The organism is Burkholderia alba, from assembly GCF_034721475.1.
Lineage (GTDB): Bacteria > Pseudomonadota > Gammaproteobacteria > Burkholderiales > Burkholderiaceae > Burkholderia > Burkholderia alba.
Window position 1 is genome coordinate 205441 of the sequence record NZ_JAWJWL010000002.1, and the last position, 57671, is coordinate 263111.

General features: G+C 69.4%; 38 protein-coding genes, 1 pseudogene and 2 riboswitches (2 of these 41 only partly in view). Of the genes and pseudogenes, 12 read left to right on the forward strand and 27 right to left on the reverse strand.

Annotated elements, in window-relative coordinates; genetic code table 11:
• From RZR99_RS02700 to RZR99_RS02710, 3 genes are all read left to right on the forward strand, one after another.
• On the forward strand, positions 1 to 804 hold the end of the coding sequence (locus RZR99_RS02700; RefSeq protein WP_323118194.1) for a TonB-dependent siderophore receptor. 1419 nt of this gene lie to the left of the window's left edge; the window shows 804 of its 2223 coding nt (coding positions 1420-2223); its start codon lies off the left edge, out of view; the stop codon is at positions 802 to 804.
• 100 nt (positions 805 to 904) lie between these two features.
• Positions 905 to 1747: a formyltransferase family protein gene (locus tag RZR99_RS02705; RefSeq protein ID WP_323118195.1), complete on the forward strand. Its 843-nt coding sequence runs from the start codon at positions 905 to 907 to the stop codon at positions 1745 to 1747.
• Positions 1748 to 1898: 151 nt separating this feature from the next.
• Positions 1899 to 2864 carry a GNAT family N-acetyltransferase gene (locus RZR99_RS02710; RefSeq protein ID WP_323118196.1) on the forward strand — a complete coding sequence of 322 codons (966 nt, stop codon included), beginning with the start codon at positions 1899 to 1901 and terminating at the stop codon, positions 2862 to 2864.
• Between the two features lie 412 nt (positions 2865 to 3276).
• On the opposite strand, the gene RZR99_RS02715 is transcribed toward RZR99_RS02710, so the two are convergent.
• The 4 genes from RZR99_RS02715 to cobA are packed head-to-tail and all read right to left on the reverse strand — an operon-like array spanning position 3277 to position 6408.
• Positions 3277 to 4608 (reverse strand): cobyrinate a,c-diamide synthase, encoded by a 1332-nt coding sequence (locus RZR99_RS02715; protein WP_323118197.1) that lies wholly within the window; start codon positions 4606 to 4608, stop codon positions 3277 to 3279.
• A gap of 4 nt (positions 4609 to 4612) precedes the next feature.
• Positions 4613 to 5215, reverse strand: a complete 603-nt coding sequence (cobO, locus tag RZR99_RS02720) for a cob(I)yrinic acid a,c-diamide adenosyltransferase (protein ID WP_323118198.1) — start codon at positions 5213 to 5215, stop codon at positions 4613 to 4615.
• A gap of 36 nt (positions 5216 to 5251) precedes the next feature.
• On the reverse strand, positions 5252 to 5650 hold the full coding sequence (locus RZR99_RS02725; protein ID WP_323118199.1) for a cobalamin biosynthesis protein: 399 nt from the start codon (positions 5648 to 5650) through the stop codon (positions 5252 to 5254).
• Positions 5647 to 6408, reverse strand: a complete 762-nt coding sequence (cobA, locus tag RZR99_RS02730) for a uroporphyrinogen-III C-methyltransferase (RefSeq protein WP_323118200.1) — start codon at positions 6406 to 6408, stop codon at positions 5647 to 5649. Before cobA ends, RZR99_RS02725 begins: the two co-directional genes overlap by 4 nt.
• A gap of 179 nt (positions 6409 to 6587) precedes the next feature.
• Positions 6588 to 6824: riboswitch (cobalamin riboswitch) on the reverse strand.
• A gap of 118 nt (positions 6825 to 6942) precedes the next feature.
• On the opposite strand from cobA, the gene RZR99_RS02735 reads away from it, so the two are divergent.
• From RZR99_RS02735 to RZR99_RS02765, 7 genes are all read left to right on the forward strand, one after another.
• Complete coding sequence (locus tag RZR99_RS02735; protein WP_323118201.1) at positions 6943 to 7392, forward strand: GFA family protein; 450 nt, start codon at positions 6943 to 6945, stop codon at positions 7390 to 7392.
• A 20-nt stretch (positions 7393 to 7412) separates the two neighbouring features.
• A riboswitch (cobalamin riboswitch) is annotated at positions 7413 to 7677 on the forward strand.
• A 183-nt stretch (positions 7678 to 7860) separates the two neighbouring features.
• On the forward strand, positions 7861 to 8922 hold the full coding sequence (locus tag RZR99_RS02740; protein WP_323118202.1) for a HoxN/HupN/NixA family nickel/cobalt transporter: 1062 nt from the start codon (positions 7861 to 7863) through the stop codon (positions 8920 to 8922).
• Between the two features lie 55 nt (positions 8923 to 8977).
• On the forward strand, positions 8978 to 10051 hold the full coding sequence (gene cobW, locus RZR99_RS02745; RefSeq protein ID WP_323118203.1) for a cobalamin biosynthesis protein CobW: 1074 nt from the start codon (positions 8978 to 8980) through the stop codon (positions 10049 to 10051).
• A 7-nt stretch (positions 10052 to 10058) separates the two neighbouring features.
• Positions 10059 to 13922 carry a cobaltochelatase subunit CobN gene (cobN, locus tag RZR99_RS02750; RefSeq protein WP_323118204.1) on the forward strand — a complete coding sequence of 1288 codons (3864 nt, stop codon included), beginning with the start codon at positions 10059 to 10061 and terminating at the stop codon, positions 13920 to 13922.
• Positions 13919 to 14974 (forward strand): ATP-binding protein, encoded by a 1056-nt coding sequence (locus tag RZR99_RS02755; protein ID WP_323118205.1) that lies wholly within the window; start codon positions 13919 to 13921, stop codon positions 14972 to 14974. Before cobN ends, RZR99_RS02755 begins: the two co-directional genes overlap by 4 nt.
• Positions 14975 to 15075: 101 nt before the next feature.
• Positions 15076 to 15645, forward strand: coding sequence for a vWA domain-containing protein (locus RZR99_RS02760; RefSeq protein WP_323118329.1), 570 nt, complete (start codon positions 15076 to 15078; stop codon positions 15643 to 15645).
• Positions 15646 to 16021: 376 nt separating this feature from the next.
• Positions 16022 to 16903, forward strand: a complete 882-nt coding sequence (locus tag RZR99_RS02765; protein ID WP_323118206.1) for an endo alpha-1,4 polygalactosaminidase — start codon at positions 16022 to 16024, stop codon at positions 16901 to 16903.
• 276 nt (positions 16904 to 17179) lie between these two features.
• Here the strand turns inward: RZR99_RS02765 and RZR99_RS02770 are convergent, their stop codons facing one another.
• From RZR99_RS02770 to RZR99_RS02860, 19 genes and pseudogenes are all read right to left on the reverse strand, one after another.
• On the reverse strand, positions 17180 to 18184 hold the full coding sequence (locus RZR99_RS02770) for a fatty acid desaturase family protein (RefSeq protein WP_323118330.1): 1005 nt from the start codon (positions 18182 to 18184) through the stop codon (positions 17180 to 17182).
• Positions 18185 to 18551: 367 nt separating this feature from the next.
• On the reverse strand, positions 18552 to 19040 hold the full coding sequence (locus RZR99_RS02775; protein WP_323118207.1) for a hypothetical protein: 489 nt from the start codon (positions 19038 to 19040) through the stop codon (positions 18552 to 18554).
• A gap of 66 nt (positions 19041 to 19106) precedes the next feature.
• A complete protein-coding gene (locus RZR99_RS02780) occupies positions 19107 to 19505 on the reverse strand; it encodes a nuclear transport factor 2 family protein (RefSeq protein ID WP_323118208.1) in 399 nt (132 codons plus the stop codon).
• Positions 19506 to 19664: 159 nt separating this feature from the next.
• The gene (locus RZR99_RS02785) at positions 19665 to 19868 is read right to left on the reverse strand and encodes an MbtH family protein (RefSeq protein WP_323118209.1); all 204 of its coding nucleotides are present in this window, start codon (positions 19866 to 19868) and stop codon (positions 19665 to 19667) included.
• 14 nt (positions 19869 to 19882) lie between these two features.
• A complete protein-coding gene (locus RZR99_RS02790; RefSeq protein WP_323118210.1) occupies positions 19883 to 33388 on the reverse strand; it encodes a non-ribosomal peptide synthetase in 13506 nt (4501 codons plus the stop codon).
• A 49-nt stretch (positions 33389 to 33437) separates the two neighbouring features.
• Positions 33438 to 34721, reverse strand: coding sequence for an MFS transporter (locus RZR99_RS02795; protein ID WP_323118211.1), 1284 nt, complete (start codon positions 34719 to 34721; stop codon positions 33438 to 33440).
• A 396-nt stretch (positions 34722 to 35117) separates the two neighbouring features.
• Positions 35118 to 36107, reverse strand: coding sequence for a ferritin-like domain-containing protein (locus tag RZR99_RS02800; RefSeq protein WP_323118212.1), 990 nt, complete (start codon positions 36105 to 36107; stop codon positions 35118 to 35120).
• Positions 36108 to 36179: 72 nt separating this feature from the next.
• The gene (locus RZR99_RS02805; protein WP_323118213.1) at positions 36180 to 36428 is read right to left on the reverse strand and encodes a phosphopantetheine-binding protein; all 249 of its coding nucleotides are present in this window, start codon (positions 36426 to 36428) and stop codon (positions 36180 to 36182) included.
• A gap of 807 nt (positions 36429 to 37235) precedes the next feature.
• Positions 37236 to 37760 (reverse strand): GNAT family N-acetyltransferase, encoded by a 525-nt coding sequence (locus RZR99_RS02810; protein ID WP_323118214.1) that lies wholly within the window; start codon positions 37758 to 37760, stop codon positions 37236 to 37238.
• A gap of 70 nt (positions 37761 to 37830) precedes the next feature.
• On the reverse strand, positions 37831 to 38358 hold the full coding sequence (locus tag RZR99_RS02815; protein WP_323118215.1) for a GNAT family N-acetyltransferase: 528 nt from the start codon (positions 38356 to 38358) through the stop codon (positions 37831 to 37833).
• Positions 38359 to 38464: 106 nt separating this feature from the next.
• Positions 38465 to 38737 carry a YjhX family toxin gene (locus RZR99_RS02820; protein WP_323118216.1) on the reverse strand — a complete coding sequence of 91 codons (273 nt, stop codon included), beginning with the start codon at positions 38735 to 38737 and terminating at the stop codon, positions 38465 to 38467.
• A 589-nt stretch (positions 38738 to 39326) separates the two neighbouring features.
• Positions 39327 to 40304, reverse strand: a complete 978-nt coding sequence (locus RZR99_RS02825; protein ID WP_323118217.1) for a nitrilase family protein — start codon at positions 40302 to 40304, stop codon at positions 39327 to 39329.
• A 379-nt stretch (positions 40305 to 40683) separates the two neighbouring features.
• Positions 40684 to 41886: an MFS transporter gene (locus RZR99_RS02830; protein WP_323118218.1), complete on the reverse strand. Its 1203-nt coding sequence runs from the start codon at positions 41884 to 41886 to the stop codon at positions 40684 to 40686.
• A 233-nt stretch (positions 41887 to 42119) separates the two neighbouring features.
• Positions 42120 to 43403 (reverse strand): amidohydrolase family protein, encoded by a 1284-nt coding sequence (locus tag RZR99_RS02835; protein ID WP_323118219.1) that lies wholly within the window; start codon positions 43401 to 43403, stop codon positions 42120 to 42122.
• Between the two features lie 47 nt (positions 43404 to 43450).
• Positions 43451 to 44533 (reverse strand): annotated as a pseudogene (locus RZR99_RS02840) (SIS domain-containing protein); the annotation flags it as partial.
• Between the two features lie 112 nt (positions 44534 to 44645).
• Positions 44646 to 45359, reverse strand: a complete 714-nt coding sequence (locus RZR99_RS02845; RefSeq protein ID WP_323118220.1) for an HAD family hydrolase — start codon at positions 45357 to 45359, stop codon at positions 44646 to 44648.
• Positions 45356 to 47731: a carbamoyltransferase HypF gene (gene hypF / locus RZR99_RS02850; protein WP_323118221.1), complete on the reverse strand. Its 2376-nt coding sequence runs from the start codon at positions 47729 to 47731 to the stop codon at positions 45356 to 45358. The genes RZR99_RS02845 and hypF overlap by 4 nt, the downstream gene beginning before the upstream one ends.
• Positions 47703 to 48698 (reverse strand): hydrogenase expression/formation protein HypE, encoded by a 996-nt coding sequence (hypE, locus tag RZR99_RS02855; protein ID WP_323118222.1) that lies wholly within the window; start codon positions 48696 to 48698, stop codon positions 47703 to 47705. The genes hypF and hypE overlap by 29 nt, the downstream gene beginning before the upstream one ends.
• Positions 48699 to 48775: 77 nt before the next feature.
• On the reverse strand, positions 48776 to 49369 hold the full coding sequence (locus RZR99_RS02860; protein WP_323118223.1) for a cysteine hydrolase family protein: 594 nt from the start codon (positions 49367 to 49369) through the stop codon (positions 48776 to 48778).
• Positions 49370 to 49727: 358 nt separating this feature from the next.
• On the opposite strand from RZR99_RS02860, the gene RZR99_RS02865 reads away from it, so the two are divergent.
• Both RZR99_RS02865 and RZR99_RS02870 read left to right on the forward strand, forming a co-directional pair.
• Complete coding sequence (locus tag RZR99_RS02865; RefSeq protein WP_323118224.1) at positions 49728 to 50597, forward strand: LysR family transcriptional regulator; 870 nt, start codon at positions 49728 to 49730, stop codon at positions 50595 to 50597.
• 844 nt (positions 50598 to 51441) lie between these two features.
• Positions 51442 to 53418, forward strand: coding sequence for a family 20 glycosylhydrolase (locus RZR99_RS02870; protein ID WP_323118225.1), 1977 nt, complete (start codon positions 51442 to 51444; stop codon positions 53416 to 53418).
• Between the two features lie 88 nt (positions 53419 to 53506).
• On the opposite strand, the gene RZR99_RS02875 is transcribed toward RZR99_RS02870, so the two are convergent.
• The 4 genes from RZR99_RS02875 to RZR99_RS02890 all read right to left on the reverse strand — a co-directional run.
• Positions 53507 to 54862, reverse strand: a complete 1356-nt coding sequence (locus RZR99_RS02875) for a chitinase (protein ID WP_323118226.1) — start codon at positions 54860 to 54862, stop codon at positions 53507 to 53509.
• A gap of 243 nt (positions 54863 to 55105) precedes the next feature.
• Positions 55106 to 56842 (reverse strand): precorrin-3B C(17)-methyltransferase, encoded by a 1737-nt coding sequence (gene cobJ, locus RZR99_RS02880; RefSeq protein WP_323118331.1) that lies wholly within the window; start codon positions 56840 to 56842, stop codon positions 55106 to 55108.
• Complete coding sequence (locus tag RZR99_RS02885) at positions 56839 to 57582, reverse strand: precorrin-2 C(20)-methyltransferase (RefSeq protein ID WP_323118227.1); 744 nt, start codon at positions 57580 to 57582, stop codon at positions 56839 to 56841. The genes cobJ and RZR99_RS02885 overlap by 4 nt, the downstream gene beginning before the upstream one ends.
• Positions 57579 to 57671 carry the 3' portion of a precorrin-8X methylmutase gene (locus RZR99_RS02890; protein ID WP_323118228.1) on the reverse strand. It continues 534 nt past the right edge of the window, so the window shows 93 of its 627 coding nt (coding positions 535-627); its start codon lies off the right edge, out of view — the gene reads right to left on this strand; it ends in the stop codon at positions 57579 to 57581. Before RZR99_RS02890 ends, RZR99_RS02885 begins: the two co-directional genes overlap by 4 nt.

The window sequence follows — 57671 nt, forward strand, 5'->3', positions numbered from 1 at the left end:
GGCGGCCGGCAGGACTGGGTCAACATCCGCCAGGACGACCGCGAGGCCGGCACGCAGAACGCGCAGAACAACCACGCGTTCACGGGCCGGGTCGGGCTGACCTATCTGGGCGACTACGGCCTGTCGCCGTACGTCAGCTATTCGACGTCGTTCAACCCGGTGATGGGCGTGCGGATCTACGGCGGCGGTCTCGCGCAGCCGACCAAGGGCCGCCAGATCGAGGCGGGCCTGCGCTGGCAGCCGCCCGGCAAGAACCTGATGCTGAACGCCGCGATCTACCAGATCAACCAGACCAACGTCGTCACCACCAACCTCGACCTCGATCCGACGGGCACCACCTCGATCCAGACGGGCGAGGTGCGCTCGCGCGGCATCGAGCTGAGCGCGGTCGGCAACGTCACGCGCGAGCTGTCGGTGATCGCCGCGTACGTGTACCAGGACGTGAAGAACGTCAAGGCCAACGACAACTCGCTGAACAACTGGCCGGTCGACGTGCCGCGGCCGCGCCAGATGGCGTCGCTGTGGGCCGACTGGACCTGGCGCACCGGCCCGCTCGCGGGCTTCGGTTTGGGCGGCGGGGTCCGCTACCAGAGCAGCGTGGCGGGCGCGGCGGACAACTTGCTGTCGGTGGCGAGCTACACGCTGTACGACGCGGCGCTGCACTACGAGATGCGCAACTGGCGCTTCGCGCTCAACGGCACGAACCTGTTCAACCGTCGCTACGTGAGCGGCTGCCAGTCGGTCAACACGTGCTTCTACGGCAACGAGCGGACGGTGCTGGCGACCGCGAAGTACAACTGGTGACGCGGCGCCCGGCAGCCTGACGCAATGCGCGCGCCGGCCGCGGCCGGCGCGCGCGTCCCTCCGCACGCGGGATCGACACCTCTTTTCCGGATCCACTTTCATGTCGAAGAAAAAACTCGTCTACATCCTGTCACTGAGAAACGCCGCGGCCGACCGGGCCGGGCAGCCGATCGAATACGAAGGCGGGCTGCGCTACATGAAGTCGCCGCTCGAATTCCTGGCCGAGCGCCTGAACGACAGCGCGCTCGGCGATGCCTACTCGCTCGAGGGCGTGATCTACGACGACGATGCGGATTCCGCCGCCGACCGCGCGCGGCTCGGCGACTACGGCTTTTCGCGCCAGCCCGGCAAGCCGTGGATCTATCCGGCCGGGCTGACCGTGCAGGGCCGGCCGCTCGACAGCCTGCTGCACGCGATTCCGTCGACCTACCGGCGGCTGCCGCGGCACGCGCCCGAGCGCCCGGCGCAGAAAAGCGCGTTCGAGTGGCGCCTGCTCGAACGGCTGCTCGAGCTCGACGCCGACTTCGTCGTGCTCGACGGCCTGCTGATCATCCTCGACGAACTGGTGCGCCCCGGCGCGCGCTTTCACCGGCGCATCGCGAACATCCATCCCGGCATCACGCGCCTCGGCTCGCGCCACGAGCGGCGCGGCGCGTATGCGACGCTCGATGCGCTGTACGGCGCGCGCGGCCAGCGGGTGGTGGACTGGACGACGCTCGAAACCCGGCCGGCGCCCGTCGTCGACATGACGGGCGCGTCGTTCCACTACGTCGACAACGGGATCGATTCCGGTGAGGTGATCCACGACGTGCTGGAGACGCCGATCGATCCGCGCGACACGATTCTCGAGCTGCGCTGGAACAACTTCAACCGCAGCCTGTTTCCCGCGCTGGAAGGCGGGCTGGCCGTGATGGCGAACCTGTTCGCGCAGGCCGCGCCGTGAGCGGACGAGTGCTTCGGGCGCGCGCCGCGCGCCGTTTTCCCGATCGTCGCGCAGGTGCGGGACGATCATGCCGCGCAGCGACGCGGCATCCCGACGATCGCGCGCGGCCGCCGTGCCGCCGCGCCGCCGGGCCCGATGCCGGAGACTGACCATGGACCTCTGCTTTCATCCCGAGACGCGCGCGGCGACGCCCGCCGCCCCATCCGCCGACCGGACGCTGACCGGCTGGCGGCCGGATCATGCGCCGCATGCGCTGCTGACGGCGCTCGGCGAGCTGTTTTGCCACGACAGCCGGCGCGAGACGGCGACGCTGGCCGTGCCGCTCGCGGGCGCCGATGCCGCCGCCGTTCGCGCGTTCACGACCCGCGCGATCGCCGGGGGCGTGATCGACCACGCGGCGCCGCACGGCGATCATCTGCTGCTGACGACGTCGCGCGCGACCTTCTGGCAGCAGCCGGCGCCGTGGCTGAAGGCCGGCGCGTCGGCGACGATGCCGCTGCGCTACGCCGTCACCGGGCCGTGCCGCCATCCGGTGCGCCCGCCCAATGCGGAGGGCACGATCTACGAACGCTTCATGCCGCAAGTCGGCATGACCTTCAGCCTGCGGACCGCGGATCCGGAAGCGGACGCGGCGGTGTTCAGCGACTGGATGAATCTCGACCGGGTCGCGTACTTCTGGGATCAGCGGGGCACGCGCGACGAACACGCGGCCTATCTGGCCGAACGCCGCGCCGATCCGCACATGCATCCGACGATCGGCTACTTCGACGACGTGCCGTTCGGCTATTTCGAGTTCTACTGGGCGAAGGAGGACCGGCTCGCGCCGTTCTACGACGCGCACGATTTCGATCGGGGCCTGCACCTGCTGATCGGCGATTCGCAGTTCCAGAGCGCGGGCAAGCTGAAAGCCTGGTGGAGCGGCGTGCTGCACTACATGTTCATCGACGATCCGCGCACTCAGCGCCTCGTCGGCGAGCCGCGCATCGACCACGTCCGGCACATCGCGTACATGCACCGGCTCGGGTTCTACACGCTGAAGGAGTTCGATTTTCCGCACAAGCGCGCGGCGTTGACGGTGCTCGAGCGCGATACGTTCTTCAACACGTTCAGGTTCTGAATCCGAACCGGTGTCGGGCGTCGCGGGTTCGTCGGCGAGAGAATCGGACGCGGGGCGCGGCACCGGGCCGGCGTCGAACGGTGCAGGGCGAAGCGGGGGCATCGTCGCGGTGCGCGGCCGATGGCGGAACAAGGCGCGGCGTCATAGGCGCGGCGCGCATGCGATGCCGCTCGGCGGGTGCGAATCCGCGAGGGCGATGGCCGGTGTCCGGCGACCGAAGGCGTCCGTGTCGACTCGGCGCGGCACGGCTACCGCATCGCCGTATCGCGCGATGGCTCGAGGCGGCGCCGCGCCGCGTTGCCCTGTTCGTCGCGGAGGTGTCGGGGGCGAGGACGGCGTGACCCATGCGCGGCCGGACCGCGACGATTCATCGCGGCCGCAGCCGCGATTGCCGCCTTCGGCCGTCGGCGCGTCACGGCGCGTCGCCGCTGAACAGCGCGGCCGCGAAACACGGATTCGACGGCCAGTACGCATGCATGTAGGTCGCGACGATCGGGCCGCTGCGGTACAGCGCTTCGCCCGGCGCGCCGTCGCCGTTCGGCCGGGTCGCGACGAGCACGGGCGAGAGCGGCGTCGCGAAGCGCGAGTAGTGGAACGCGTGCCCGGTGGTCAGGCCCCAGCGGCTGTCGATCTGCTGCATGCCGAGCGCCGCGAAGCGGCGCTGCATCGTCGCGGCACCGGGCAGCAGGCCGAGCATCGGCGTGGTGCGGCCGTCGACGTCCGTCAGCGCATCGCACAGGTACAGCATGCCGCCGCACTCGGCGACCACCGGCCGGCCCGCCGCGACGTGCGCGGCGATCGAGCCCGCGCTGCGCGCGCCGGCGGCCAGCCGGGCCGCATGCAGTTCGGGATAGCCGCCCGGCAGGTACAGCGCGTCGCAGCCGTTCGGCACGGGCTCGTCCGCGAGCGGAGAGAAGAACGCGAGCCGGGCGCCGAGCGATTCCAGCAGATCGAGATTGGCCGGGTAGAGGAACGAGAACGCGGCATCGCGCGCGATCGCGATGCGCTTGCCGGCGAGGCGGCGGGCGGGCGGCGTCGACGGGGCGCCGTGCGCCGCGTTCGCCACCTCCGCTGTATCCGCGAATTCGACCGGAGGCGGCAAATCGGCGAGCCCGGTGAGCGCGAGCGCATCGGCGGCGCGCTCGAGCCGCGCGTCCAGATCGGCGACGTCGTCGGGCTGGTGCAGGCCGAGATGCCGCTCGGGCAGCGCGATCGCCGCGTCGGTCGGCAGATGGCCGAGCCAGCGGAGGTCGCCCGGCAGCGCCTCGCGCAGCAATGCCGCGTGACGGGCCGACCCGACGTGATTCGCGAGCACGCCGTGCATCGTGACGCCGGGCCGGAACCGCGCGAGCCCGAACGCGACGGCGGCGAAGGTCTGCGCCATCGCTTTTGCGGAAATCACCGCGACGACTGGCACGCCGAATGCCTGCGCGAGATCCGCGCTGCTGGGCGTGCCGTCGAACAGACCCATCACGCCTTCGATCAGGATCACGTCCGCCTCGCGTGCGGCGCGCGCGAGCAGCGCGCCGCACGCGCGCTCTCCTACCATCCCCAGATCGAGCGAATAGACCGGCGCGCCGCTCGCGCGCGCGAGCAGCATCGGATCGAGGAAATCCGGCCCGGTCTTGAAGACCCGCACCCGCCGGCCGAGGCGCCGGTGATGCCGCGCCAGCCCGGCCGTGACCGAGGTCTTGCCCTGGCCGGACGCCGGGGCGCTGATGAAGAGCGCGGGGCAGGCGGGCATCGGCTCAGAATTCCACGCCGCGCTGCGCCTTCACGTGCTGCTCGCGATACGGATGCTTGACGAGCCGCATCTCGGTCACGAGGTCGGCGGCGTCGATGAGCGCGTCCGGCGCGTGGCGCCCGGTGACGACGACGTGCAGCGCGGGCGGACGGCCGTCGAGCGCGGCGAGCACGTCGTCGAGCGGCAGGTAGTCGTACTTCAGCACGGTATTCAGCTCGTCGAGGATCACCATCTGATAGTCGCCGCTGTCGATCATCCGGCGCGCCTCGTCCCAGCCCTTGCGGGCCGTCGCGATGTCGGCGTCGCGGTCCTGCGTGTTCCACGTATAGCCGTCGCCCATCGTCACGAAGTCGCAGTGCGCCTGGGTGCCGAGGAAATCGCGCTCGGACGTGTGCAGCGCGCCCTTGATGAACTGCACGACGCCCAGGCGCATGCCGTGGCCGAGCACGCGCACCGCCATGCCGAACGCGGCGGTGCTCTTGCCCTTGCCGTTGCCGGTGTTGACGATCAGCAGCCCTTTCTCGACGGTCGCGGCCGCCTGCTTTTTCTCGTGGCCGGCGCGCCGGCGTTCGGTCATGCGCTGATGCGATTCGGGATCGGTTTTCATCGGAAGCAGTCCTGTGGGCAAAGAGAGTCGGAAGAATCAGAGCGGGCCGGCGAGTGCGACCGTCACGCCGTCGTGCAGGGTCTTGCGCAGCAGCAGCGCGCCGCGCGGCGCGGCCAGCAGCGCGCACGGCTCGCATATGCCGTCGAGGCCGAGCCGCGCGCGCACGGCCGGCGACGGCGCGCTGAGGGCGCCGGGCGCGGCCTGCGCGAGCCGCGCGGCGAGCGCGGCGCGGTCGAACCCGGCGACCGGCCAGCCGTGCCGCGCGCAGCACGCGAGCAGGCCGGGTTCGCGCGCCTTCGCGTCGAGCGTCGCCACGGCCGCGATCTGTTCGAACGACGCGCGAGGGCACAACGCGAGCGCCGCGCGGATCGCCGCTTCGATCGAATCGGCCGAGCGGCCCGCGCGGCAGCCGATGCCGACGGCGATGCGCATCATCGCGCGCCGCCGGCCGGCGCCGGCGCGATGGCGGCCGATGCGAGCGCCGCCGCGCCGAGCGCCGCGACCGGGCCGATCACGACGATCGCGGGCGAGCCCAGGCCGGCGTGCGCGACCGCGCCGGCGAATTCGGCGAGCGGCGCGAGGACGTGGCGCTGCGCCGGGCGCGTCGCGGCTTCGATCGCCGCGCACGGCGTGCCGGCGGGCAGGCCCGCGTCGCCGAGCGCGCGCACGATGTCGGCCAGCCGCCGCATGCCCATGTAGACGACGAGGGTCATTCGGGTCGCGACGAGCGCCTGCCAGTCGGGCTCGTCGTCCGCGCCGTGGCCGGTGACGAACACCACGCCCTGCGCGAGGCCGCGATGGGTGACGGGAATGCCGAGCGCCGCCGGCGCGGCGATGCCGGCCGTGATGCCGCACACCACGTCGGCTTCGACGCCGGCGGCCCGCAGCGCCAGCAGTTCCTCGCCGCCGCGTCCGAACACGAAGGGGTCGCCGCCTTTCAGCCGGGCGACGCTGCGGCCCGCGCGCAGATGCGCGAGCATCGCGGCGATGATCGCGGGCTGCGGCGTCGACGCGTGACCGCCGCGTTTGCCGACATGCTCGATGCGCGCATCGGCGCGCGCGAGGCGAAGCACGTCGGGATTGACCAGGTCGTCGACCAGCAGGACGTCGGCGGCCTCGATCGCGCGCACCGCCTTGAGCGTGAGCAGTTCGACGTCGCCGGGCCCGGCGCCGACGAGCCAGGCGCGGCTCATGACGGCCGGCACGGCGAGCGCCGGCCGAATGCGGAGCGGGACAGGGCGGCGGCGCGCATCGCGCGCGGCCGGCTCGAAGATGTCTGGATCATGCGAAAGCGGGCATACGGCGGCCGTCCCGACGGGGCGGCGCTACGCGCCCGAGTCCGTCCCCCGCGGGTCGGGCGTTCGGCGAGCCGGGCTCGCCCCTTGCGTTGGCCGGTATCCGGGCTGGCCGCTTGCCATGCCGACGCCTTCCCGCCCCGGGCCGGAGCAGTGGCATCGTGCGGCATGCGCGAGCGCGCCGCATGGGCGCGTCGCTGGCGGCGTACCGTTGCGGGGACAGCACAGGCCGAGCGGGCGGCGCCCGCTTTCTGTTTCCCGTTTAACTGCCCGCGCGAACGCGCGGGCGGGCACCAAGCGCGCGCATACGATAGCACAGCGCCGCCGTCGCTCATGCCCGCCCGGCGCGTAATCCGCGCTACCATCGGCGGCGCCTGCGCGCGCTCCGCAACGCGAGCGCGGCGCGGCCTTTCACCCCTGACCGGAGCGACCATGACATTTTCGAGACAAATCGGCTGCGCGTGCGGCACGGTGCGGTTGCGGATCGACGGCGAGCCGCTCGCCGCCGCGCTGTGCCACTGCGAATCGTGCCGGCTGTTCTACGGCACGCCGGTGTTCGCCGCGACCGCGTGGGACGCCGCGCACGTGAGCGTCGACGCGGGCGACGATGCGCTCGGCGTCCATGCGCATCCGACCCGGCAGTTGCGGCGCCATTTCTGCCGCGCGTGCGGCGACGCGGTGTTCGGCACCAACCGGCTCGGCATGCGGGTCGTGCCGAACACGCTGTTCATGCGCGCGCACGGCGGCGTGCTGCCCGCCGCGCTGCGGCCCACGATGCATCTGTATTACCGCTACCGCGTCGTCGACATCGACGACGCGCTGCCGAAATTCCTGGAAGGCTGGGACGGGCCGCTGCACGGCGCGCCGGCGGCCGCGCCTTGACGCGGCGGGCGTCCGGAGCCTAAACTCGCACGCGTTTTGGTGCTCGCGTGCGGGGTCTTTCGCACGCAGTTAAACGGGAAACAGGAGGCTTCGCCGCCACGCGGCCGACGCCGGCCTGTGCTGCCCCCGCAACGGTCAAGCGAACGCGGCGCGCAAGCGCTGCACAGCCCGCTTCACCGCATGCCGCTCCGGCGTGCGGCCCCCGCCACTGGACGGACGATCCGTCCGGGAAGGCGAGGCGGCGCTTTCGTCAGCCCGGATACCGGCCAAAACCCAAGGTTCGGCGCCGCGGGGATGCGGCGTATCGTCCACGGCTTCATCGCGTCGTCCGCCGCGGCCCCGTCCATCGTCCCCGTCGCTACCGCGCCCGTGCGCGACCGTGCCATGCGGCGCCGTCGGCGGCGGCCGGCGGCAGCCCGACGTGTCGGCATTCGTCGTTCGCCTTTCGCCTTGTTTGTCGGAGTCGCCATGTTCGAAGCGCTGTTTCGCCTGTTCAACGACAGTCCGGCCGAGCTGCGCCACAAGATCACCGGCATCTACGCGCTGCTGATCGCGTTCAACATCGGCGCGTGGGTGTGGGCGTTCGCCGCGTTCCACGGCCAGCCGGTGCTGCTCGGCACCGCGCTGCTCGCCTATACGTTCGGCCTGCGCCACGCGGTCGACGCCGACCACATCGCCGCGATCGACAACGTCACGCGCAAGCTGATGCAGGAGCGCAAGAACCCGCTCGGCGCGGGGCTGTTCTTCTCGCTCGGGCATTCGACCGTGGTGATCCTGCTGTCGGTGGTGGTCGCGCTCACCGCCGCGTCGCTCGCCGACCGTTTCGACGGACTGAAGGCGTGGGGCGGGGTGATCGGCACCAGCGTGTCGGCGTTCTTCCTGCTGCTGCTCGCGCTCGCGAACCTGCTGATCCTGATCTCCGTGTACCGGACCTTCCGCGCGGTGCGGCGCGGCGAACCGCTGGTCGAGCAGGATCTCGACATGCTGCTCAACAACCGCGGCTTTCTCGCGCGGATCTTCCGCCCGCTGTTCCGGATCGTGTCGCGCAGCTGGCATCTGTATCCGATCGGTTTCCTGTTCGGCCTCGGCTTCGACACCGCGACCGAGATCGCGCTGTTCGGCATCTCCGCCACCCAGGCGCAGGGCGGCATGTCGTTCTGGTCGGTGATGGTGCTGCCCGTGCTGTTCACGGCCGGCATGACGCTGATCGACACCACCGACGGCATCCTGATGATGGGCGCCTACCGCTGGGCGTTCGTGCGGCCGATCCGCAAGATCTACTACAACATGACGATCACGTTCGTGTCGGTGCTGGTCGCGGTCGTGATCGGCGGCATCGAGGCGCTCGCGCTGATCGCCGACAAGCTGGACCTCAAGGGCGGCTTCTGGGACACCGTCGGCATGCTGGCCGACCACTTCGGCCTGCTCGGCTATCTCGTGATCGGACTGTTCCTGCTCAGCTGGATCGTGTCCGCGCTGATCTACCGGATGAAGCGCTACGACGAGATCGACGTGACGATCTCGACCTGACGCGCGGCGCCGCTTCCTTTCCTTCCCATCGATCGACCCGACAGACGGACCCCCCATGCAAATGCGCAAAATCCCCGTGACCATCGTCACCGGCTTCCTCGGCAGCGGCAAGACCACCTTGCTGCGCCACATCCTCACGCACGCCGAAGGGCGCCGGATCGCGGTGATCGTCAACGAGTTCGGCGAACTCGGCATCGACGGCGAGATCCTGAAGGGCTGCGGCATCGGCTGCGACGACGCGCAGGGCGAGACGGGCGGCCGGCTGTACGAGCTGGCGAACGGCTGCCTGTGCTGCACCGTGCAGGAGGAGTTTTATCCGGTGATGGAGGCGCTCGTCGAGCGGCGCGGCGACATCGATCACGTGCTGATCGAAACCTCCGGGCTCGCGCTGCCGAAGCCGCTCGTGCAGGCGTTCAACTGGCCGTCGATCAAGAACAGCTTCACGGTGGACGCGGTGCTGACGGTGGTCGACGGGCCGGCGGCGGCGAGCGGCCAGTTCGCGGAGAATCCGGACGCCGTCGACGCGCAGCGCCGGGCGGACCCGAATCTCGATCACGAATCGCCGCTGCACGAACTGTTCGCCGACCAGCTGTCGGCGGCCGATCTGGTGATCCTGAACAAGACCGACCTGCTCGATCCCGCGCGCACGGCCGCCGTCGAGACGCTGATCCGCGACGAAGTGCCGCCGCAGGTGAAGATCGTCCACGCGCAGCTCGGCCGGCTCGATCTGTCGACGCTGCTGGGCCTCGAGGCGGCATCGGAGGACACGATCCATCTGCGCCACGATCACCACGGCTCGGCCGACGACGCCGACCATCATCACGACGCGTTCGACTCGGTGGTGGTGCAGGCCGAGGTCCATTCGCGCGATGCGGCGATCGACGCGCTGCGCCAGCTGGTCGAGACGCACACGATCTATCGCGTGAAGGGGTTCGCGGCGCTGCCCGGCGCGCCGATGCGGCTCGTGATCCAGGGGGTCGGCCGCCGCTTCGACAGCTACTTCGACCGCCGCTGGCAGGACGGCGAGGCCGGCCCGAGCCGCTTCGTGCTGATCGGCGAGGATCTCGACCAGGCGACGCTGCAGCGCGCGCTGACGGCGGCGCTGGCTGCCGCCCCGCAGCAGGCGTAGCGCGCCGATGCACCTGCTGCGCACCACGCCGGGCGGCTTCGTCGACGACGCCGAAGGCGTGATCCGGATCGACCAGCAGCCGGCCGACATCGTGATCCTCAGCTCGGCCGACACGACGCTGTCGCTGCTCGCGAGCGCGGTGCCGTGCCTCGGCGCGGATTTTCCGAGCGTGCGGCTCGCGAACGTCACGTTCCTGCGCCAGCCCGCGTCGGTCGATTTCTACATCGACGACGTGCTGCGGCATGCGCGCGTCGTCGTGATCGACCATCTCGGCGGCGAGACCTACTGGCCCTACGGCATCGAGCAGGTGGTCGCGCTCGCGGCACGCAACCGGCAGGCGCTCGCGATGTTCTCCGGCGACCTGCAGGAAGATCCGAACCTGATCGCGAAGAGCACCGTCGACGGCGCGCTGTGCCGCCAGTGGTGGCGCTATCTGCGCGAAGGCGGCGCGCAGAACGCGCAGGCGCTGCTGCGCAGCATCGCGCATCACGCGCTCGGCGTCGGCGCCGAGCCGGCGCCGCCCCGGCCGCTGCCCGCCGCCGCGCTGTACCACCCCGAGCGCGCGCCGGCGCTGATCGACGACTGGCAGGCGCGCTGGCGCGCCGGCGCGCCCGTCGTCGCGATCCTGTTCTACAAGGCGCACTGGCAGGCGGCGAACACCGCCGTGTTCGATGCGCTGATCGACGCGCTCGAACGGGAGGGGCTCAATCCGCTGCCGATCGCGATCACGTCGCTGAAGGATGCGGTGAGCCGCGCGGTGATCGACACGCTGTGCGCCGCGCACGACGTCGCGCTGGTGCTGAACACCACGGCGTTCGCGGCGGGCGCGCTCGACGACCCCGATCCGCCGCCGCTCGCGGGCGATGCGCCGGTGTTGCAGGTGATCCTGTCGGGCGGCCACCGCGATGCGTGGCTCGCCGACAACCACGGCCTCCATTCGCGCGATATCGCGATGCATGTCGCGCTGCCCGAGGTGGACGGGCGCATCGTCACCCGCGCGGTGAGCTTCAAGGGACTCGCGTACCGGTGCCCGCACACCGAGGTCGACGTCGTCCGCTATCAGCCGGACGCCGAGCGGATCGGCTTCGTCGCGGCGCTGAGCCGCCGCTGGTGCCGGCTGCGCACGCTCGCGCCGGCCGACAAGCGGCTCGCGCTGATTCTCGCGAACTATCCGATGAGCGAGGGGCGGATCGGCAACGGCGTCGGGCTCGACACGCCCGCGTCGGCGCTCGGCGTGCTCGCGATGCTGCGCGACGCGGGCTACCGCGTCGATGCGCTGCCCGCCGACGGCGACGCGCTGATCGCGCGGCTGACGGAGGGCGTCACCAACGATCCGGCGGCGCGCACGCTGCGCCCGGCGTTCCAGAGCTTCGCGCTCGACGATTACCTGCGGATCTTCGCGGGCCTGCCGCAGCCGGTGCGCGAGGCGCTCGACGCGCGCTGGGGGCCGCCCGACGCGGACCCGACGCTGCGCCGCGGCCGCTTCACGATCGCCGGATGGCGAGCCGGCAATGTGTTCGTCGGAATCCAGCCGTCGCGCTCGCGCGGCGACAACGACTACGCGAGCTATCACGACGCCGAGCTGGTGCCGCCGCACGCGTATCTCGCGTTCTATTTCTGGCTGCGGCACGCCTTCCGGATCGACGCGGTGATCCATCTCGGCAAGCACGGCAATCTCGAATGGCTGCCGGGCAAGAGCGTCGCGCTGAGCAACGCGTGCTGGCCCGACCTGATCCTCGGGCCGCTGCCGCATCTGTATCCGTTCATCGTCAACGATCCGGGCGAAGGGAGCCAGGCGAAGCGGCGCGCGCAGGCGGTGATCGTCGATCACCTGATGCCGCCCCTCACGCGCGCGGAAAACTACGGGCCGCTGCAGGATCTCGAACGGCAGGTCGACGAGTACTACGACGCGCTGATGGTCGATGCGCGCCGCGCGAAGCTGCTGCGCAAGACCATTCTCGCGACCATCGTCGAACATCGGCTGCACGAGGAATTGAGCATCGCGCCGCCGTCCGGGCAGGATGCCGAGGATGCGCTGCTGACGCGCGTCGACGCGTGGCTGTGCGAGTTGAAGGAAGCGCAGATCCGCGACGGACTGCATACGTTCGGCCGCTCGCCGCGCGGGCGGCAGCGCCGCGACACGCTGCTCGCGCTGGCGCGCTTCCCGACGGGCGATGGCAAGGGCGCGCGGGCGGGCCTGATCGGCGCGCTGGCGCGCGACCTGGCGCTCGGCGACGGCTTCGACCCGCTGGCGGCCGATTGGGCCGCGCCGTGGACCGGGCCGCGACCCGCCGCGCTGCAGGCCGTGAGCGACGCGCCGTGGCGGCACGCGGGAGACACCCGCGAGCGGCTCGAACTGCTCGCCACGCAGTGGCTCGCGCGGCTTTGCGGCACGGACGAGCGCGCAGCCGACGCGGCGTCTGCCGACGCGGCGGACACGCCCCCGGCGGCGCCCGGCGCGGACCTGGATGCGCGCGGCGATGCGGCCCGCTGGCCCGATACGCGGGCGGTGCTCGACCGGCTGGCGGGCACGATCCTGCCGAGTCTCGACGCGTGCGGCGACGCGGAACTGAGGCAGTTGCGGCGCGGCCTCGAAGGGCGCTTCGTACCGCCCGGCCCGAGCGGTTCGCCGTCGCGCGGCCGGCCGGACGTGCTGCCCACCGGCCGCAATTTCTACTCGGTCGACACGCGCGCGGTGCCGACCCGGGCGGCCTGGACGATCGGCCTCAAATCGGCGCAGCAGCTGATCGAGCGCCATCTGCAGGAACACGGCGACTACCCGCGCGCGGTCGGCCTGTCGGTATGGGGCACCGCGACGATGCGCACCGGCGGCGACGACGTCGCGCAGGCGCTCGCGCTGCTCGGCGTGCGGCCGAAATGGGCGCACGGCAGCCACCGGGTGACGGACTTCGAGATCCTGCCGATCGAGATTTTCGACCGGCCGCGCATCGACGTGACGCTGCGGGTGTCCGGCTTCTTCCGCGACGCGTTCGCCAACCTGATGCACTTGTTCGACGCGGCCGTGCAGGCGGTGGCCGAGCTGGACGAGCCGCACGCGCTGAATCCGGTGCGCGCCCGCGTGCGGCGCGAGCAGGCCGCGCTGGTCGCGCGCGGCATGGCGGCCGACGAGGCGCGCCGGCGCGCCGGCTGGCGCGTGTTCGGCGCGCGGCCGGGTGGCTACGGCGCCGGGCTGCAGGAACTGATCGACCAGCGGCAGTGGCGGACCGACGCCGATCTGGCGGACGCGTATCAAGCCTGGGGCGGCTACGCGTATGCGCAGAACAGCGCGGGCGAGGCGGCGCACGACGCGTTCGGCGCGCGGCTCGCGACGATCGACGCGGTCGTGCAGAACCAGGACAGCCGCGAGCACGACATCCTCGATTCGAACGACTATTACCAGTTCCAGGGCGGCATGGCGGCGGCCGTGCGGCATCTGTCGGGGCAGCAGCCCAGCCTCTATCACGGCGATCACAGCAATCCGGCCGCGCCCCGGATGAACACGCTGCGCGAGGAGATCGCGCGCGTGATCCGCTCGCGGGTCGTCAACCCGAAGTGGCTCGACGGCGTGAAGCGCCACGGCTACAAGGGCGCGGCGGAGATCGCGGCGACCGTCGACTACCTGTACGGCTACGATGCGACCGCGCGCGTGATCGCCGATCACCAATACGCGCTCGTCACCGATGCGTATCTGAACGATGCGGGAACGCGCGCGTTCCTGCAGCAACACAATCCGCACGCGCTGCACGGCATCTGCGAGCGGCTGCTCGAGGCGATGCAGCGCGGCCTGTGGCAGCAGCCGGGCCGCTATCGCGACGACGTCGAAGCGCATCTGCTGGCGAGCGAACAGCATCTGGAAGGAATCCGACGATGAAACAGCCGAGCCCCGAATCCGCGCCGCGCGCGATCTTTCCGTTCGCCGCGCTGGTCGGCCAGCCGGCGTTGCGGCAGGCGCTGCTGCTCGTCGCCGTCGATCCCGGGCTGGGGGGCGTGCTGGTCAGCGGCCCGCGCGGCACCGCGAAATCGACCGCCGCGCGCGCGCTCGCCGAACTGCTGCCGGACGGCCGGTTCGTGACCTTGCCGCTGTCGGCGAGCGACGAGCAGGTGACGGGCACGCTCGATCTCGCGGGCGCGCTGGCCGATCACGCGGTGCGCTTCGCGCCGGGCCTGCTCGCGCGCGCCGATCGCGGCGTGCTGTATGTGGACGAAATCAACCTGTTGCCGGACGCGCTGGTCGACACGCTGCTCGATGCCGCCGCGAGCGGAATCAACACGGTCGAGCGCGACGGCATTTCGCACAGCCACCCGGCGCGCTTCGCGCTGATCGGCACGATGAATCCCGAGGAAGGGGAACTGCGGCCGCAACTGCTCGATCGCTTCGGGCTGATGGTCGAACTGGAGAATTGCTACGAACCCGCGCAGCGTCAGGCGATCGTCAAGGCGCGGCTCGCGTTCGATCTGGACCCGGAGGGCTTCCGCGCGCGCTATCTCGATGCGCAGACGGAGCGGGTCGCGCAGTTGCGCGCCGCGCGCGCCGCGCTGGCGGCGCTCGACTTCGACGACGCGGTGCATGCGCGCGTGAGCGCGCTGTGCATCGACGCGGCGGTGGACGGCCTGCGCGGCGATCTCGTGATGCTGCGCGCGGCGCGCGCGCTGGCCGCGCTCGAAGGCGCGGCCAGCGTGGATACGACCCATGTCGAGCGGGTGGCCGAAGCCGTGCTGCGCCATCGGCGCACGACGCGCGCCGATGCGACGCGGCCGCGCGACGAACGGCGGGACGCGCAGCGCGACGGCGGCCCGGCGCCGGGCGAGGGCGAGCGAAACGCCGAAGGGTCTGGCGACGGCGACTGGGGCTACCTGCCGCCGGAGCCCGTGGGGATGACGCCCGTGAAGGGGGTGATTCCGCTGCCGCTAAAAAAACGCTGAGCCATCGAACGGATGCCGCCGCTGCCGCAAGCAGCGGTCTTCGATGGCGGGAAGGCAAGGGGCGCGACCCGCGCGATCCGCGCGGGCGGCCCGGCGCGCGGATCGCGTGGCCCGCGACGCTCGCGGCTCGGCGCGGCGCGCGCCTGCGGGCCGAACATCTGCGCTACCGGCCGCGCGCCGCGCACGACGGCGTGCTGCATTGTTTCCTGCTCGATTGTTCCGCCTCGATGCTCGACGGCGAACGGCTCGCGCGGGCGAAAGGGCTGATCGTCGCGCTGTTCGATCGGGCCGCGCGCGAGCGCGCCGAAACCGCGCTGGTCTGCTTCGGCGGGGACGCGGCCGATCTGCGTTTCGGTCCGGCCGTGCCGCGCTGGTGGAACGAGCGCTGGCTCGCGCCGGTCGGCGGCGGAGGCGGCACGCCGCTCGCGCACGGCGTGGCCGCCGTGCAGCGCGTGCTGGCGCGCGCCGCGCGCCGGCGGCCCCGGCAGCAGCGCTGGGTCTGGGTGCTGTCGGACGGCCGCAGCAGCGAAACGCCCGAGGCGCCGGCGCTCGCCGATCAGATCGTCTGGGTCGATTTCGACGACGCGGCGCTCCGGCTGGGACGCGGCGAGCGGTTGGCGAACGCGTGGGGGGCGTGGTGGCGCCTGCCGGGAGAACTCGCGACGACGTGACGCCTGCGTATGCGCGGGCATGAACGCCCGAGGTGAAGCCCTGGCGACGCGAACTGCATCGCGCGAGGCGAAAGCAGGCGGCGCGCGGCGGCGAATGTTTCGGCGCATCTCACCGCTCGCGTTCGCGCTGCCGCGTTCGTGACGCGACATGCGTCCGGCCTTGCCGATACACGTCGCGCAGGCTTGCCGTCTTCAACAAATGTCGACAAAAAAGAACAGTCCCGCCGACGCGGCGCGGCTACCATTTTTTCAGCTCGCCCGATCCTTCCGCGATCGCGTGCCGGCCGGCTTCTCGCATCTCGCATCCCGCTTCTGATTTCGCGCTTCTTCCCGCCATCTTCACGATCAGACAACGCGCCGAAGGGAGACACTCGCCATGTCCGGAAAATCACTGTGTTCGTTCATGTTGATCCTGCTGCTGTCCGCTTGCGGAGGCGATTCCGGATCGGGCGCGCCGGGTGCTTCCGCGTTGCCGGCGGCGCGGCCGCTCGCCCAGGCCGCGACCTGGAAACCGCTGGTGCCCGGGACGAGCTGGCAATGGCAGATCGACGGCAAGAAGATCGACGAGACCGTCCTCGACCGCGCCAACAACACCCGCAAGATGTACGACGTCGACATGGAACTGACCGATGTCGCCACGATTCAGCGCCTGAAGGCGAAGGGCATCTACGTCGTCTGCTACATGGAGGTCGGCGGCTGGGAGAAATCCCGCTCCGACGCGAGCCGGTTTCCCGACAGCGTGCTCGGCAAGCCCGTTCCGGGCTATGAGGACGAGGAGCGCTGGCTCGATATCCGCCAGAGCGCGATCCTGATGCCGCTCATGCTGGCGCGTCTCGACAAGGCGAGGGACAAGGGCTGCGACGGCGTGGAACCCGACCTCGACGATTCCTATACCCAGGACACGCGTTTCCCGATCACGCGCGACGATCAGATCCGCTACGACACGGCGCTGATCGGCGCGGCGCACGAGCGGGGCATGTCGATGGGTCTGAAGAACGGAACGGGCCTCGCCAAGGACATGGCGAACGTGGCGGACTGGGTGCTCAACGAACAGTGCAACAACTACGGCGAATGCGACCGCTATGCCGGCTTCATCGCATCGAACAAGGCCGTGTTCAACGTCGAGTACATGCGGCCAGACGGCATGACGCTGGCGGATTTCTGCCCGGCGGACAACAACGCGCGCATCGACGGGATCCTGAAGCTGTCGAGCGAAACGCTCTCGGCGTTGCCGCGTTCCGCGTGTCAGTTCGAGTGAACGGACGATCCGCTGTCGGCGCGGGGCCGGACAAGGCCCGGTGCCGGCAGCGGATGCGGCGCGCGGCGGCCGGGCACCGGTGCCCGGCGGATGGCTTCGCCTTGGATCGGCATCGGACGGCGTGTCCGCCGCGCGGCAACGGCGATCGCCCGCATGCGGATGGATCATCGCCGGTTTTCGTCAACCTCGAGGGGCGCCGGGGTCGGCGCCGACCGGCAACGATCCGGTTCGGCCTCGCCGCACGGCCGAGCGGGCCGTGCGGTCACGCTAGCCGCGCTACCGCGTGAGCAGCGAGCTCACCATCCCCCGGTCGCGGCCGAGGTAGCTTTTCCAACGCTGCGCCTGAGTGCGGAAGGCGTCTTCCTGCATCAGCAGCGCGTGCATCTTCGGCAGGTTGTAGAGCGGCACGCTGGGAAACAGGTGATGCGCGATGTGGTAGTTGATGTTGAGCGGCGCCAGCGCGAGCCGCTCGAACCAGTTGCCGTCGATGTGGCGCGTGCGCTCCAGCTCGTTCTCGCTCTTGTCCAGGTCGTGCTCCGCGACCACGCGAATCCGGATGAACGCGAGCGACAGCGTGAAGATCGGCAGTACCCACAGCAGCAGGAAATACGACAGCAGCCCCGCATACGTCATCAGCGCCGCGACGCCGATCCAGAACGCGATGAATTGCCAGCGCTCCGACTGCGTCACCAGCTTCTCGCGATTGCTGAGCACGCTGCTCCAGCCTGTCCAGGTGCGCAGCGTCGGCCACCAGATCCGGAGATTCAGGCCGAACAGATCGCCGAGCAGGATGCGCAGGAACGACGACGCGGGCTTCGGAAACGCATAGTTCTGGTCCTTGACGAGCGTCACCCAGTACGGATCGTTCGGCTTGTTCGTGAACAGGTGATGCGGCAGGTGGCTGCGGCGATAGCAGGACGTCACCATGCCGGTCGGAAACGCGCACAGCCAGTTGCTGACGAGATCGTTGCGCTTGCGGGATTCGAGCAGACGGAAATGCGTGGCGTCGTGCATCACGATGCCGAGCGCATGCTGCTTGCAGGCCAGATAGACATAGGCGACGAGGAGGCACGCCGCGACGGCGAGCGCCTGCGGCAGCGGCAGGGTCGAGAGCGCGTGCCACAGGCCGGTCTGTCCGGTCAGTGCCTGGACGACGAGCACCGGCAGCGCGAACGCGACCGCGATGCCGAGCCACTGGCGGCCGATCACCCATCCGCAGCGCAACGGCCGGATCGCGCTCAGCGCGTGGGCCTCGGTGGCGTACTTTCTCCGAATATTGATCGCGCTCGTACGATCAGCTTCGACTGACATGGCGGTCTCTCCCGTGAGGCGTGCAAGGATGCGTGTTCGCAGGCGTTCGACCCTGCTTTTCCGGATTCGGCGATGACGATTCGTACCGAGCGGCCGACGTCTGGCGACGGGGCCGCTTGCATTCGAGTGTGGTGGATTGTTGTCAAAAGCCCCCCGGCCGACAAACGGAATCTTTTCAAGCAATGCATGCGCTGGGAGAATGCACCGGGCCGGTTCCGGCCGCGCCGATGCCCGCGCGTCCGGCGCGCGGAACCACGCGTCGCGAACGGCACGCGGCACCCGGGCGCGCACGCTTCGCGCCGTCTGCCGCCCGTCGCCCGGACACCGCGCCTCCTATTTAGCGCGTCGCCAGATTCAGCGCCGTATGAGGCGCCTGCGTGTACCGGATCCAGTAGTGGAGCGTCCGTCCCCAGAGCAGCCCCAGCAGCACGATGGAGAACAGGATCGCCAGCGTGCTCGTCGCGCCGCCGGAGAAGAACAGCATCTTGCCGCCGATGCTGATCAGCACGACGGCGAGCGGAACGATTCCGCCGGGCCGCTCGATCAGGCCGTTGTCGCGATCGGCGCGCACCGTTCCCACGCCGGCGGCGATCCAGCCCGCCCACACGCCGACGATCAGCGCGATCAGCATCGGCATGCCGGACACCGCATGCAGTTCGAAACGCTGCTCGATACCGCCGATGCTCCAGACGGAAAACAGCCCGGGGAAAATCAGCAGCCGGGAGACGGACATGATCTTCGGCCGCAACGACCGGATCGCGCGCCAGACGACCAGCAACAGCACGACCCATAGCCAGGCCGGCGTCATACCATGTGTAGGACTCATGTGAACATCAACGTTTGATTGGACGGGCGGCATCGGTCGGCGGACCGATGCCGGCGGGCACGGTGCTTAAATGGCTTTTCTGAAGAAGAAGGTTTTCCGGCGAACGATCCTGTCGTTCTCGAAAAAGTAGACGTCGCAGAACGGCTCGCTCAGCGCGTCGCCCTGCACCGATACGCCCTTGAACGACCCGGATACCGCGGCGCCGTCGATGCCCGACTGGAACACCGAATGGATCGTGTGGCGCCCCTCGACGATGATCCGGACCTTCTCGTAGAAATGGATCAGCGCCGGCAAGCCGTCGATGGCGTCGTACCCCGGCCTTTCATAGACCACGCGAGGATGAAAGAACTCGGGCAGCCGGGAAAATTGCCGGGTGTCGATGACCTCGAACATGCGATGGAAGACATCGTCGAACGGCGTGGTCGAGAGGATGCTCGGGGCTTCTGCTACTGCGATGGCTGTCATGTCGAACTCCGTGGATCGGTGGGAACCGCAACGTGTAACGAACGAAAATCCTGTTCGGGAGACGGTATCACTCGCATCGCGCGCGGCGTCCTGTCCGTTAAGGCAGGTACGCGTGGCCGGTTTCGATAGGTGTCGCCGCCGGCGACGGCGCGCGGCGCATCAATGCAGGCCGCCCGGATCGGGCGAACGCATGCCGGACCAATGCGCGTCGACGTAGTCGAGCGCTTCGCGCCGGGGGCTGGGCGGCACGACGACCGTCCACCCCGCGGGCACCTCGATCGACTCGGGCCAGAGCGAGTAGTGGCCGTCGGCATTGATCAGCACCCGGTAGCGGCTTGCATCGTCTTCGAACAGCGTGCTCATTTCGTTTCTCCTGATCAGGCGTGGCCGGCGTGGATCGCCGGTGCCAGCACGTCGCAAATGACGGCCAGCGATTCGGGTCGGGTCATCGCGTTGTGCGCGGCGTCGATCGCATGAACGGCCACGCTGCCGTTCACCAGCGGGCGCCAGTCGGACGCCGCCGCGGGTTCGTCGCTGCGCGCGGCGGCGAACAGCACGATGTCGCCGTCGAACGGGTGCAGCCGGAAATCCTCGAGAATCGCCGCGTGATGGCGGGTGACTCGCAGCGTGGTGTCCAGCATCCGCGCGACGACCTCGCGCAACTTGCCGGTCTCGCGGCAGACGAGATCGACCGCGCGCGCCAGCGTGAGCGTCGCGGCGTCCGCGTCCGGCGAGCCCGGCACGAAGGCCTCGACGATTTCGGCGAGGATCTGCGCATCCTCGGGCGCGTCCGACGCGATTCGCTGCGGCGGCACGCTGTCGAGCAGCGTGAGCGAGCGGACCGTCCTGCCCGAGCGCTGCAGACGCGTGGCGACGGCATGCGCGATGCCGCCGCCGAACGACCAGCCGAGCAGGTGATAGTCGCCGTCGGGCTGCACGTCGAGCATGCGCTGCAGGAACACATCGACGAGTTCGTCGGCGCTGTAGTCCGCCTGCGCATCCGGTGCCGAGAACGCCGGGGATTGCAGACCGTAGATCGGCCGCCGTTCATGCACGAGCGGAATCAGGCCGCTGTAGCACCAGCTCAGGCCGAAGCTGGGCGGGAAGCAGAACAGCGGCGCCGCGTCGCCCTCCGCGCGCAGCGGCAGCACGATGTCGAAGCTGCCGTGGCCCGCGTCCTGGCCTCGCGCCAGCGCGGCGGCCAGCTCCGCGACCGTGGGCGCCTTGAACAGCGCGCTGATCGGCAGCGCGACGCCGCGGCTCTGCTGCAGCCGCACCAGCATGCGAATGGCGAGCAGCGAATGGCCGCCCAGTTCGAAGAAGTTGTCGGTCCGGCCCACGCGGTCGGCTTCCAGCATCTCCGCCCAGAGCGTCGCGATGTCGCTTTCCAGATCGCCGACCGGCGCGACGTGATCCCGCCGCGACACGGCCTGCGCGCCGACCTCGGGCAGCGCCTTGCGGTCCAGCTTGCCGTTGGGACTGAGCGGCATGCGTTCCAGCGCCACGTAGACGGCGGGCACCATGTAGTCGGGCAGCGTGCGCAGCAGTTGCGCGCGCAACGCGGCGGCGGGCTGTTCGTCGCCCGCGTGATAGGCGACCAGCCACTTGTCGCCCGCCGCGTCCTCGCGTGCGATCACCACCGGCTCCTTCAGCCCGCAGGCGGCCAGCCGGGCCTCGATTTCGCCCAGTTCGATCCGGAACCCGCGAATCTTCACCTGATGGTCGTTGCGGCCGAGATATTCGATCGTGCCGTCCGGCAGATAGCGGGCAAGATCGCCGGTCCGGTACATGCGCGCGTCGCGGCCGGTCGCGAACGGGTCCGCGACGAAGCGCTCGGCGGTCAGCTCCGGCCGGTTCAGGTAGCCGCGCCCGACGCCCGTGCCGGCGATGTACAGCTCGCCGACCGCGCCGAGCGGGACCGGCTGGCCGTGACGGTCGAGCAGGTAGATCCGCAGGTTCGAGATCGGCTTGCCGATCGGCACGATGCCGCCGTCGAACCCGGCGGGACAGGACCACGCGGTCACGTCGATGGCGGCCTCGGTCGGGCCGTACAGGTTGAACAGCCCCGCCGCCGGCAGCGCCTGACGGCACTTGCGTACGCTGGCGGGCGGCAGCGCCTCGCCGCTGCACACGAGCCGCCGCACCGACGTGCAGCGCTCGACGCCGTCCATCTCCAGGAAGCTGCCGAGCATGGACGGCACGAAGTGCAGCGTGGTGATCCGCTGCGCGACGATCAGATCGATCAGCGCGCGCGGATCCTGATGCGCGCCGGGCGGCGCGATCACGAGGGTCGCGCCGGTCAGCAGCGGCCAGAAAAACTCCCACACCGACACGTCGAAGCCGAACGGGGTCTTCTGCAGCACGGCATCCGTCGCGTCGAGCGCATAGGCCTGCTGCATCCATTCGAGCCGGTTGACGACCCCGCGATGTTCGTTCTGCGCGCCTTTGGGCCGGCCGGTCGAGCCCGACGTATAGATCACGTAGGCGAGATGGCCCGGATCGAGCGCCGGCACGACCGGATCGATTTCGGGCAAGTCGCCGGAGAGCGGCGCGTCCAGCGCGAGCACCGTCGGCAACGCGACGCCCGCCAGCGCCGCGCGTCCCGCCGCGTCGGCGAGCAGCAGCGCCGCAGCGGCGTCGCCGAGCATGTACGCGAGCCGGTCGCCGGGATAGGTCGGGTCGAGCGGCACGTAGGCGCCCCCGGCCTTCAGGATGCCCAGCAGCCCGACGACCATCTCGATGCTGCGTTCCGCGCAGATCGCGACGAGCGCGTCCGGCCCCACGCCGAGCGCGATCAGCCGGTGCGCGAGGCGATTCGCGCGCGCGTTGAGTTCCGCGTACGACAGCGTCTGGTCGCGGTAGCGCAGCGCGACGGCCGACGGCGTCTTGCGCACCTGTTCCTCGACCTGCTGATGCAGGCAGTGCTGCTCGGGAAACGGCGCGGCGGTCGCGTTCCAGGTGCCGAGCAGCAGCGTGCGTTCGTCGGCGGACAGCAGATCGATGCGCTCGACCGGCTGCGCCGGGTCGGCCGTCATGGCGCCGAGCAGCGCCAGCAGATAGCCGCGCTGACGCACGACGGTGGCTTCGTCGAACAGCGCCGTCGCATAGCGCAGTTCGCCCGCGATGACGCCGTCCGTTTCGCCCAGCGTCAGTTCGAGATCGAACTTGGCGGCGTCGTAGGCGATCTCCTCGGCCTCGACCGCGAGGCCGGGCAGCGTGAACGCGCCCGCGCCGCTGCCTTGCCACGCGAACATCACCTGGAACAGCGGCGTGTGATCGAGCCGGCGCGGCGGATTGACGATCTCGACGACCTTCTCGAACGGCAGCGCCTGATGATCCTGCGCCGCCAGCACCGTGTCGCGCACATGAGCGAGCAGGCCGGCGACGCTGGGCTCGCCGGACAGGTCGATGCGCATCGCGAGCGTATTGACGAAGAAGCCGATCAACGCGCCGAGCCCGGCGTGATTGCGGTTCGCGGCCGGCGTGCCGATCACGACGTCGTGCTGGCCGGACAGTTTCGACAGCACGGCGGCCCAGGCCGCGAGCAGGGTCATGTAGAGCGTCGTGCCGTGACGCCGGCTCAACTGCCGGAGCGCATCGGCGAGCGGTGCGTCGATGCGCAGCGGCACCGTGGCGCCGTCGAACGACTGCTGCGCGGGGCGCGGCCGGTCGGTCGGCAGCGACAGCAGCGCCGGCGCGCCGGCGAGCGTGCGGCGCCAGTATTCGGCTCCGGCCGCGATGCGCTCGTCGGTGAGCCATGCGCGCTGCCAGAGCGCGTAGTCGGGGTACTGGATGTCCAGCGGCGGCAGCGGATCGTCGCGGCCCGCCGCGAACGCCGCATACAGCGCGTCGAGTTCGCGCATCAGCACCGCGAGCGACCAGCCGTCGGACGCGATGTGGTGCAGCGTGAGCAACAGCAGCCAGGACGTGTCGTCGTCGCGGATCAGGCGCGCGCGCATCAGCGGCCCGCGCTCCAGATCGAACGGCGCATTGACCGCGTCGGCGCACAGCTGCGCGCGCCGCTGCGGCGCGTTCGGCGCCGCGCGCAGATCGTATTCGTCCAGCGGCAGGCGGATGCCGGCCGGCAGCACGCTGAGCCGGGGCTGGCCGTTCACGCTGACGAAGCCCGAGCGCAGCGCTTCATGGCGCGCCAGCACGCGATCCAGCGCCCGGTGCAGCGCGACGACGTCCAGCGTGCCGCGCAGGCGCAGCGCGAGCGGCACGTGGTACGTGACGCTGACGCCGTCGAGCTGGGTCAGGAACCACAGGCGCTGCTGCGCGAACGACAGCGGCAGCGCGCCGTCGCGCGGCGCGGGCACGAGGGGCGGCAGCGCGGCGGCGCGGCCGTCGCCGCGATGGGCGGCGATCGCGTCCGCCAGCTGCGCGAGCGACGGGGACGCGAACAGCGTGGTCAGCGGCACGTCGACGCCCAGCGTCTGCGACAGGCGCGCGAGCAGGCGCACGGCGAGCAGCGAGTGACCGCCGAGTTCGAAGAAGTTGTCGTGGCGGCCCACCCGGTCCACGCCGAGCAGGTCGCTCCACAGCGACGCGAGCAGCGTTTCCGCCTCGTTGCAGGGCGGTTCGTAGTCCTGCCGGGCATACGCGTCGGTCTCCGGCGCGGGCAGCGCGCGGCGATCGAGCTTGCCGTTCGGGGTCAGCGGCAGCGCATCGACCCGCACGAACGCCGCGGGCACCATGTAGGCGGGCAGCGCGGCGCTCAGATGCGCGCGCCACGCCGCCGCCAGATCGTCGCCGGGCGCGGCGACGACGTAGGCCACGAGGCGCGGCGAGCCGGTGTCGTCGTCGCGGGCGATCACCACGGCGTCGCGCACGCCGGGATACCCGGTCAGCCGGGCCTCGATTTCGCCCAGCTCGATCCGGAAGCCGCGGATCTTCACCTGGTGATCGTTGCGGCCGAGGTAGTCGAGTTCGCCGTCGGGCTGCCAGCGCGCGAGATCGCCGGTGCGGTACATGCGGGCGCCGTCGTGCGGGCTGAACGGATCGTCGACGAAGCGCTCGGCGCTCAGCTCGGGGCGCTTCAGGTAGCCGCGCGCCACGCCCACGCCGCCGATGTACAGCTCGCCGACCGCGCCCAGCGGCACCGGCCGGCGTCGCGCGTCGAGCACGTAGAGCCGCATGTTGCGCAGCGGCTTGCCGAGCGGCGCGGACGGGCCCGGATAGCGGTCGAGGTCGGCGTGCATGCGATGCCATCCCGCGACGTCGCTGCACTCGGTCGGCCCGTAGCTGTTGATGATCTCGGGGTGGGGCGCGGCCAGCGTCCGCAGCCGGCTCAGTTGGATCGGCTCCCCGCCGAGCACGACCCGGCGCAGCCGCGAGAGCCCGCCTGCGGTGTCGGCGTCGATCAGCGAATAGAACGCGCTCGGCGACAGGTTGACGTGGGTGATGCCGTCTCGGCGGATCCGATCGAGCAGCGCGGCCGGATTGAAGAATTCCCGCGTGAGATGCAGGCTGCCGCCGACCATCAGCGGCCCCAGGATGTTCTTCTGGGTGAGGTCGAAGCTGTAGGACGACACGAGCAACGCCCGGTCGCCGCCGTCGAACCCGAGATCGCCGAGATACCAGTCCATCAGGTTGCGGAAGCCGCGGTGCTCGACCATCACGCCCTTGGGCAGGCCGGTCGAACCCGACGTGTAGATCACGTAGATCAGATTGTCGAGCGTCAGGCCGGGCACTTGAGGATTGCGCTCGGGCAGGCCGTCGGGCAGCGGCGCGTCGAGCGCCAGCACGCGCACGCCGTGCGCCGCGGGCAGCGCGTCGCGTCCCGCCGCGTCGGCGAGCAGCAGCACCGGCTCGGCGTCGGCGAGCAGGTGCGCGAGGCGCTCGGCGGGGTAGCTGACGTCGATCGGCACGTACGCGCCGCCCGCTTTCAGGATCGCGAGGATCGCGATCGCCATCTCGATGCTGCGCTCGGCGCAGATCGCCACGCGCGCATCGGGCCGCACGCCCGCGTCGATCAGCGCGTGAGCGAGGCGATTCGCCTGCGCGTTGAGCGCCGCGTAGCGCAGGGTCCGGGCCTCGTCGACCAGCGCCACCGCATCCGGCGTCCGGCTCGCCTGGTCCTCGAACTGCTGGTGGACAAGGCGCGCGGCGGCGGGCGGCACGTCGGTCGCGTTCCAGCCGCGCAGCAGCAGCGCGCGCTCGTCGGCGGGCACGACCTCGAGCCGATCGACCGGCGTGTCCGGCGCGGTTTCGAGCGCGCCGGCCATGCTCTCCAGCGCCTGCTGCATGTAGGCGCCGATGCGCTCGGGCGCGAACGGCTGCACGACCTGGGCGGTCAGCCCCAGCGCGCTGCCGTAGTCCTCGACCGACAGCGTGAACGGATAGTTGGTGCGCTCGTCGCCGCCCAGCCATTCGATGCCGGCCCGCGCGCTCGCGTCCGCGTCGGGCAGATTGTTGTGGCGGTAGTTCAGCAGCGCGCTGAAGAGGGGCGTCGATGCGTCCACGCCGCTGCAACGCTGCGCGAGCGCGAGCGGCGCATGTTCGTGCGCGAGCAGGTCCGTCAACCGCGCATGGGTGTCGCGCAGCGCCGTCTCGATCCCGGTCCCGTCGGCGGACAGGCGCAGCGGCAGCGTGTTGATGAACAGGCCCATCGCCCGGTCCGCGCCTTCGCCGGCCTGCATGCGGCCGAACAGCACGGTGCCGAACGCGACCTGCGGCTGGCCGCTCGTGCGGGCCAGCACCATCGCCCACGCCAGATGGCACAGGCTGGCGAGACTGACGCCGAGGCGCCGCGCCTGCGCGCGCAGCCGCGCGTTCAGCGCGGCGGGCACCATCGCGCGCGACTCCGTCACGCTGCTGCCGTCGCGGCGCACTTCGGCGAGCCCGAACGGCAGCGTCGGCTCGGTCACGTCGCCGAGCATCGCGCGGAAGAAGCGCTCGTGCTCGGCCTCGCTCACGCCGAGGCGCGCCTGCGCCACGAGGTTGCGGTACGGCTGCGGCGCGGCGAGGGTGTCGGCGCGCTGTTCGAGCAGCGCGCGCACTTCGCCGTAGAGGATTTCCTGCGTCGAGTGATCGCCGATCAGGTGATGCTGCTGCTGTTGCAGGATCCAGCGCCCGTCGGGCGCCTGCGCGACGACGAAGCGCAGCAGCGGCGCCCGGCTCAGGTCGATGCGATGGCGGCGCGGATCGTAGCGGTGCGCGAGTTGTTCCCGCACCGGTCCGTCGTGCAGCTCGTGCGTCACCTCCATGATGCTGAGCGGCGCGCGGCGCCAGACCACCTGCGCGGGGCGGGACAGGCGTTCCCAGACGAACGCGGTGCGCAGGATGTCGTGCCGGTCGACCACCTGCTGCACGGCGGCGAGATAGCGGTCGAGCAGTTCGCGCGTGTCGAACGACAGATGATCGAGCAGCAGGTACGGATCGCCCTCGGTGGCGAGCATGTGGTGGAACAGGATCCCGTCCTGCAGCGGCGACAGCGCGTAGATGTCCTGGACGTTGGAGACGCCGCCGGGCACCTGGCCGACGATGCGGTCGATGTCGTGCTGCGCGAGGTCGATCAGCGGCAGCATGTCGGGCGTGATGGCCGTGCAGTCCGGCGCGATCGCGTTGGGGGGGACCGGCACCTCGCGATGTTCGCCCAGCGAGGCGGCCAGCGCCGCCAGCGTGGGCGCGGCGAACAGCGCGCGCACGTCGGCGCCGAGCCCCTGGCCGCGCAGCCGCTCGATCAACTGCACGGCGAGCAGCGAATGGCCGCCCAGCGCGAAGAAGTTGTCGAAGCGGCTGACCCGCTCGACGCCGAGCAGCGTCTCCCACAGCGCGGCCAGCGCGATTTCCGTCGCGCCTTCCGGCGCCGCGTATTCCTCGCGGGCGAAATCCGCGCCTTCCGGCGCAGGCAGCGCGCGCCGGTCGAGCTTGCCGTTCGGCGTGAGCGGCAGCGCGTCGAGCACCACGTACGCCGCCGGCACCATGTAGTCGGGCAGGAGGCCGCCCAGGTAGGTGCGCAGGCGGCTCGCCAGCTGCGCCGGCTGCCGTTCCGGATCCGCCGAGGCCGTGAGATACGCGACGAGGCGCTTGTCGCCCGGCGTGTCCTCGCGCACGATCACGGCTGCCTCGCGCACGTCCGGATGTCCGGTCAGGCGCATCTCGATCTCGCCGGGCTCGATCCGGAAGCCGCGAATCTTGACCTGCTGGTCGTTGCGGCCGAGGAACTCGATGTTGCCGTCGCTTCGATAGCGCCCCAGGTCGCCGCTGCGGTACATGCGCGCGCCGGGCACCGGACTGAACGGATCGTCCAGGAAGCGCTCGGCGCTCAGCTCGGGCCGGTTCAGATAGCCGAGCGCGACGCCCGGCCCGCCGATGTAGAGTTCGCCGGGCGCGCCGAGCGGCACCGGCCGGCGGTGTTCGTCGAGCAGGTAGATCCGCGTGTTGGGGATCGGGCGGCCGATCGGGATCGCGCGGGCGCGATCGACCGATTCGATCAGGTGGGTGGCCGCGAACACCGTCGTTTCGGTCGGGCCGTAGCCGTTGACGAGCCGTTGCGGCGGCGTGCCGCGCAGCACGTCGGCGATGACGGTCGGATCGAGCGCGTCGCCGCCGACCATCACGGTCCGGAACTGCGGGAAGATCGGCGCGAGCGTGGCGGCGACCTGGTTGAACAGCCCGACGGTCAGCCAGATCGTGTTGATGCGGGCGTCGCGCAGCGTATCCCTGAGCGACTCCGCCGACAGCAGCGCGGCCGGGTCGAGGATCACGACGGCCGCGCCGTTGAGCAGGGCCGGCCAGATTTCCAGCGTGTTGGCGTCGAACGCCGGATTGGACACGAACGCCATCCGGTCGCCGGGGCCGTAGTGCGCGAAGGTGCTGTTGATCGCCAGCCGGTTGATCGCGCGGTGCGGCACCAGCACGCCCTTGGGGGTGCCGGTGGAGCCCGACGTGTAGATCGCGTAGGCGGCCAGTTCGCTGGACAGCGCGAGGCCGGGATCGGTCTCGACGCCGGGGGCCATCAGCGCGTCGGCCGCGACGGTGGGCCGCGCGGTGCCGGCAACGGCGGCGCCGTCTTCGGTCAGCACGAGGGCCGCGGCGCTGTCCTCGATGATCCACGCCTGGCGTTCGACGGGCGTCTGGGTGTTGATCGGCACGTAGGCGGCGCCGGCCTTGAGGATGGCGAGCTGGCTCGCGACCAGCGCGACGCCGCGCTCGAGCACGGTGACGACGCGCTCGCCCGGCCGGACGCCCGACGCGATCAGGCGGTGTGCGATGCGGTTGGCGAGCGCGTTGGTTTCGGCATAGGTGAGGGTGCGGGCGCCGTGGACCAGCGCCTCGGCGCCGGGGGTGCGGCGGGCCTGCTCCTCGTAGACCTGATGGGTGCCGAGGCGAGCGGGAAACGACGCGTCGGTGGCATTCCAGGTGTCGAGCAGCAGCGTGCGTTCGGCGGCGGACAGCAGGTCGATGCGCGCGACCGGCTGGCGGTCGTCGGCCACCATCGCGTCGAGCAGCGCGAGCAGGTAGCCGCGATGCCGCTCGACGGTGGCCGCGTCGAACAGCGCCGTCGCGTAGTTCAGCGCGCCGCTCACGGTGTCGCCGTCCTCGCTGAGGTGCAGCTCGAGATCGAATTTCACGATGTCGTAGCCGCCGTGCACCACGGACGCCTGCAGCCCGGGCAGATCGAGGCGGCCCGCGCCCTGGCTCTGCCACGCGAACATCGCCTGGAACAGCGGCGTGTGGTCGAGCCGGCGCGGCGGCTGGACGATCTCGACCACCTGTTCGAACGGCAGGTCCTGATGATCCTGCGCGGCCAGGGTCGCGCTTCGCACCCGCGCCAGCAGGTCGGCCACGCTGGGCTGGCCCGACAGGTCGACGCGCAGCGCCAGCGTATTGACGAAGAAGCCGATCAGCGGCTCGACTTCCAGCCGGTTGCGGTTAGCGGTCGGGATCCCGACGACCACGTCGTCCTGTCCGGCGAGGCGGCCGAGCACGGCGGCCCACGCCGCGAGCAGCGTGGCGAACAGCGTGGTGCCGTGCCGCTGGCTCAGGCGCCGCAGCGCCTGCGTGAGTCCGGCGTCGAGCGTCAGCGGCAGCAGCGCGCCCGCGAACGACTGCTGCGGCGGACGCGCTCGGTCGGTGGGCAGGTTGAGCAGCACCGGCGCATCGGCCAGCGCCCGGCGCCAATAGCCGGTCTGCGCCGCCAGGCGGTCGCCGCGGAGCCAGCGTCGCTGCCAGGCGGCGTAGTCCGCATACTGCAGCGCGAGCGGCGCCAGCGGATCGTCGCCCCCGGCCGCGAAGGCGTCGTAGAGCGCGGCCAGTTCGCGCAGCAGCACGCCCTGGGACCAGCCGTCGGACACGATGTGGTGCTGGGTGAGCAGGAACAGATGCGTGTCGTCGGCGAGGCGGATCAGGCGGGCCCGCGCGAGCGGACCGCGCGCGAGATCGAACGGCGCGTGCGCCTCGTCGGCGGACAGCTGCTCGACGCGCTGCGCGGCGTCCGGCAGGCCGCGCAGATCGTGTTCGAGCATCGGCAGGCCGCCGTCGGGCGGCAGGATCCGCGCGACCGGCTGGCCGCCTTCTTCGGCGAACACCGTGCGCAGCGCTTCATGGCGCGCGAAGATGCGATCCAGCGCGCGCCGCCAGGCGAGCGCATCCAGCGCGCCGTGCATGCGCAGCGCCAGCGGGATGTGATAGCTGTCCTTCACGCCGTCGAACTGCGCGATGAACCACAGCCGCTGCTGGGAGAACGACAGCGGCAGCGCGCCGTCGCGGGCGACGGCCGTGATCGGCGGCACCGGTTCGCCGTCGGCGTCCGCATGGGCGCGGCGTTCGCCGACCAGCGCGGCAAGCTGCGCGAGCACGGGCGCGGCGAACAGGTCGGCGAGCGGGATCGCGACGCCCAGCGCCTGCTGCAAGCGCGCCAGCAGCTTCACGGCGAGCAGCGAATGTCCGCCGAACGAGAAAAAGTGATCGAAGCGGCCGACGCGCTCGACGCCGAGCACATCGGCCCACAGCGTCGCGAGCTGCGTCTCGATTTCGCCCACCGGCGGCGCATACGCGTCGCGTGCGTAGTCGGCGTCCGACGGCGAGGGCAGCGCGCGGCGGTCGAGCTTGCCGTTCGGACTCAGCGGCAGCGCGTCCATCCGCACGAACGCCGACGGCACCATGTAGTCGGGCAGCGTCTGCCCGAGCGTTTCGCGCAGCCGGTCGACGTCCAGCGGCGCGCCGGCCTGCGGCACCACATAGGCGACCAGCCGCGCCGCGCCCGGCGTGTCTTCGCGCGCGATCACCGCGACCTGCGCGACGTCCGGCGCGGCCAGCGCCGCCGTTTCGATTTCGCCCAGCTCGATGCGCAGGCCGCGAATCTTGATCTGGTGGTCGAGCCGGCCGAGATACTCGATTTGCCCGTCCGCGCGCCAGCGCGCCAGATCGCCGCTGCGATACATGCGCGCGCCCGGCGTGAACGGATTGGCGACGAAGCGCTCCGCGCTCAGCGCGGGGCGGTTCAGGTAGCCTCGCGCGAGGCCCACGCCCGCGATGTACAGCTCGCCGGGAACGCCGACCGGCTGCGGCTGCAGCGCCCGGTCGAGCACGTACAGCTGGATGTTGTCGATCGGCGCGCCGATCGGCACGGAGACAGCGTCGGCCTCCGGCCGGCAGGGCCAGAAGCTCACGTCCACCGATGCCTCGGTCGGACCGTACAGGTTGTGCAGGCGGGCGGAGAAGCGGGCGAGGAAGCGGTTCTGCGCGTCCGGGCGCAGCGCTTCGCCGCTGCACATCACGTCGCGCAACGTCGCGCCGCAGCGTGCCGGCGCGCTGTCGAGAAAGGCGTCCAGCATCGACGGCACGAAGTGGGTGACGGTGATGCCGGCGGCATCGATCACCGAGGCCAGATAGAGCGGGTCGCGGTGTCCGCCGGGGCGGGCCATCACCAGCCGCGCGCCTTCCAGCAGCGGCCAGAACAGCTCCCAGACCGACACGTCGAAGCCGAACGGCGTCTTCTGCAGCACGCGGTCCGACGCGTCGAGCCGGTAAGCTTTCTGCATCCACGCCAACCGGTTGACGATGCCGCGATGCTCGACCATCACGCCCTTCGGCTTGCCGGTCGACCCCGACGTGTAGATCACGTAGGCGCCTTGAGCCGGGCCGGCGGCGTCGGGCGGCGGGGCCGCAGGGTGCGCGGCGATGGCCGGGCGCTCGCCGTCGAGGCGCACGATCGTCGCCCGGGTGCCGGGCAGCCGCGCGAGCAGCCGGTCCTGGGTGAGCAGCACCGGCACGCGCGCGTCGTCGAGCAGGTACGCGAGGCGCTCGGCGGGGTAGTCGGGATCGAGCGGCAGATAGGCGGCGCCGGCCTTCAGCGTGCCGAGCAGGCCGACCATCATGTCGAGCGAGCGCTCGACGAACAGCCCGACGATGCTGTCCGTCGCGACGCCCCGCGCGCGCAGATGATGCGCGAGCTGATTCGCGCGGCGATCCAGCTCGGCATACGACAGGCTGGCCGTTTCGTCCTCGAGCGCGATCGCATCGGGCGTGCGGGCGGCTTGCTGCTCGAAGCGCGCGTGCAGCGTCTCGCGCGGATAGTCGGCCGCGGTGTCGTTCCATTGGCGCACGACCTGGTCGCGCGCCGCCGCGTCCAGCAGCGCGAGTCGGCTGAGCGGGACCTCGGGGCGGCTGGCCGCGTCCTCGATGAGCCGGAACAGGCGCGTCTGATGTCCGGTCAGTTCGGCTTCGGTATACAGCCCGGGATTGCCGTCGAAATCGATCCGCAGGCTGTCGTAGTCGACCGACGAGATCGACGCGGAAATCGTCAGGTCGGCCGGCGCGCCGGTCGACAGCGTGTGCGAGGTGAAGCGCGGGCCACCCGAGCGGGGGCCGTCGAAGAACGCGATGTTGATCTGCGGGCCGTACAGCCGCTGCCCGAGCGCCGACAGGCCCAGCTCGCGGCTCAGCTCGGTGCTGCGGTAGCGCTGGCGCAGCTGCGCCTGCAGGATTTCCCGGGCGGTCTGCTTGAGGACGCCGGCGAGCGTATCGGTCGAGCGGATCGCGAGCCGCAGCGGCAGCACGTTGACCGCCATGCACGGGATCTGCCGCGCCACGCCCATGCGCGCGGGCACCGGCAGGCCGAGCACGATGTCTTCCGCGCCGCTCAGCCGGTGCAGATAGATCGCGGTGGCCGCGATCAGCAACTGCGCCCAACTGCCCTCGACGCCGTGCGCGTGCAGGCGGTCGAGCGCCGTGCGGTCGAGGTCCGCGCTGCGGCGCACGAAGGTGTGGGAGACGGCCGTGGTGTCGCGGTTCGACAGCATCGCCGGCTGCGGCCGGTCGGCGAAGCGCTTGAGCCAGAACGCGCGGTCGCGCTCGAACTGCGGCGAGGCGCGATAGGTGTCTTCGTCTTCCAGCAGCAGGCGCAGCGGCTGGAACGCGCCGTCCGGCAGCGGCGCATCGGCCAGCTTGGCCGCGTACACCTCCAGGATACGGCGCAGGATCATGCTGGCGGCCACGCCGTCCGCGACGAGATGGTGATAGCGCTGATACCAGAACACCCGTTCCGGCGCGACCTTGAAGAGCGCATACGCGAACAGCGTGTCGCGCGTGAGATCCGTCGCCCGGCCGAAATCGCGGCGCATCCAGGCCTCGGCCGCCGCGCGCGGATCGGCTTCGCCGCTCACGTCGACGATCGGCAGGTGCCAGTCGTCGAGCGTGCCGATGATCTGCGCGGGCACGCCGTCGGTTTCGATGAAGCGGGTCGTGAGCGATTCGGCTTCGGTGACGACGTGCCGCAGCGCGCTTTCGAATACCTGCAGATCGACCGGCTCGTGAAACTCCACGTAAGACGCCGTGTTGTACGACGGATTGGTGACGTCGAGCTTGTGCGCGATCCACAGGTCGAGCTGCGCGGCCGACAGGGAGCGGGCAAGGTGCTTGTCGAAAGTGTTCATGGCGGGCGTCTTGGATAAGGGGGGAGACTCGCGGCCGGTCGCAGCCGGCTTATTCCATGGTGCGAAGAAACGGGCTGGCGATCGCGAAGAGCGCGACCGCCAGCAGCCCGACCCCGGCGCCGACGAACAGGCCGGGCGTCGAGACGTAATGGATGAAAAAGCCGGTGAGGATCGACGACAGCGGCGCGGTGCTGGTCAGCAGCAGCATCTGGAAGCTCATCACGCGCCCGCGCATCTCGGCGGGAATCCGCGCCTGGATCCACGCGAGCAAGCGGACCTCGACGACGCCCGCGGCCAGACCGAGGCACAGCATCAGCGCGCCGCCGGCGAGCGGCGAGCCGATCTGGCTCATGGCGATCAGGATCGCGCCGATCAGCAGGTCGACGTGAAACAGCAGCCTGCCCGCGGACATCCGCAGCACGCGCGACAGCCGGCTCGACAGCAGCATGCCGGCGATGCTGCCCGCGCCGAGCATCGACAGCATCGTGCCGCCCACTTCGGCGCCGCGATGCAGCTGCGCGGTGATCAGCAGCGGCAGTCCCACCAGCAGGGGGCCGCTGCGCAGGAAGATCGACACCGCCCAGTACGCGTACAACGCGCGCAGCGAGCGATCGGCCCCGATCCAGGTCGCGCCCTGCGCGATCGCGGCGAACATCCGGCCCTTCGCCGGCGCGGCCGCGCCGGCGGTGTTGAACCTGACGACCCGGGTCAGGGTCAGCGCCGCCAGCAGGTAGCTGAACGCGTTGAAGAGGAACGCCAGCCCCAGTCCGCCCGCGCCGCCTTGCGGCGCGCCGTCGAACAGCTTCAGGCGGGGCAGCACGAGCAGGAGGCTGGTCAGCAGCGGCCCGAGGAAGGTGGCCAGCTGCGCGAGGCTCATGAAGATCGCGAGCGCCGATTGCAGACGCTCCTTCGGCACGGTCTGCGGTACCAGCGAGGCGGCGGCCGGGCCCGAGAACGCGCCGACCACGCCCATCGCGAACGCGAACAGGTAGACCGCTTCCACGCGGGCCTGGCCACTGACCACCAGCACGCCGAGGCCGCCCAGCAGCGCCGCCGACGCGAGGGTGGAGCGCTGCAGGATCCATTTCGGCGAATGGCGGTCCACCAGCGCGCCGCCGATCAGCGTGAAGGCCGCGCGCGGCAGCTCCAGCGCCGCGATCACGAGGCCCAGGGTCACGCTGCTGTGGGTCAGATTCAGGATCAGCCAGGGCAGCGCGCTCAGCGTGAGCTGGCGGCCGACCATCGACATGAAGCCGCCGACCATCTGCCAGACGAACTGCCGGTCGGCGACGAGCGAGCGGGGCGTGCGGTCGGTTTGGGTGAGAACGTCCATGGGGGTCCGGGTCGATGGCCTGTGCTGTCTGTCGCGCGGGTGGGGGCCGTCGCGGTACGGCCGGGTCAGCGCGGCGCCGGGAGGGGGGGCGCCACGCGCGCTCGCGGCGAGGCACGGCGCGCCGGCGAGGCCGGGGCGAAGCGCGGGCCGGGCGCGATGCGGCGGATCGGCGGCAGCGGGGCGGGCGCCGCCGCCTGACGCGCATCGGTTGCGGGAGACGGGAGCGGGGACGATGCCGGGGTGTGCGTCATGATGGCCTGGGTGCGCGAGTTCATCGAACGGAGGACCGAAAGCGCTTGCCGGAGCGGGGCCGACGGCCGGCGCTCGCGGCCGCGCCGGCCGCGGGGGGAGCGAAGGGCGGTCGGCCCCGCCGTTCGCTCCGGGTTGCCCGCGCGGTTACTGAGTGGCAACCGGAATCGCGGCGTAATCGAGCACATTCAGCTTCTCGAACGTGTCCATCACCTTCGGCGTGAGCAGTCCCATCTCGCGGACCGCCGGCACGAGCCGACGGAAAATCGAGCGGCGCATCGAGCTGGCGACGTCCGAGTGCCGCACCAGATGGCTGCATTCGCGCTTGGACATGCCCATCGGTTCCCAGATGTCGTCGGCGCACAGGTGTTCGTGCAGCGTATGGGCGCCTTCCGACACGAACTCCTCCCGCTCCTTGCGCTCCGTGCCGCTCATCTCGCGGTACGCGCGGCTCAGCGTGATGCGGCCGATCGCGAAATGCCGGGCTTCGTCGCGCTGGATCCGCGTGACCAGATCCTTGATGAACGGATCCTGCGTATAGCTGACGATGCTTTGAAACAGCGACAGCGCGATGCCTTCGACCAGCACCTGCATGCCGAGGTTGGTGATGTCCAGATGCGAGCTGGTGATCGTGTCTTCGAGCAGGCTTTTCAGCGACCGGCTCATCGGATAGCTGATCGGCAGTTTCTCGTTGACGAGACGTCCGTACGCTTCGATGTGGCGCGCTTCGTCGATCATCTGTCCGGCCGCGCACAGCCGCGCGTCGAGATTCTCCTCGGCGGTCGCGAGCTTCGCGGCGCAGATCATCGCGGCCTGCTCGCCGTGCAGGACCTGCGACAGCATCCAGCCTTGCCAGTGATGCCGGACTTCGGTGCGGCCCTTCTCGTCGAGCTTGTTCCAGACGTCCGAGCCGTAGATCAGGAGCGTCGCGTCGGGCATGCCGAGCGGATTGCTGCCGTTCACCTGATATGACCAGTCGATGTCGGTATTGACGTCCCACTGGTTCGCCTTCGCCTTCTGGTACAGCGCGTTCAGGTCCCGATCGCTGAAGTCATAGCTTTCCGCCATATAGGCGTCGACCGCGAAATTCCACTTGACTGGCTCTTCGCCAGCCGACCTTCCCACCATTAATGACATGGCCACTCCGGCTCATAGGTTGAAATACCGCTGTCGAACGCGGCCCTGCAGGGCGGTGCGATCCGACCGCGCTCAGGCCAGCTGTTGCGCGAGCAGCCGGCTGTCGAGCTCCTCCAGCGTCGTGGTCTGGGTCAGGTTGATCTGTTCCGGATCGATCGACCCGTAAAGCTGTTCGCTGAACACGATCAGCTCGACGACGTTCAGCGAATCGATGCCCAGCTCGCCGATGCCGACGTTGGTTTCGACGCGCTCGACGTTGAGGATCTTGGCGACTTCGTTGGCGAGAAGCTGCAGCGTGTTGACTGCCTGACCCGTGCTCATGAATTTCTCCGGAAATAGAACTGCGATTGGTCATGTAAAGCGATCGGCGCGCAGGGCGTCGCGCGCCGGTTTCAGGCGGCGTGTCGCGCCGTGGTCCGCCTTGACGCGTGGAGAGGTTCCGCATCGATCGCGGTCTTTCCGATACGGTGACGCCTGCCGTCCGGCACGGACCGCAGGCTGTCGTGCTTCGCGAAAACGATCGCGGGCGCATCGCGGCCGGCGGGTTACCGCCGTGCCGGTCGCGGCGTCGTTGCGCGCGCCGCGCGGCGCGCCGACCGAACGCTTCCGATACGCGGCGCGTCCGGCATTCCCCTTTGCCGGCCGGCCTGGAAAAGGGGGATGCCGCACTGCTTCGCACTCGGCACGGATGCGCTCCATTGATTGAATCCGTGCGGCGAATTCTTGAAAAATTTGCCCTTTCCGGCAAACGAAATTTGCGCAGTCGATGCATGCTCTGCGCTCATTCACGCTCGCCGAGGCCCGCCTGGAGCGGGTTCGAGTGGTGTGCGAGCGCGTTGGGCGGGATCGGTGTTTGCCGTTCGTCAGGAACGGGCGAGGTGGGAAATGGGAGAGACGAGACTACCCGCGCCGGTTTCGCGGGAGCCATCAACGGATGGCTGCGGCGCTTCGCAAGGCCGCGCGGCGCGCGGGGTTTCGGCCTCGCCGCCGCGGCGGGCCGCTCTCGCGCCGGTGCCGGAGCGGACGAGATGCGGTCGCCGGGTGCCGCCGGCACCCGGCCGCTCGACGACATCCGCGGCGCCGTGCCGGCGTATCCCGACGCGCGGCTCGGTACCGGCGGCCGATACCTTATTCGGTGGCGTCGAATGCCGCGTGGTAGCGCACCGTTCCGTCGGGCAGCGGTCCGCCGAGCGACAGCGCCTGAAAGTAGGGCGCCGGCACGCCGGGCAATAGCAGCCCGGGATGCGCGGCGAAGCCGAAGCGGCCGTAGTAGCCCGGCTCGCCGAGCACCACGCAGCCCAGTCCGCCGATGCGCGGCAACTCGGCGAGCGCGGCGCGCAGCAGCGCCGATCCGATTCCCGAACCCTGCAGGTCGGGCGTGACGGATATCGGCCCCAGCCCGTACCAGCCGGCGGCCCCGGATGAGATCGCGACCGGCGAGAGCGCGACGTGACCGACGAGGCGATCGCCGTCTTCCGCGACGAGCGATATCGCCAGCTGGCCGGCGCGCCGCAACGCGGCGACGATGAACGACTCCGTATGGGTCGAGTGCGGGGCCGCGCGGAAGGCGGCTTCGGTGACTCGGGCGATGGCCTCGATGTCGGCGGCGCGTTCGGGCCGGATGATGAGGTTGAGGTGCGTATGCGGGTTCATGGAGGAGGCCTTCGCGACCGGATCGGTCATAGTGTTCGGTTGAGTTTAGTCAAGGATAGGGCGGCGCGCTTCATACGCAGAAAACCGACCGGTCGACGACCGTGCCGGACGGGCTCGGTCCGTCGAAACACCGCGCGACGATATATCCGGGCGGAATCTTGCCGATCCGCAGCGCCGCCGGCGCGAAGCCGAACCGACGGTAGTAGTCGATCGAGCCGAGCGCCACGCATCCCGCCGCGCCGCGATGCCGCAGCAGGTCCAGACCCGTTTCGATCAATTCGGCGCCGACGCCGTCCTGCCTGAATTCGGGCAGCACGACCAGCGGGGAGAAACCGTACCAGGACGGCCGCGCCGGGCCGGACGATGCGTCGTGCTCGATTGCGATGGGGGCGAGCGCGACGTGTCCGACGATGAAGCGCTGATACTCCGCGACCAGCGACAGCGTCAGATCGCGCTCGTTGCGCAGCAGGTCGATCGTCAGATGTTCGGCCGGTAGCTGAAAATCCTCGTGCGCGGCGGACTTGATCAGGTCGGCCGTGATCGACCGGATCTGGTGCGCGTCCCAGCGCGTTTCGTGTCTTACGATGATGTTGTTCATCAGTCATCCGTATTATTTGTTCTTTTGGGCGAGGTATGGCCGTGGGGGGCGGGGGGCGGGGGGGGGCCCCCCCCGGGGGGCCCCCCCCCGCCCCCCCCCCCGGCACTCAGCGGCCGCGCGCGGCGAGCTGGTTGTCGAGTTGAGGGCGGACGCTTTCCCGGCCGAGACGCGTGATCCGGTAGGGGCCGCTGTCGATGCTCGCGATGAAGCCGCGCCGCTTGAGTTTCTTGAAGACGTCGAGCGTGCAGTCGCTCAGGCGCAGGCCGTGGCGATTGAAGCAGTCGACGGACGTCAACTGGCCGTCGACGCGCAGATGATGAATTGCGCCGCCTTGTGCGAGCACGTGCAGAACGCGCTGTTCTTGCTTGGAAATGTTCATGCTGGAACCAGGTTGTAACCCCATACGCAAAGAGCGCCGTTCGCATTGCGCGAACACGCTGCCTAGTGCGGGCTAACTCGACTTCACGTCAGTGAAGCGGTTAGCAGGTGGTTACAATCTCCAGCATAAATCCTCGGACGATCCGCGAAGGCGGAAAGAGAAAAAGACGAGGCTGGAATCTAGCTTTCGCACCCGAAAGCTGTCAAGCGGCCGGCCAGCTTGTGTCGTGGAGATGCAACGTTCGCCGAACGCGGCGGGTGGCTGTGCCTCGGTTGTCTGCCGGAACGCAAGACCGCGACACGTTTCCTGTCGATCAGGTCCGGCTGACCCGCTTGCGGAAGGGGGGCGATCGATGTGGCAGTCATCGGCATCGCTGTTGCCGCCGTCACGCGTATCCCTCGATGCTGGCGATCCCGAGCGATACGTGCCGATCCCTGCCGATATGCGCTCGGGAACGGCGACAAGCGGCGACTATGTTCCCCACCAGGGGGCGTCGCGATCGACGGCAATGCAGACTTTCGAACCACATGGCCGAGGTGGGTGAGCAGGCTGCCCAGCGCGTCGTCGTCCCCCCCGGCCGACCGCTTCCTTACCTCGCTTTTGTCGGTAATTCCGAGAAGTGCGCGTCATGCGGGGAGAGTTCGTCGCCGCGCACTTCGGCGAGGCAGCCGTACAGCGCCGGACGGCGGCCTCTCAGCCATCGCTGCCCGGTGCTCATCTCGACCAGTTGCAACGCGAGATCGGCCACCACCATCGCGTCTTCGCATGCGGTCGTTTCGGCAACGATGCGGCCGTAGGGATCGAGGATCATCGCGTTGCCGGTCCGGACCTCGTCCTCGTCCTGTCCCACCCCGTTGCTGAAGATGACGAAAATCCCGTTGTCGTGGGCGCGCGCGGGCAGCCATCGCATCAGCCACTCGCGGCCGTTCGGTCCCTGGAATTCCGCCGCGATGGCATCGGGGTCGCGCTGCCGGTCGTGCCATTTGAGCAAGGGGATCGGCTTCATCGCATGAGGGCTTCGGGAGTGTGTGCCGCCCGTCTGATGCGGCGCGATGAGAATCGTCGCGCCCAATAGCGCGGTGGCGCGAACGTTCTCGATGAGGTTGTTGTCCCAGCAGATGAGAATGCCGATTTTCACGCCCCACGGCGTCTCGAAGACCGTAAAGCGATCTCCGCTGCTGATGTGCTCGTGTTCGAACGCATGCAATTTGCGGTGGCTGTGCAGCGCGCCATCGGGCATGCAGACGACGTAGGTGTTGAATAGCCGTCCATCGGGCGCCACCTCGAGCAATCCCGCGCCGATCGCGATGTCGAGTCGGGCCGCGGTTTTCCGAACGATCCCGATCGAAGGGCCATCGATCGGTTCCGCCAGCGCCTCCAGTTCGGCTCGATCCAGCCTCGGTATGTGCCAGTAGCCGGTGATACACATCTCGGGGCAAATCACCAGGCGCGCGCTTCGGGAGGCCGCCGCCTCGGCGAAGTCCGCGATTCGGCCAAGGTTATACGGCTTGTCGCTGGCGCGATGCTGAAATTGAACTGAAGCAACGCGAAGGATCGATTCTGGCATTATTTCTCTCGGCTTATTGTTGGTCTTGGAATGGCTGAAGCCCATTCCGGGCGTTTTTTACTCGCTGATATTATTTTTCGAATGATCGGCCGGCCGCCGATCCGAACCTGTCCGCGATCTCGCATGTGCGCGGAAGCGTCATCCTGTCGGCCGGCCGAGCCCCCTTCGGCGGAAAGCGTCGCTGGCGGATTCGACGCGGCAACCGTTGCCCGGCGGTTTGCCGGGCTCCCGTTTTCGGCGACCGCCCGGGAAGCACCGCCGGGGGCGAGCTTCCCGGACCACCCGGAATGTCCGTGAAGGAAGCAGGCGCCCCCGGGAAACCCGTTTTCCGCGCCTGCCGTGACGCATTGCCGCTCAGCGGCGCAAGCCGATGCGCTGCTCACTCATGCGGACGAACCCGCGCGTCGATGGCGGCGCGGGGAGCGACGGAGGCATGCATGCCCGACAAGGTGAGAACCGCAATGGCGGTCGCGGCGGCGGCCCCCGTATAGAAGATGGTGCCGAGGCCGTAGTGCTGGCCGATGAGGCCGAGCAGCGGCGGGGCGGCGAGCAGGCCGGCGAAGCCCATGGCCGACACGGTGGCGATCTGCACCGCCGGACGCGGCAGGGCGCCCGCCATGCTGAACAGGACGGGCACGACGTTGGCGAGACCGGCACCGGCGATCGCGCAGCCGACGATCATCACGACGGGGTCCTTGCTCAGCGGCCCCGCCGTCAATCCCGCCGCGGCAATCAGGCCGCCCGCGCAGACCAGCGCGCGCGAGCTGAATTTGCGGCGAATGACGTCCCCGGCGAAACGCATGACCGCCATGAACCCGGCGAAGACGGCGTAGCCCATCAGCGCGACTTCCTTGCCGGCGCCAAGCGTGTGCCGCATATAGACCGCCGCCCAGTCGAGCACCACGCCTTCGCAAGCGAAGGCGAACGTGGCCACCACGCCCAGAAGCAGCGCGGGTCCGACCAGCGCGAGCCGCGTTTTTCCGGAAGCCTGCTCGCCCCCTTCCGCCGGCGTGCCGGACAACAGCCCGCGCTGGGCCCACAGAAACAGGACGAACATGGCGGCGGCGATCGCGAGCGCTTCGACCGGCGGAGGACATACGCGCATCAGCAGGGCCCCGGCGCCCGCGGCCGAGAGGCCGCCCAGGCTCCACATTCCGTGAAACGACGACATGTAGGGGCGGTTGAAGCGCTTTTCGACATCGCTGGCGTGGGCGTTCATGGCCACGTTCATGGCGCCGCCCGATGCGCCGAACAGCAGCACGATGACGGCGAGCGTCACGACGTCCGGCGCGAGCGGAATGACGCTCGCGAGGCCGCAATACACGACGGCGCTGATGCGGATCGATCTCGCCACGCCGATTCGCTGGATCAGCCACGCGCTGAACGCCATGGCCACGACGGTGCCGCCTCCGAGCATCAACAGGATCAGGCTGAGCACGAAAGGGGCGAGGCCCAGGCGTTCCTTGAAGACCGGGATCTGCGTGGCCCACATGCCGATCAGCGCGCCGTTGACGAAGAACATGGCGGCTGTCGGGTGCCATGCGCGCCAGTGCTGGCGCGTAGTCGCGACGGCGTCAGGCATGATGGACTCCTGCCGGGTGCGGATGGACGGCCGGCGTTGAACGGGGCATCGCTGTTTTCATGGGCATGCAATAGATCTCGCGGTGGTCGGCATCGGAGGCGATCCTGTGCGGGGCTTCGCATGCGAGCCCCCGAGGTTCGCCCGAGGATCGGCAAGGCGCCGAAGGCAGGTGGGTACGTCCCGGCGGGGCGAGTCGGGCGCGACGGCCGATAACCGGGAAACCGGACGGCATGTCATGAGGGCTGTCGAGGCGATGCGTGCCCCGCGTCACGAAGAGGCTGTGGCGCAAGCGCTGCGCGACTCGCCGGCGGGGACTTCGCCCGGTCGTGGAAGGGACCCGCGACCACCCAGCGGCCGTCGATCAACACGCCGCGAGGCCGGTGGCGGCAGACCGTGTCGAGAATCGCGGTACAAACGGCGGCAGACGCGCCGCTATCGGCGATCAGATCCCCGTCATACAGCAGGAGGTCGGCGCGTTTGCCCACGGCGAGTGTTCCCGTTCCGGAAAACGTCAATGCCTGCGCGCCCTTCCACGTCAGCAGGTCGATGACATCGCCCGCCAGCTCGTTGCGCGCGCGGCCCTCGGCCCCGATGAGGCCGGGCGGCGCGCCCCGCCCCCAGCCGAGCGCGGCCTGCGTGCGGCGCGCGATGCCGGCGCGCGCGATATCGCCGCGCTGTCCGGGCTGCTCCGCCGGTTCCCCGGCCGGATAGACGACGTGGGACGGGCTGTGCCGCAAGTGTTCCCGGTCGGCGAACGACATCGGCGCGGCCGGCACGACGAGCGTGTTTTCATCGAGCACGTCGAGGCTGCGCAGCAGGCCGAGGCCCGTGCAGCCGTACGCATCCTTGAACGCATCGGACCAGGGGGCGCCGCCGTCCACGCGAACGACGAATCGCCTGCGGATGCGCCGGGCCAGCGCGTGCAGCCCGGTCAGCAGGTGGGTCGATGCCGCGAGCTGAGAGCCGACGGCGGGCTGGATCGCGAGTCGCGCGCCGTCGAAACGCCGAGCCGTCCGCTCGTAGTCGCGCAGGCATTCGGCGGTGTCCCAGCCGACGGGGCCGGGCTCGGGACCGAGCCACAGATCCGCGTACTCTCGATGAAGACTCGCGCGCACGCCGACCCGCGTGATGGCGGCAAGGCTTTCTTCCACCCGGAATCCGAACATGCCGACGGTGGTGACGCCGTTCGATACGGCCTCGAGGAGGAGGTCGCCGAGCTGGGCGACGCGGCGCTCGCCGGCGTTCGCCGCCGTCGAAGCGGCCGAGTCGTCGCGGCGAACGGCGCCCGCCGACAGGCTCGCATTGACGAGACCCGGCAAACACACGAACGCGCTGCCGTCGACAGGCTCGAACGCCGACAGCGTGCCCGGCCGCGCGATCCCGACGATCTCGCCGTCGCGGATTTCGATATCCGCGCGTTTCAGCATGCGATCCGCCGAATCGTAATAACGCACGTTCGAGATCACCGAGGCGACGGCGGCCCCGGCATCCGGGTGGGCATGGTCGGTAGCGGACAATTCGGTTCCCTCGTGTCGATGACAAACGCGTCGGCCGCCGTCGTCCAGGCGGAATCGCGCCCCCTCCCGATGCCGGATCCGCGCGCAAGTGCCGCGTGTCGGGCGAGCAACTGCATCGGAATGATGTGCAGGACAGGCGTCAGTAGCCCGCGGTGCTGCCCGAGCCGGATGAGGTCAAGATTGACGTTGGCCGGCATGCTGCAATCCGCGTCGGCGAACACGAACAGTTGGCCGTTGCGCGCGCCGACTTCCTGCAGGTTGGAATTCAGCTTTTCCAGAAGCCGGTCATGGGGCGCGGTGACCACGACCGGCATGTCGGCACTGACGAGCGCCAGCGGGCCATGCTTGAGTTCGCCGGCGGGAAAGGCTTCGGCATGGACGCACGCGATTTCCTTCATGCTCAGCGCGCCTTCCACCGCCACGGGGTAATGCATTCCGCGACCGAGGAACACCATGTTGTCGCGGGGCGCGAGGCGTTCGGCCCAGATCCGGATGCGGGGCTTCAGCGCGAGCACTTCGTCGATGGCGTCGGGCAGCGCGCGCAGCGCCTGCAGGTGGCGCCGCTCGTCCTGCGCGGCGAGCGCGCGGCGCGTCCGGGCCAGCACCAGCGTGAGAACGAACAGGGCGATCAGCTCGGTCGCGCAGGTGCGCGCGGGCGTCATGCGGCCTTCGATTGCGGTGGGAGGCGTGAAGGCCAGTGCGCATGCGCGTGCGAGCGCGGCGTTGCAGATGGCGAGGGTATTCGGCATCCCCATGCGTTCGGCGAGTTCGATCGCCCCCAGGAGGTCGGCCGTGTCGCCGCTTCGCGACAGGGCCACCACCAGGGAGCGCGGCTTGGCGACGCTGTCCCGGTAGCGGAATTCGCTCGCGAACTCGACGCTCACGGGGAGCGCGGCTAGGCTCTCGATCCAGCCCTTGGCCAGCAGCGCCAGGTGGTAGCTGCCGCCGCACGCGAGAATCAGCACGGAGTCGACCGCGGGCAGGATCCGGCGCGCCTGCTCGCCAAAGCATTCGGGAGAGAGTCCGTGGAAGCCGTCGAGGGTGCGGGCGACCGCGAACGGCAGCCTGTCCAGTTCCTCGAACAGGTCGTCGGTCTCGACGGGCGCGGCTAGGTCAGCGGCCTTGGGGTGAATCATGTCAGACATGCGGATTTCCTCGGGCAACGCGCGTCGGCGGCATCCGGGCAGGCGCACGCCCGAGGGCGATCGCGCCTGCAGGAGCGGGGCGGTCGGCGGCGAACCGTCACACCTGCACGGCGGCCAGGCGCTCCACGAGCAGCCGGTGTCCCGGCCGGCACGAAAGAATCGAGCCCTCCGGGCCGCCCGCCTGCAATTCCACGCCTTCGAAATCGGGGATGGCGAGCTTCGCGCCGTTGCGGACCAGCTCCTCTCCGCCGATGCCGACGCAGTAGGCGCCGGCGGTGACCGCCGAGGTGACGCCGCTGCCGGCATCCTCGAAGACCATGGTGCGCGCGGGCGGCACGCCGAGACGTTCGGCCGCGAGCAGGTAGGGATCGGGATGCGGTTTGCCGCGGGCCACGTCGTCGCGCTCGACGATCACCGAGAAGTACGGCTTCGCCTTCAGCATCTCGATCACGCGATCGATCTTGTAGCGCCAGCCGCTCGTCACGACACCGATGGTGATGCCCGCCTCGCCGAGGCGCGAAACGAGCCGCGCGACGCCGGGGATGGTGTCGTAGTCGGCGGTGTTCTCGACGTGGATGACGTGTGCCTGGACCTTCTCCTGATCGGCGCGCGGCAAGTCGTGGAACAGGGCGCGGATGGTGTTCGGCCCGGGCTGCCCGTGGATATGGCGGTGGATGTCGTCCTCGGTGATCACGCGTCCGTAAAGCTGTCCGGCCTCGCGCCATGCGCGTTCGATCACGGCGCGGGAATCGACCAGGACGCCGTCCATGTCGAACAGGACGGCCGATACCTTGGCTGCGTAGTCGCTCATCGTGTTTCCTCGATCAATTGAAGTTCGCTTCCCACGGTGGCCCGGGCGGCGGCCACCACCACCTGGCCGAGCGAGATGCCGCCGTCGTTGGTCGGCACCAGCTGGTGGCAGTACGGTTTGAATCCGCGCGCCTCGAGCGCGGCCAGCGCATTGACCAGCACGAACTCGTTGCTGAACACGCCGCCGCTCATCACGATCTGCTCGACCTCGAAGCGCTCGGCAAGGCGCGCGCACGTCTCGTCGATGATAGCCACCACCGTCGAGTGGAAGCGCCGGCTGAGCGCCGCGAGATCGGCGCCGGGCGCGACGAGCAGTTCGACCGCCTCGCGGACGATGGGGCGATAGTCGACTTCGACGCATCCGTCGCGCGACGCGAGGGTGTAGGCGAAGGGTTCGGCGAGTCGGAAATCGCGCCGCAGCAGCGCTTCCATCTCGATCGCCGCCTGCGCCTCGTACTCGATTGTCGAACAGATGCCGAACAGCGCCGACATGCCGTCGAACAGGCGCCCCATGCTGGTGGTCGTGGCCGCGTTGATCCTGCGCGCGGCCATCTTCGCGAACACGTCGCGGCGCTGTTCGTCCAGCGCGCGCAGCGCGGGCACCGCCAGCGCCGCCGCCTGTTCTCCAAAGGTGTCGACCAGCAGGGCGATGGCGACGCGGATCGGCTCCTTGACGGCCTGGTCCCCTCCCAGCAGCAACAGGGGGCGCAAATGTCCGACGCGCTCGAATCCCGTCGCGTCGCCGAGCAGGAATTCGCCGCCCCAGATGGTGCCGTCCGGCCCGTAGCCGGCGCCATCGAAGATCACGCCGATGGTGGTGCCGGACAGTCCGTTCTCCGCCATGCACGAGACCATATGCGCATGATGGTGCTGGACCTGGACGACGCGCATCTCGGTTTGCCCGACCGCCGCCCGAGTCGAGCGGAACGCCGGGTGCATGTCGCAGGCGAGCGTGTCGGCCCGCACCGAGAGCAGGTTCTGCAGATGCGCGGCGCAATCGGTGTGGGACTTGAAGGTGGTGTCGTTCTTCAGATCCCCGATGTGCTGGCTGATGAAGACCTGGTTGGCCTTGCCGATGCCGACCGTGGTTTTCAGCTCGGCGCCGAGCGCCACGATCGAGCCCACCGGATACGGCAGGTGAATCGGATAAGGCGCGTAGCTGCGCGAGCGGCGCATGAAGGACATCAGAGGCGCGTCCTTGCCCTCGCGGACGATCACGCGCACGACCGAATCGTCGACGCGGGTGCGGATATCCCGATCGTTCAAGACGAAGGCGTCCACGAGATCCCGCAGCTGTTCGAGCGCGGCGTGGTTCTCGAAGGCGATCGGATGCCCGGAAAGATTGCCGCTCGTCATCACCAGCACGGAGAGGGCGGGGTCCTCCAGCAGCAGGTGCTGCAGCGGCGTGGACGGCAGCGTGACGCCGAGGTTGGGGTTGCGCGGCGCGATCGCCTCCGGCAGCGTCTCGGGGCGCTTGCGCAGCAGGACGATGGGGCGCTGCGGGCTTTCCAGGAGCGCTTGCTCGTGCGGGTTGACGAACGCCCATCGCGCGGCGGCCTCGCTGTCGGCGACCATGACCGCGAACGGCTTCGCGTCGCGCCGCTTGCGCCGGCGCAGCTCGCGCACCGCCGTTTCGTTGCGGGCGTCCACCGCGAGATGGAAGCCGCCTAGGCTCTTGATCGCGAGGATCGCGCCGGCGCGCAGCATCGCGATGGCCTCCCGCACCACGTCGCCGGTCTCGATGGGCGTGCCGTCCCGGTCGGTCAGCTGCAGGTGCGGACCGCAAGCGGGGCAGGCATTGGGCTGGGCGTGATACCGGCGATCCTCGATGTCGTCGTACTCGCGTTGGCAGTCCGGGCACTGGGTGAACGCGCGCATGGTGCTTTGCGCGCGGTCGTACGGCATGCCGTGGATGATCGAGTAGCGCGGCCCGCAGTGCGTGCAGTTGATGAACGCGTACCGGTAGCGGTGGTCGCCGGGGTCGCGCATCTCGCGCAGGCAGTCGTCGCAGACGTGCGAGTCGGGCGGGATGATCGTGTCCATGTACGCCAGATCGACGCTCTTGCGGATCTCGAAACCCTCGTAGCGCGGCGGCGGCACGTCGTGCGCCACCTGCCGCACGTCGGTGATCCGCGCGAGCGGAGGCGGCCGGGAAACCAGCTCGTCGATGAAGCCGTCGAGGGCCTGCTCGGATGCCTGCACCTCGAGCAGGACCCCTTCGGAATCGTTGAGTACCCAGCCGCAGGTCCCGTAGCGGCGGGCCAGCCGATGGACGAACGGTCGGAAGCCGACCCCCTGCACGATGCCGCAGACCCGGTAGCGGCGGGTCCGCGGCGCGGCGGGATCAGCAGAGTCGGGGGAGTTCCGCGCCATGGAGTTCCTCTAGGGTCGTCTGGGTGCCGTCCGCTTCGACGAGGCGGACCTCGGCTCCGGTGGCGGGTCCGACCTCGCCGATGATGACCGCCTGTCCGCCGACGGGGTCCGCGCGCAGGATGGCCAGCACGTCGTCCGCCACGTCGGGCTCGACGAACAGACAGAGGCAGCCTTCGTTGGCGAGATGGATCACATCGATGCCGAGCATGTCGGCTGCCATGGCGGCTTCCGGCAGGATCGGCAGCGCGGTCCGCTCGAAACGGATGCTGCAGCCGGTCGCGCGCGCATGCTCGTGGAGCACCGCGCACAAGCCGCCACGCGTGACGTCGCGCAGCGAGGCGACCTTGCCGGCCGGCACGCCCTTCAGCACCGCATCGACCATGTGATTGAGCGGCGCGCAGTCGCTCAGCACGTTGCGCTCGAAGCCCAGGCCTTCGCGGATCGAGAGCAGGTGGATCGAGTGGTTGCCGATGTAGCCGCTCAGGAGGATCTTCTGTCCGGGGCGCACATTCTGGATGGAAACCGGCGGCCGCTCCAGCACGCCCACGCCGGCCGTGTTGATGAAGAGCCGGTCGGCGTCGCCCTTGCGGACCACCTTGGTGTCGCCGGCGACGATCTTGACGCCCGCGGCGCGCGCGGTATCGCGCACCGACGCGATGATCGTCAGCAACTCGTCCATCGGCATGCCGGCCTCGATGATGAGGCTGAGCGTGAGATAGAGCGGGCGCGCGCCGCTTACCGCGAGGTCGTTGACGGTACCGCAGACGGCGATCTTGCCGATATCGCCATTGCCGAAGATGATCGGCGTGACGACGAAGGAATCGGTGGTGAACGCGATCCGGTGGGTCGGCAGCTCCAGCACCGCGCTGTCTTCCATGGCGCCCAGGTAGACGTCGCCGAGCGTTTCGGAAATGCGCTCCACCAGCTCCCGGCTCAGCTTCGCGCCGGTACCGTGATCCAGCACCACCGTGTCGTTCGGGTTCTGCGCGGCCGCGACGGGGGCGCCGCCGGCCGTTACGCGCTCGGTCAGCGTAGAGGCCGTATTCATGCGAGGGCCTCTTCGCCGCGGCCGGGGAGATCGTCGTGATCCTTCAGCCGGTCGAGAATCTCCGACGAGGGGGCGATGACGGCGCAATAGCTGGCCAGCCATTCGAGCGCGCGATCGGTGTCCTCGGGCTTCGGCGAGAACACGCCGTCCCGGGGCACCCAGATCTTGTAGCCGCGGAAGAACGCGTCGGCGGCCGTGGTCTGGACGCAGACATGGGTCTGCAGCCCGGTGACCACCACCGTCTTCACGCCCCGCTCGCGCAGGGTGTCGTCGAGCTTGGTCTCGTAGAAGCCGCTGTCGCGGCCCTTCACCACCACCAGGTCAGACGGATGCACCACGTCTTCGATCAGGCGGTTGCCCGGCGTGCCCGCGATGGCCGGAATGGCGCGCCCGCGGTAGCGGCTCTGCACTTGCGGATCGTCGGGATCGTGGATCAGTTGCAGGTGGACGACGAGCTGCCCGGCGGCGCGGATGCCGTCGAGGAACGTGTTGAACTGCTTGAGCAAGCGGCTCAACTGTTCGGGATCGGTGGAAATCTTGTGGGTGAACTCGTACTGTAAATCGTTGGTGAGCACTGCAACGTTCGGCATGATTCGATCACCTTTATCGGGTGTTTCTGGTTGGCGCCGGATAATCCGGCGATGCGGGACGACAGACTTCGGAAACCGATGGAACGGATAAAGCAAAGCCATTTACGTCTGGATATTCCGACTGCGCATGCAACCAAGCGGCCGTGTGCTTGCCGAACGAGTTGTTTTATTTGGGTTGGTACTGATCGATTTGTTTTTATGCTGATTTTGCAAGTCACGGAAAATCCGGCGGCGATCGTATTGCTGCGTTCACCAGCCCGGCCGCCGCAAGGGGCGTTTTTTTATAGCCGGCACGATTTGACCATGCGGGGGTCGTTTCGTAAAATGGCATTTTCGACGCAAACAAGTCGGATATCGAATGGATATCAAATTGTTACACGCGTTTGTTCATCTGACCGATGCGGGCCATTACGGCAACGCGGCGTCGAAGCTGTTCGTCACCCAATCCACGCTGTCCAAGCAAATCCATGCGCTGGAAACCCTGGTGGGCGGGCCGCTGTTCGAACGCGGCCGGCATGGCGCGAAGCTGACCCCGTTGGGCAAGCTGCTGCTGAAGGAAGCGCGCGCGCTCTTGCGGTTGAGCGACGAGATCGATGTCAAGATGCATCGCGCCATTACCGGCATGACCGGCAATCTCGATATCGGATTCGGTATTTCGACGCTCATCACCGCGCCGAGATTGATTGCCGGCTTCCGGGAGACGACCCCCGACAGCCAGATCACCCTCAACGACCTGCCGTCGAAGGAGCAGCACCAGCGCTTGCTGGGCGGCCGGCTCGACGTCGGCATTTGCCGGGCGCCCGACGGCATCGGCGGGTTGTCCTTCAAGCGCATCCTGGACGAGCGGCTGGCGCTGGTCCTGCCTCACGACGTGAAGATGCCTGCCCGGAGCCGGATGTCGGCATTGAACGGTCTGGGTTTCGTCACGCTTTCGCCGTCGCGCGGGCCGGGGCTCGATGCGCAGATCAGTCAATGGTGCGCTTCCGCCCACTTCGAGCCGCGGATCGTCCAGCACGCCAACGACATCCTGACCGTTCATTCCATCGTGGCCGCCGGGTTGGGCGCGGCCTTCCTGCCTTGGCAAGGGGTCGAGGCACTGGGCCGCCGTACTCACCAGCGAGCGCTGACCGGCCCGGCGTCGAAGTGGCCGGTCGGTATCTGCTGGCGGAGCGACGATACCAATCCGCTCTTATTACGATTTATTGACTACGTATCGAAAAATTCATGAGAAGGGGCGCGCATATATTTCATGGCGCCATATTTAAATTTTTCCCCACTATTTGCTTGTTCGTAAAGCGGATGTAATTAATCGGCCGGGATTTTTGATTACCTGCGTTGGAAGATAATCGCAAATTCCGCCTGCGCTTCGATCACGTTTTTACCCCGTCCGATCTTCAGGTCGCGGACAACGGAACCCCGTCGATCGAGAAACCGCCGCTCGCGAGCGCGAGTTGCATGCGCGAATGAGAAATCGGCGACGGCGCAATCCTGGATTGTCGCCGGATCGACCTTGTCGGGTACGACCGCCCACGGGTTCTGATGACGATCACGCCAACCGCGCGCTCGCGCATCCCGCTTCGGACGCGGGATCCATGCCCGCCCGACTGTCAAATTGCTGGTTTACCCTCTGTAGACAGTCTCATTTGGTGGCTCTACATTGGAATCAAGCTGGTATTAAATTGGTTCTATCTCGGAATACCTCAAAGTGACGCGAATTCCCAATAATCAGGCGTGAATGAGGGGGGAGAAAGGGCACGGCCGGCTGCTTTGTCGAATTTGTTTTGGACTGCAAATAAGTCGCCCCCGGCGGCCTGCCGCATGACGTCAGGCCGCACCGGGAAGCCGCCTCGTCGAATGACTCGACGAGGGTGTTCGCCTTGAGAGGATTCGAACCGATGATCAGCCTGAAAGTAAATCGTGCCATTCTGGCGGCTGTCTGTACCACAAGCTTTTTGGCCGCATGCGGCGGCGACGACGGGCCCGCGAGCGGGACGTCGTCGCTGCTCGCGGCGGAAGCGGGGAAAAATGAGACTGGAACGGCCGCAGCAGCGAAGATGGCGGGAGGCGCACCGATGACGAATCCGACGGACAGCAGCGGCACGGCAAGCACGTTCGCGTGCGCCGCGGCCGAGCAGGCGGGAACGCTCGCCGGCACGAATGCCGCGCCGGCGGTACTGCCGACGCTGCGGACCTGGAAAGGCGGCACGGGGGCGATGGCGCTCACGTCGAACAGCCGGATCGTCGTGGACAGCACGGCGCTGTCGCCGGTCGCGAGCAAGCTCGCCGCCGATCTGCTCGTCGTCTCGGGGCTGCGGTTGCCGGTCGTGACGGGCAACACCGCGAACGCTGGCGACATCGTGCTGAGTCTCTCGCCGTGCGGCGCCGCCGCCACGACGGCGATCGGAACGGAAGGCAATACGCTCTACGTCGATCAGGCGGCCGTGCTGCGCGCGACGACGGCAAACGGGGTGTTCTACGCGACGCGCACGCTGTTGCAGATGCTGACGCTGGACGGCCAGCCGGCCGGCAAGCACGCGAGCGTTTCGAAGGGATTCGCGATCGACTATCCGACCTATCGCGAGCGCTCGATCATGTTCGACGTCGCGCGCAAGTTCGCGACCAAGGACTTCCTGCTGCAGTACATGAAGTTCATGAGCTGGTACAAGCTGAATACCTTGCACCTTCACCTGAACGATTTCGCCACCGACGCCAATGGCAAGACGGTCGTGTCGTTCCGCCTGAAGAGCAGCGATCCGGCGTTCAATGCGCCCCTTTCCGACGACGGGCTGTACTACACCGCTCAGGACTGGGCGGATCTGGAAGCCGAGGCCGCGGCCGACGGCATCACGATCGTGCCCGAGTTCGACACGCCGGGGCATTCGCAGGCGTTCGGCAAGGCTCGCCCCGATCTGGCCAACGCATCCGGCTTTCTCGATCCGACCAAGCCCGCCACGCTCACCTACGTCGAATCCGTTTTCAGCCAGTTTCTGCCGTGGTTCAAGTCCGGCCGGATCCATATCGGCGGGGACGAGGTCGCCACGTTCTCCGCCGCCCAGATCGTGCCGTACCTCAATGGCCTGAGCGCCTTCCTGCAGGGCAAGGGGAAGATCGTGCAGACGTGGGGCGACCAGAACTACCTGACGGCCTACAACACGCAATTGACGACCGGGCTCGACAAGTCGGTCTGGATTCAGCGCTGGATCAACTGGGGATCCGAGGCGTCGATCAACTACAAGCAGGCAGGGTATAACTGGACCGATTCGTACGGAGACTGGTACATCGTGCCGTTCGGGCCGAGCTACTTCAATCCGAACGGCCTGTCGGGCACCACGGTGTACGACGGGTGGTTCACCAAGCCGCAGACGAATTCGGCGCAGTATCCGCCCATCGGGGGCCAACTGGCCGTGTGGAACGACAACGGCGCATCGAAGACGTACACCTACGAGACGGATGTCCACGCGTTGCTGAGGGATGCGATACCGGCAGCGGGCCAGGTTTACTGGAGCGGGCAGCAGCGCGACGCGAGCGGCGCGGTGGTGCCGTATTCGACGGTCGGCGCGAATCTCGCGACGCTGGGCTACGGGCCGGGCGCGAACCAGCTGAGCGGCACACTCACGAATCCTCAGGCGGCGTACAAGGCCGCGTATGCGGCCAATGCGCCGGGCAACGTGCTGGCGGGCGGGGCCAGGCCGCAGACGGACGGCTGCGTGAACTGTTCGAACGGCACGCGCATCGGCTACATGGGAAGCCTGACGTTCAAGGGCATCGCCGTCGCGGCGGACGGGACCTATACCCTGCAAATCGGCTACGGCAATGCGCGCACCACGCCGCTCACCGCGCAAGTGAGCTTCAACGGCGGTGCGCCGGTCGTGGTGACGTTCCCGCCGACGGGCGGCTGGGGGAACATTGCGGGCGTGACGGTCACCGGAAAATTCGCGAAGGGCGGAACGAACACCCTGACGATCGCGCCCGCCGGCGCCGGCAGCAATCCGCCGGACATCGACGGCATCAGCCAGCCCGTATCGGCCGGCGCCGCGAAATCCGTCTAGCGCGCAGACGATGCGGCACCGCGCGCCGGCCCGGCCAAGCGCCGGCGCGCCGTTTCACGTCACCGCCGCCCGGCGGATCCGCTCACGCTCACGATTTCACCCACACGCCGCCCGCGCTCGGCGTATTGCCCTGAGTCCACCATTGCGCGCAATACTTCGCGCCCTGGTACATCACGCACGAGCCGCCCGTATACGCGGTCGTCGCCGACCAGTTGGGCGCGCTGCCGCTCACCGCTTTCCAGACCGACGCCTGTCCGGGAATGTCGCCCTGGGTCCACCACTGCGCCTGATAGGTCGTGCCTTGGTACGTGACCGTCGCGCCCGCCGTGTAGACCTGACTGGCCGACCACGGCGAGCCGGGCTGCGGCGTGCCGCCGCTCGATCCGCCGCCGTAGTTCGGATCCTGCGTGACGCCCGTGCCCCACTGGCCGCTCAATCCCTTGAAGATCGACGCGAATCCGTACGGCTGCTGGGTCACGCCCGAGCAGATCGGCGATGCATAGCCGGTGTTGCTCGCGCACGGTTGGTCGCGGCCGATCGACCAGTTGCCGAGGAACCCGTAGCCGTTGTTGGTCGCCGTAGTCAGCAGGGTCTGCGCATTCGCAAGCGTGAAGATTTCGCCCTGCGTATCGTTCTGGCCGATCATCGGCGTCACGCCGACCAACTGCCAGAGCTGCGCGCTCGTCTTGGTCTGGCCGACCGATTTGTACGCGGTGTCGAGCTGCGAATAGAGCGCCTGCCCGGCGCTGATCGCGGCCGCGCCCATGTCGATGCCCGAGGGGCCGTAGTCCATCGCCATCACGTTGACCGCGTCGATCGCGACGTTGTTCGCGATCGCGGCATTGAGCACGTTGAGTCCGTCCTGCGTGAGGCCCGTCGGCATCGTCGGCAGCGTCAGCGTGACGTGCAGCACCCGGTTCTTGGCCGCGGCCGCCGATTGCAGCAGCGCGACCGCCTGGAAGTTGCGGGTGACCGATGTCAAGTCCTGCTGCGACGAACCTTCGATGTCGAAGTCGATATGGCTCAGGCTATAGGTGTCGATCACGGTTTGATACGCGGCTTGCAGTGCGGGCACGCTCGTGCAGGCCTGCATCAGCTGCGTGCCGTTGGCGCCCCCGAACGACACCGCGACTTCGCCGCCTTTCGCGCGATAGTTCGTGATCCCGGCTCCGATCGCGGTCAGCAGGTCGCCCGTCGCGCCGTTGCCGATCGCCTGCACGCCGCCCCAGGACGGCGTGCAGCCGTTGCCCGCGACGACGAACGCGAGCGTGAATTGCTGGATGCCCTGCTGAACGCCGATCTGGTCGACGATCGGCGTCGGGTAGAGCGTCACGTCGACGTAGGGCGCATAAACCCCCGCCGCCTGCGACACGCTCGCCGCGGCGAACAGACAGCCCGCGGCGACGGCGCGCGGAACGAGGTGTGACAACACGCTGGATTTCATTGTGCTCTCTCCATGGTTGTAAGCGACGCACCGGCCTGTGCATCGCCGCCGCGTCGGACCGGACATGGGCGGCCCTGGACTGCGGCGTGCCCATCTTGGAGGATTCCAGCTCAATAGTGAATAGTTAGTTGTTCTTTTTGTTATTTGAATCGAATAAAGAAATTATCAGGCCAATTTAATTCCAATGTGATACCAATGTAATACCGCATCGCCGACCTTTTCGAAGCCCGTGCGGCGGGCGTTTCAGCGATACCAGCGCGGGGTATAGATCCAATCCCGGCCATTGTTGACGGAAAAGCGGCGGGTGGTCGACGAGCCGACGATCACCATCGTCCGCATGTCGACCTGGTCGGCGCGCAGCGCGCCGAGCGTGGTCGCCGCCAGCGTCGCGCCGGGGCGGCCGATGTCGCGGCCGAGCACGACGACGGTGTCGGGCGTGCGGTGGGCGCGCACGGTGTCGAGCGCGCGGTCGAGCTGCCACGGCCGCGCGCGCGAGATCGGGTTGTAGAACGCCATTACCAGATCCGCCTGCGCCGCGTGCCGCAGGCGGGTCTCGATGATGTCCCACGGTTTCAGGTTGTCCGACAGCGAGATCATGCAGAAGTCGTGACCGAGCGGCGCGCCGGCCTCGGCGGCGGTGGCGAGCGCCGCGGAGACGCCCGGCACGATGTCGAGTTCGACGGCGGCCCAGTCCGGGTCGGCCGATACGTCGAGCGCTTCGAGCACGGCGGCGGCCATCGCGAATACGCCGGGGTCGCCCGACGACACCATGGCGACGCGCCGGCCTTGCGCGGCCAGTTCGAACGCATGCCGCGCGCGCTGCATCTCCTCGCGGTTGTCGGTGGCATGCACGCGCTGATCCGTGCGGAACGGGCCGGCCATGTCGACGTAGGTCGCATAGCCGAGGATGTCGGTCGCGTCGGCGAGCGCGGCGCGGGCCGCCGGCGTCAGCAGTTCGGCGCAGCCGGGGCCGAGCCCGAGCACGGTGAGGCGGCCGCGCGCGCGGCCCAGCATGTCGGGCGCGATCGGCGCGCCGCACACGGCGAGCGCGAGATCGGCGCTTGCGCCGTCGCACGGCGCATGGCCGGGCGCGGCCGTCGCGAGCGCGGCGGCGAGCAGTTCGCGCGCCGGCCGGCCGGGAGCGACGCCGGCGACGAAGCGCAGCGGCACGCCGAGCGTCGCGGCTGCGGCGGCGAGCGACGCGTTTGCCCGATCCGCTTCCGGTGCGACGAGCGCGGCCAGCGCGAGCGGCGCGACGCGCTGCGCGGCCAGCCGGTCGAGAATCCGCCGAGCGAGATCGGGTAGCGGGGAAGCGGCGGCGCCGGGTTCGCGCGCGGCGGGCGCGACGGCGACGACGACGCTGCGCGGATGAATCAGCAGGGCCTCCCGTGCGTCGTCCTGCTCGTGCGGCGTGACGCGGATCGTGCGCGCCGCGTGAGGATCGCGCGGCAGCGCGACGTCGTCGAGCCACGGGGCCGCGCCGTCGATCCGCACCGACTCGCCGGCCAGCAGGTCGGACACGAAACGCTTGCCGTGACCGAGATCCGCGAGCGTATAGCCGTCGGGCGGATTGAGCACGCAGGCGCCGAAGCGCAATTCGCCGCTGGTCGTGATCGCGGGCGCGCGCTCGAGCAGCGCGCCGATCTCGCGCGCGAGCCCGTTCACCCCGGCGAGGCCGCCGAGCAGCGGCACGACCGCGCTGCCGTCCTCCGCGACGGCCAGCACCGGCGGCTCCGCGCCCTTGTCGGCGAGCAGCGGCGCGAGGCAGCGGATCACGATGCCGGCCGCGCACAGCGCGACGATCGGGATACCGCGCCGATACAGCTCGCGCAGGTGCGGGCCGAGTTCGTCGTAGGCCGCGTCGGCGGCCACGCGGCCGGCGAGCGCGTGAACCTGCGCGCCCGGGTAGCCGGCCTGGATGCGCCGCGCGACGTCGAGCGCGCCGGGCCCGAGGATCACGATGGCCGGCGCGGTGTTCATCCTTGCCATTTTTCCCCCGGCACGACCAGTAGCGAGAAATACGGCGACGCCATCGGATCGACGTCCGCGAGCGGGACGATCCGCTGGTTCGTCATCGTCGCGCGCTCGACGTAGAGCGCGCGGCGCGCGAGCCCCAGTTCGTCGAGCACGCGGCGAACCTTGTCGAAATGGCGGCCGAGCTTCATCACGACGGCCGCGTCGGCGCGCGCGAGGCGTTCGCGCAATTCGTGCTCGGGCAGCACGCCCGACAGCACCGACAGGCTCTGGTTGCGATACACGAGCGGCGCGCCGAGCACCGCCGCGCCGCCGAGCATCGAGCACACGCCCGGCACGACTTGCGCGTCGTAGCGCGCCGCGAGGCGGTCGTGCAGATACATGTACGAGCCGTAGAAAAACGGATCGCCTTCGCAGATCACCGCGACGTCGCGTCCCGCGTCGAGCTGGTCGGCGACGACCGAGGCCGCGGTGTCGTAGAAGTCGGCGATGATCGTCTCGTAGCAGAGCGGCGGCGCGAGCGTCTCGGTCGTGACCGGATAGACGAGCGGCAGCTGCGTCTGCGTGTCGCGAAGATGCGCTTCGACGATACCGAACGCATTGCCTTTCTTGCCCTTCGCGACGAAGTACGCGACCACGGGCGCGGCCTGCAGCACGCGCAGCGCCTTGAGCGTCAGCAGCTCGGGGTCTCCGGGGCCGACACCGACGCCGTACAGCCGGCCGGGGCGCGTGTGCGGCGCGCTCATTCGGCCTCCGACGCCAGCGCGTTGACGGCGGCGGCGGCCATCGCGCTGCCGCCGCGCCGGCCTTGCACCGCGACGAACGGGACGCCGTG

What these genes read in the sequence shown, in the direction of transcription:
- RZR99_RS02785 (WP_323118209.1), bottom strand. Translation starts at nt 19,868, where the DNA reads ATGAGCACGCTGTTCGAAGACGATGCAAGCCGCTACCGGGTGCTGATC.
- RZR99_RS02765 (WP_323118206.1), top strand. Translation starts at nt 16,022, where the DNA reads ATGTCCGGAAAATCACTGTGTTCGTTCATGTTGATCCTGCTGCTGTCC.
- hypF (WP_323118221.1), bottom strand. Translation starts at nt 47,731, where the DNA reads ATGGCGCGGAACTCCCCCGACTCTGCTGATCCCGCCGCGCCGCGGACC.
- RZR99_RS02865 (WP_323118224.1), top strand. Translation starts at nt 49,728, where the DNA reads ATGGATATCAAATTGTTACACGCGTTTGTTCATCTGACCGATGCGGGC.
- RZR99_RS02725 (WP_323118199.1), bottom strand. Translation starts at nt 5,650, where the DNA reads ATGATGCGCATCGCCGTCGGCATCGGCTGCCGCGCGGGCCGCTCGGCC.
- RZR99_RS02805 (WP_323118213.1), bottom strand. Translation starts at nt 36,428, where the DNA reads ATGAGCACGGGTCAGGCAGTCAACACGCTGCAGCTTCTCGCCAACGAA.
- RZR99_RS02780 (WP_323118208.1), bottom strand. Translation starts at nt 19,505, where the DNA reads ATGACAGCCATCGCAGTAGCAGAAGCCCCGAGCATCCTCTCGACCACG.
- RZR99_RS02715 (WP_323118197.1), bottom strand. Translation starts at nt 4,608, where the DNA reads ATGCCCGCCTGCCCCGCGCTCTTCATCAGCGCCCCGGCGTCCGGCCAG.
- RZR99_RS02815 (WP_323118215.1), bottom strand. Translation starts at nt 38,358, where the DNA reads ATGAACAACATCATCGTAAGACACGAAACGCGCTGGGACGCGCACCAG.
- RZR99_RS02710 (WP_323118196.1), top strand. Translation starts at nt 1,899, where the DNA reads ATGGACCTCTGCTTTCATCCCGAGACGCGCGCGGCGACGCCCGCCGCC.
- RZR99_RS02800 (WP_323118212.1), bottom strand. Translation starts at nt 36,107, where the DNA reads ATGTCATTAATGGTGGGAAGGTCGGCTGGCGAAGAGCCAGTCAAGTGG.
- RZR99_RS02825 (WP_323118217.1), bottom strand. Translation starts at nt 40,304, where the DNA reads ATGCCAGAATCGATCCTTCGCGTTGCTTCAGTTCAATTTCAGCATCGC.
- cobW (WP_323118203.1), top strand. Translation starts at nt 8,978, where the DNA reads ATGCAAATGCGCAAAATCCCCGTGACCATCGTCACCGGCTTCCTCGGC.
- RZR99_RS02820 (WP_323118216.1), bottom strand. Translation starts at nt 38,737, where the DNA reads ATGAACATTTCCAAGCAAGAACAGCGCGTTCTGCACGTGCTCGCACAA.
- cobA (WP_323118200.1), bottom strand. Translation starts at nt 6,408, where the DNA reads ATGAGCCGCGCCTGGCTCGTCGGCGCCGGGCCCGGCGACGTCGAACTG.
- RZR99_RS02860 (WP_323118223.1), bottom strand. Translation starts at nt 49,369, where the DNA reads ATGCCGAACGTTGCAGTGCTCACCAACGATTTACAGTACGAGTTCACC.
- RZR99_RS02830 (WP_323118218.1), bottom strand. Translation starts at nt 41,886, where the DNA reads ATGCCTGACGCCGTCGCGACTACGCGCCAGCACTGGCGCGCATGGCAC.
- cobO (WP_323118198.1), bottom strand. Translation starts at nt 5,215, where the DNA reads ATGAAAACCGATCCCGAATCGCATCAGCGCATGACCGAACGCCGGCGC.
- cobN (WP_323118204.1), top strand. Translation starts at nt 10,059, where the DNA reads ATGCACCTGCTGCGCACCACGCCGGGCGGCTTCGTCGACGACGCCGAA.
- RZR99_RS02795 (WP_323118211.1), bottom strand. Translation starts at nt 34,721, where the DNA reads ATGGACGTTCTCACCCAAACCGACCGCACGCCCCGCTCGCTCGTCGCC.
- RZR99_RS02845 (WP_323118220.1), bottom strand. Translation starts at nt 45,359, where the DNA reads ATGAGCGACTACGCAGCCAAGGTATCGGCCGTCCTGTTCGACATGGAC.
- RZR99_RS02870 (WP_323118225.1), top strand. Translation starts at nt 51,442, where the DNA reads ATGACGAATCCGACGGACAGCAGCGGCACGGCAAGCACGTTCGCGTGC.
- cobJ (WP_323118331.1), bottom strand. Translation starts at nt 56,842, where the DNA reads ATGAACACCGCGCCGGCCATCGTGATCCTCGGGCCCGGCGCGCTCGAC.
- RZR99_RS02740 (WP_323118202.1), top strand. Translation starts at nt 7,861, where the DNA reads ATGTTCGAAGCGCTGTTTCGCCTGTTCAACGACAGTCCGGCCGAGCTG.
- RZR99_RS02790 (WP_323118210.1), bottom strand. Translation starts at nt 33,388, where the DNA reads ATGAACACTTTCGACAAGCACCTTGCCCGCTCCCTGTCGGCCGCGCAG.
- RZR99_RS02885 (WP_323118227.1), bottom strand. Translation starts at nt 57,582, where the DNA reads ATGAGCGCGCCGCACACGCGCCCCGGCCGGCTGTACGGCGTCGGTGTC.
- RZR99_RS02755 (WP_323118205.1), top strand. Translation starts at nt 13,919, where the DNA reads ATGAAACAGCCGAGCCCCGAATCCGCGCCGCGCGCGATCTTTCCGTTC.
- RZR99_RS02735 (WP_323118201.1), top strand. Translation starts at nt 6,943, where the DNA reads ATGACATTTTCGAGACAAATCGGCTGCGCGTGCGGCACGGTGCGGTTG.
- RZR99_RS02875 (WP_323118226.1), bottom strand. Translation starts at nt 54,862, where the DNA reads ATGAAATCCAGCGTGTTGTCACACCTCGTTCCGCGCGCCGTCGCCGCG.
- RZR99_RS02705 (WP_323118195.1), top strand. Translation starts at nt 905, where the DNA reads ATGTCGAAGAAAAAACTCGTCTACATCCTGTCACTGAGAAACGCCGCG.
- RZR99_RS02810 (WP_323118214.1), bottom strand. Translation starts at nt 37,760, where the DNA reads ATGAACCCGCATACGCACCTCAACCTCATCATCCGGCCCGAACGCGCC.
- RZR99_RS02775 (WP_323118207.1), bottom strand. Translation starts at nt 19,040, where the DNA reads ATGAGTCCTACACATGGTATGACGCCGGCCTGGCTATGGGTCGTGCTG.